General features: G+C 52.2%; 51 protein-coding genes (2 of these 51 cut by a window edge). 5 read left to right on the plus strand and 46 right to left on the minus strand.

Translation table 11 applies throughout. The annotated features are described in order from the left end of the window. The 10 genes from BLW29_RS24005 to BLW29_RS24050 all read right to left on the minus strand — a co-directional run. Nucleotides 1–759 carry the 5' portion of a Gfo/Idh/MocA family protein gene (locus BLW29_RS24005; RefSeq protein ID WP_090984374.1) on the minus strand. Its footprint begins 249 nt before the window's first position, so 759 of the gene's 1,008 nt are visible here — the first part of the coding sequence; it begins with the start codon at nucleotides 757–759; its stop codon lies off the left edge, out of view. Between the two features lie 21 nt (nucleotides 760–780). Then, entirely contained in the window at nucleotides 781–1,632 is an 852-nt protein-coding gene (locus BLW29_RS24010; protein WP_090984376.1) for a helix-turn-helix transcriptional regulator, read from the minus strand. Between the two features lie 185 nt (nucleotides 1,633–1,817). After that, the gene (locus BLW29_RS24015; RefSeq protein WP_218147131.1) at nucleotides 1,818–2,870 is read right to left on the minus strand and encodes a zinc-dependent alcohol dehydrogenase; all 1,053 of its coding nucleotides are present in this window, start codon (nucleotides 2,868–2,870) and stop codon (nucleotides 1,818–1,820) included. 117 nt (nucleotides 2,871–2,987) lie between these two features. Beyond that, entirely contained in the window at nucleotides 2,988–3,704 is a 717-nt protein-coding gene (locus BLW29_RS24020; RefSeq protein ID WP_090984378.1) for a hypothetical protein, read from the minus strand. Nucleotides 3,705–3,721: 17 nt separating this feature from the next. Further along, nucleotides 3,722–5,437 (minus strand): outer membrane protein assembly factor BamB family protein, encoded by a 1,716-nt coding sequence (locus BLW29_RS24025; protein ID WP_177186803.1) that lies wholly within the window; start codon nucleotides 5,435–5,437, stop codon nucleotides 3,722–3,724. Between the two features lie 1,238 nt (nucleotides 5,438–6,675). Beyond that, a complete protein-coding gene (locus BLW29_RS24030) occupies nucleotides 6,676–7,680 on the minus strand; it encodes a DUF4432 family protein (RefSeq protein WP_090984382.1) in 1,005 nt (334 codons plus the stop codon). Between the two features lie 14 nt (nucleotides 7,681–7,694). Next, the gene (locus tag BLW29_RS24035) at nucleotides 7,695–8,021 is read right to left on the minus strand and encodes a cupin domain-containing protein (RefSeq protein WP_090984384.1); all 327 of its coding nucleotides are present in this window, start codon (nucleotides 8,019–8,021) and stop codon (nucleotides 7,695–7,697) included. Beyond that, nucleotides 8,021–9,058 carry a zinc-dependent alcohol dehydrogenase gene (locus BLW29_RS24040; RefSeq protein WP_090984386.1) on the minus strand — a complete coding sequence of 346 codons (1,038 nt, stop codon included), beginning with the start codon at nucleotides 9,056–9,058 and terminating at the stop codon, nucleotides 8,021–8,023. Before BLW29_RS24040 ends, BLW29_RS24035 begins: the two co-directional genes overlap by 1 nt. A 69-nt stretch (nucleotides 9,059–9,127) precedes the next feature. Further along, on the minus strand, nucleotides 9,128–9,913 hold the full coding sequence (locus BLW29_RS24045) for an SDR family NAD(P)-dependent oxidoreductase (RefSeq protein WP_090984389.1): 786 nt from the start codon (nucleotides 9,911–9,913) through the stop codon (nucleotides 9,128–9,130). 12 nt (nucleotides 9,914–9,925) lie between these two features. Then, complete coding sequence (locus BLW29_RS24050; protein ID WP_090984391.1) at nucleotides 9,926–11,044, minus strand: mandelate racemase/muconate lactonizing enzyme family protein; 1,119 nt, start codon at nucleotides 11,042–11,044, stop codon at nucleotides 9,926–9,928. Between the two features lie 314 nt (nucleotides 11,045–11,358). On the opposite strand from BLW29_RS24050, the gene BLW29_RS24055 reads away from it, so the two are divergent. Further along, complete coding sequence (locus tag BLW29_RS24055) at nucleotides 11,359–12,018, plus strand: GntR family transcriptional regulator (protein ID WP_090984393.1); 660 nt, start codon at nucleotides 11,359–11,361, stop codon at nucleotides 12,016–12,018. Between the two features lie 653 nt (nucleotides 12,019–12,671). Here BLW29_RS24055 and BLW29_RS24060 read toward each other — a convergent pair. The 5 genes from BLW29_RS24060 to BLW29_RS24080 form a co-directional block, all read right to left on the minus strand. Beyond that, on the minus strand, nucleotides 12,672–13,487 hold the full coding sequence (locus tag BLW29_RS24060; RefSeq protein ID WP_090984395.1) for a phytanoyl-CoA dioxygenase family protein: 816 nt from the start codon (nucleotides 13,485–13,487) through the stop codon (nucleotides 12,672–12,674). 184 nt (nucleotides 13,488–13,671) lie between these two features. Beyond that, complete coding sequence (locus tag BLW29_RS24065) at nucleotides 13,672–14,430, minus strand: hydroxypyruvate isomerase family protein (protein ID WP_090984397.1); 759 nt, start codon at nucleotides 14,428–14,430, stop codon at nucleotides 13,672–13,674. Between the two features lie 143 nt (nucleotides 14,431–14,573). Beyond that, nucleotides 14,574–15,404: a sugar phosphate isomerase/epimerase family protein gene (locus BLW29_RS24070; protein WP_090984398.1), complete on the minus strand. Its 831-nt coding sequence runs from the start codon at nucleotides 15,402–15,404 to the stop codon at nucleotides 14,574–14,576. A gap of 38 nt (nucleotides 15,405–15,442) precedes the next feature. Continuing rightward, nucleotides 15,443–16,498 carry an oxidoreductase gene (locus tag BLW29_RS24075; RefSeq protein ID WP_090984400.1) on the minus strand — a complete coding sequence of 352 codons (1,056 nt, stop codon included), beginning with the start codon at nucleotides 16,496–16,498 and terminating at the stop codon, nucleotides 15,443–15,445. 32 nt (nucleotides 16,499–16,530) lie between these two features. Beyond that, nucleotides 16,531–17,643, minus strand: coding sequence for a Gfo/Idh/MocA family protein (locus BLW29_RS24080; RefSeq protein ID WP_090984402.1), 1,113 nt, complete (start codon nucleotides 17,641–17,643; stop codon nucleotides 16,531–16,533). Nucleotides 17,644–17,873: 230 nt separating this feature from the next. Between BLW29_RS24080 and BLW29_RS24085 the strand changes: the two genes are divergently transcribed. After that, the gene (locus tag BLW29_RS24085) at nucleotides 17,874–18,719 is read left to right on the plus strand and encodes an alpha/beta hydrolase (protein WP_256208857.1); all 846 of its coding nucleotides are present in this window, start codon (nucleotides 17,874–17,876) and stop codon (nucleotides 18,717–18,719) included. Between the two features lie 1,286 nt (nucleotides 18,720–20,005). On the opposite strand, the gene BLW29_RS24090 is transcribed toward BLW29_RS24085, so the two are convergent. The 4 genes from BLW29_RS24090 to BLW29_RS24105 form a co-directional block, all read right to left on the minus strand. Further along, a complete protein-coding gene (locus tag BLW29_RS24090) occupies nucleotides 20,006–20,800 on the minus strand; it encodes an ABC transporter ATP-binding protein (protein WP_090984406.1) in 795 nt (264 codons plus the stop codon). 1 nt (nucleotide 20,801) lies between these two features. Then, nucleotides 20,802–21,731: an ABC transporter permease gene (locus BLW29_RS24095; protein ID WP_090984408.1), complete on the minus strand. Its 930-nt coding sequence runs from the start codon at nucleotides 21,729–21,731 to the stop codon at nucleotides 20,802–20,804. Between the two features lie 66 nt (nucleotides 21,732–21,797). Beyond that, nucleotides 21,798–22,829 carry an ABC transporter substrate-binding protein gene (locus tag BLW29_RS24100; RefSeq protein ID WP_090984410.1) on the minus strand — a complete coding sequence of 344 codons (1,032 nt, stop codon included), beginning with the start codon at nucleotides 22,827–22,829 and terminating at the stop codon, nucleotides 21,798–21,800. Nucleotides 22,830–22,958: 129 nt separating this feature from the next. Beyond that, nucleotides 22,959–23,831, minus strand: a complete 873-nt coding sequence (locus tag BLW29_RS24105) for an AraC family transcriptional regulator (RefSeq protein ID WP_090984412.1) — start codon at nucleotides 23,829–23,831, stop codon at nucleotides 22,959–22,961. Between the two features lie 157 nt (nucleotides 23,832–23,988). Between BLW29_RS24105 and BLW29_RS24110 the strand changes: the two genes are divergently transcribed. Next, nucleotides 23,989–26,067, plus strand: coding sequence for a beta-galactosidase (locus tag BLW29_RS24110; protein WP_090984414.1), 2,079 nt, complete (start codon nucleotides 23,989–23,991; stop codon nucleotides 26,065–26,067). 83 nt (nucleotides 26,068–26,150) lie between these two features. Here BLW29_RS24110 and BLW29_RS24115 read toward each other — a convergent pair whose 3' ends face one another. The 5 genes from BLW29_RS24115 to BLW29_RS24135 form a co-directional block, all read right to left on the minus strand. After that, complete coding sequence (locus tag BLW29_RS24115) at nucleotides 26,151–26,825, minus strand: TerC family protein (protein ID WP_090984415.1); 675 nt, start codon at nucleotides 26,823–26,825, stop codon at nucleotides 26,151–26,153. Between the two features lie 588 nt (nucleotides 26,826–27,413). Next, nucleotides 27,414–29,303 carry an ABC transporter ATP-binding protein gene (locus BLW29_RS24120; RefSeq protein ID WP_371264784.1) on the minus strand — a complete coding sequence of 630 codons (1,890 nt, stop codon included), beginning with the start codon at nucleotides 29,301–29,303 and terminating at the stop codon, nucleotides 27,414–27,416. Next, nucleotides 29,296–31,044, minus strand: coding sequence for an ABC transporter ATP-binding protein (locus tag BLW29_RS24125; RefSeq protein ID WP_090984416.1), 1,749 nt, complete (start codon nucleotides 31,042–31,044; stop codon nucleotides 29,296–29,298). The genes BLW29_RS24120 and BLW29_RS24125 overlap by 8 nt, the downstream gene beginning before the upstream one ends. Before the next feature lie 202 nt (nucleotides 31,045–31,246). Continuing rightward, nucleotides 31,247–32,122: a VOC family protein gene (locus BLW29_RS24130; protein WP_090984419.1), complete on the minus strand. Its 876-nt coding sequence runs from the start codon at nucleotides 32,120–32,122 to the stop codon at nucleotides 31,247–31,249. 16 nt (nucleotides 32,123–32,138) lie between these two features. Then, a complete protein-coding gene (locus tag BLW29_RS24135) occupies nucleotides 32,139–32,966 on the minus strand; it encodes a sugar phosphate isomerase/epimerase family protein (protein WP_090984421.1) in 828 nt (275 codons plus the stop codon). A gap of 300 nt (nucleotides 32,967–33,266) precedes the next feature. Here BLW29_RS24135 and BLW29_RS24140 point away from each other — a divergent pair, with 300 nt between their 5' ends. Continuing rightward, nucleotides 33,267–34,445 (plus strand): ParB/RepB/Spo0J family partition protein, encoded by a 1,179-nt coding sequence (locus tag BLW29_RS24140; protein WP_090984423.1) that lies wholly within the window; start codon nucleotides 33,267–33,269, stop codon nucleotides 34,443–34,445. Between the two features lie 127 nt (nucleotides 34,446–34,572). Further along, nucleotides 34,573–35,574, plus strand: a complete 1,002-nt coding sequence (locus BLW29_RS24145; protein ID WP_090984425.1) for an NAD-dependent epimerase/dehydratase family protein — start codon at nucleotides 34,573–34,575, stop codon at nucleotides 35,572–35,574. A 46-nt stretch (nucleotides 35,575–35,620) separates the two neighbouring features. Here BLW29_RS24145 and BLW29_RS24150 read toward each other — a convergent pair whose 3' ends face one another. The 22 genes from BLW29_RS24150 to BLW29_RS24260 all read right to left on the minus strand — a co-directional run. Further along, entirely contained in the window at nucleotides 35,621–36,574 is a 954-nt protein-coding gene (locus BLW29_RS24150; RefSeq protein ID WP_090984426.1) for a hypothetical protein, read from the minus strand. A gap of 79 nt (nucleotides 36,575–36,653) precedes the next feature. After that, nucleotides 36,654–37,079, minus strand: coding sequence for an arsenate reductase (thioredoxin) (arsC, locus tag BLW29_RS24155; RefSeq protein ID WP_090984428.1), 426 nt, complete (start codon nucleotides 37,077–37,079; stop codon nucleotides 36,654–36,656). A 15-nt stretch (nucleotides 37,080–37,094) separates the two neighbouring features. Further along, complete coding sequence (locus tag BLW29_RS24160) at nucleotides 37,095–38,390, minus strand: arsenic transporter (RefSeq protein WP_090984430.1); 1,296 nt, start codon at nucleotides 38,388–38,390, stop codon at nucleotides 37,095–37,097. 54 nt (nucleotides 38,391–38,444) lie between these two features. Continuing rightward, nucleotides 38,445–38,789 (minus strand): ArsR/SmtB family transcription factor, encoded by a 345-nt coding sequence (locus tag BLW29_RS24165; protein WP_090984432.1) that lies wholly within the window; start codon nucleotides 38,787–38,789, stop codon nucleotides 38,445–38,447. Between the two features lie 162 nt (nucleotides 38,790–38,951). Then, on the minus strand, nucleotides 38,952–40,043 hold the full coding sequence (locus BLW29_RS24170) for a glycoside hydrolase family 99-like domain-containing protein (protein ID WP_090984434.1): 1,092 nt from the start codon (nucleotides 40,041–40,043) through the stop codon (nucleotides 38,952–38,954). 50 nt (nucleotides 40,044–40,093) lie between these two features. Next, nucleotides 40,094–40,276: a hypothetical protein gene (locus tag BLW29_RS24175; RefSeq protein WP_090984436.1), complete on the minus strand. Its 183-nt coding sequence runs from the start codon at nucleotides 40,274–40,276 to the stop codon at nucleotides 40,094–40,096. A 132-nt stretch (nucleotides 40,277–40,408) separates the two neighbouring features. Continuing rightward, nucleotides 40,409–41,236, minus strand: a complete 828-nt coding sequence (locus BLW29_RS24180; RefSeq protein WP_090984438.1) for a carbohydrate ABC transporter permease — start codon at nucleotides 41,234–41,236, stop codon at nucleotides 40,409–40,411. 1 nt (nucleotide 41,237) lies between these two features. After that, nucleotides 41,238–42,116 carry a carbohydrate ABC transporter permease gene (locus tag BLW29_RS24185; protein WP_090984440.1) on the minus strand — a complete coding sequence of 293 codons (879 nt, stop codon included), beginning with the start codon at nucleotides 42,114–42,116 and terminating at the stop codon, nucleotides 41,238–41,240. Nucleotides 42,117–42,222: 106 nt separating this feature from the next. Continuing rightward, on the minus strand, nucleotides 42,223–43,641 hold the full coding sequence (locus BLW29_RS24190; protein WP_177186804.1) for an ABC transporter substrate-binding protein: 1,419 nt from the start codon (nucleotides 43,639–43,641) through the stop codon (nucleotides 42,223–42,225). Between the two features lie 163 nt (nucleotides 43,642–43,804). Next, nucleotides 43,805–45,373, minus strand: a complete 1,569-nt coding sequence (locus tag BLW29_RS24195) for a response regulator transcription factor (RefSeq protein WP_090984444.1) — start codon at nucleotides 45,371–45,373, stop codon at nucleotides 43,805–43,807. Between the two features lie 4 nt (nucleotides 45,374–45,377). Continuing rightward, on the minus strand, nucleotides 45,378–47,108 hold the full coding sequence (locus BLW29_RS24200; protein ID WP_090984446.1) for a sensor histidine kinase: 1,731 nt from the start codon (nucleotides 47,106–47,108) through the stop codon (nucleotides 45,378–45,380). A 651-nt stretch (nucleotides 47,109–47,759) separates the two neighbouring features. Continuing rightward, nucleotides 47,760–48,356 carry an HAD-IA family hydrolase gene (locus tag BLW29_RS24205; RefSeq protein ID WP_090984448.1) on the minus strand — a complete coding sequence of 199 codons (597 nt, stop codon included), beginning with the start codon at nucleotides 48,354–48,356 and terminating at the stop codon, nucleotides 47,760–47,762. Next, the gene (locus BLW29_RS24210) at nucleotides 48,353–48,820 is read right to left on the minus strand and encodes a RidA family protein (RefSeq protein WP_090984449.1); all 468 of its coding nucleotides are present in this window, start codon (nucleotides 48,818–48,820) and stop codon (nucleotides 48,353–48,355) included. Before BLW29_RS24210 ends, BLW29_RS24205 begins: the two co-directional genes overlap by 4 nt. A 14-nt stretch (nucleotides 48,821–48,834) precedes the next feature. Next, nucleotides 48,835–49,077, minus strand: a complete 243-nt coding sequence (locus BLW29_RS24215; RefSeq protein WP_090984451.1) for a hypothetical protein — start codon at nucleotides 49,075–49,077, stop codon at nucleotides 48,835–48,837. A 38-nt stretch (nucleotides 49,078–49,115) separates the two neighbouring features. Continuing rightward, nucleotides 49,116–49,739: a hypothetical protein gene (locus BLW29_RS24220; protein ID WP_090984453.1), complete on the minus strand. Its 624-nt coding sequence runs from the start codon at nucleotides 49,737–49,739 to the stop codon at nucleotides 49,116–49,118. Beyond that, on the minus strand, nucleotides 49,736–50,467 hold the full coding sequence (locus BLW29_RS24225) for a class I SAM-dependent methyltransferase (RefSeq protein WP_090984455.1): 732 nt from the start codon (nucleotides 50,465–50,467) through the stop codon (nucleotides 49,736–49,738). The genes BLW29_RS24220 and BLW29_RS24225 overlap by 4 nt, the downstream gene beginning before the upstream one ends. 280 nt (nucleotides 50,468–50,747) lie before the next feature. Further along, nucleotides 50,748–51,617: a phytanoyl-CoA dioxygenase family protein gene (locus BLW29_RS24235; protein ID WP_090984459.1), complete on the minus strand. Its 870-nt coding sequence runs from the start codon at nucleotides 51,615–51,617 to the stop codon at nucleotides 50,748–50,750. A gap of 112 nt (nucleotides 51,618–51,729) precedes the next feature. After that, a complete protein-coding gene (locus BLW29_RS24240; protein ID WP_090984461.1) occupies nucleotides 51,730–52,293 on the minus strand; it encodes a hypothetical protein in 564 nt (187 codons plus the stop codon). A 127-nt stretch (nucleotides 52,294–52,420) separates the two neighbouring features. Next, on the minus strand, nucleotides 52,421–54,457 hold the full coding sequence (locus BLW29_RS24245; protein WP_090984463.1) for a type 2 periplasmic-binding domain-containing protein: 2,037 nt from the start codon (nucleotides 54,455–54,457) through the stop codon (nucleotides 52,421–52,423). A gap of 168 nt (nucleotides 54,458–54,625) precedes the next feature. After that, nucleotides 54,626–55,528, minus strand: a complete 903-nt coding sequence (locus tag BLW29_RS24250) for a carbohydrate ABC transporter permease (protein ID WP_090984465.1) — start codon at nucleotides 55,526–55,528, stop codon at nucleotides 54,626–54,628. A gap of 112 nt (nucleotides 55,529–55,640) precedes the next feature. Then, nucleotides 55,641–56,603, minus strand: a complete 963-nt coding sequence (locus BLW29_RS24255; RefSeq protein WP_090984466.1) for an ABC transporter permease — start codon at nucleotides 56,601–56,603, stop codon at nucleotides 55,641–55,643. A gap of 140 nt (nucleotides 56,604–56,743) precedes the next feature. After that, nucleotides 56,744–57,671 carry the 3' portion of a sensor histidine kinase gene (locus BLW29_RS24260; protein WP_090984467.1) on the minus strand. 815 nt of this gene lie beyond the right edge of the window, so the window shows 928 of its 1,743 coding nt (coding positions 816–1,743); the start codon falls outside the window, past its right edge — the gene reads right to left on this strand; its stop codon occupies nucleotides 56,744–56,746.

The raw sequence follows: 57,671 nt of genomic DNA on the forward strand, positions 1-57,671 counted from the left end.
CTTGCTGCAAATGACCGTAAAGCTGCAGTTCCATTCCCCCGGCACGGCACAATTGGAAGCCGTTATGGATGCCATTGCACCGGAGCGGAATCGAATAACGGCTGCACTCGTATCCTCAACCGAATAACCTTCAGCTTCGCGATGGTTCAAATTAGCGGTGAAACCGCTGATTTTATCGGGCGTACCCAAGAAGTACATAGCCAGATCATACGTATGAATCACCTGCTCGAAGACTTGTCCACCAGAGAGATTACGATCACTCCACCAAGACGAGTGCAGCGAGTTGCAATCATAACGGCCATCGAACAGCGTTGGGATGCCGGCTGTACCGTCCTCGATCAATCGTTTCAGTTCTTTAACCGCAGCACCGAAACGGTTGTGATAACCAACCTGCGACACGACGCCTGCCCCCTCGACAGCCGCAGTCATTCGCTCGGCAATTTCGGTATTCAGCGCGATTGGTTTCTCAAGGAATACGGCAATGCCTTTGCTCGCTGCTGCTTCCACTTGACCCTGATGCGCATAAGGCGGGAGGCAGATATATACGGCATCGAGCTGTTCCTTCTCCAGCATGGTGTTGAAATCCGCATACGCGTTAGCCACACCGCCTGTGTGCGCTTCGCCGAATGCTTCCGCTTTCTCAAGCGTTGTTCCGCAAACCGCTGTCACTTCAACACCGGGGATGTTGAGCAAATTTAGTGCGTGCTTCTGTCCCATCATGCCAAGGCCTGCAATACCGACTCGAATTGATTTAACCATATGAATAATTCCTCCAATGAATTAGTTGAATTGGCTGCCTGCCCCTCCCGCTAATCGGCTTGTCCGGTACTTGAGCGGGGAGAGGCCTGTTTTGCTTTTGAAAAAACGCGAGAAGTCGTCAATGTCCTCATAACCACTCAACCGCGCGATTTCCGTGATCGGACGACTCTCTGTTTCCAGGAGCTGCTTTGCTCGGCGAAGTCGAAGCTGCAATTGAAGCCTTGTCGGCGTAATGCCGAACAGCTTCTTGAAGCGCTCCGCGATGTAAGTCGGATGCATATAGTAACGCTTGCCGAGATCCGCAAGATCGATCCGGCGCTCCGGATTGTCGAGCAGCTCCGTCATCATGCTCAAGAATGGATCGGAATGTTCTGATTTCAGCAGCACTTCCGGATGATGAATGGCCGCGTCGATCAGGATGGCGACAAGCTCGAGCGCTTTGGCCTTCTTCATTAGACTGCCTGACAGCGAGCTCATCCCGTCCGCGATTCGGCTGTATTCGTGGAATACCGATTCAAACTGCTCCGGCTTCGGCAATCGAAAAATAACCGGAAAACGGAAAGCTTGCAAAGCATCGATACAGCCCGCAACCTGGAACGTAAAATGCCACCAAAGAAATTCCGTTTCCTCGTTCGTGTCTTTGACATGATCATGCAGCTCGTAAGGCGGGATCAGCACGACGTCCCCTGGGCCTGCCAAATAATCCCGGCCGGCAATATGAAGCCTGCATGAGCCTTCTTTGATGTAAGAAGCGATATAGAAAGGGAGCTTGCGGTTCACTTCCCGCAGCTCGGTTCGTCTGTGTAAATCGTGACTCAGCATATGAAGCGACGCTTTCTCTATAAGCGGAAGCCACGGATGATTGTTCTTCATGGTCAGACTCCTCACTGCCCCACCGGATGAGGCATGGGCTGTTGTCCCTCTATTATACAAACAGCTCGCTTCACCTTGTGAGGGAAAACTGTCTGCTGCGGGGGGATTTCCGTCCACTGGTGATTCGCGCGCACCCGCCTAAACAAAAACTCCGGCAACCTCGCCGGAGTTCTCTCTTTACAACCTTAAAACTTCAATACCACCTGCAGGGACTTCTCCGTATTGGCATCGAGCATTCGGTACGCATCTGCTGCTTGGTCGAACGGAACTTGGTGGGTGACGAGCTCCGCCAGCTTCAAGCGGCCGGATAAGGCCAGCTCCATAATCGTCCGTTCCATCCGCAGCCGATCCCAGCGATTCGTCAGCTGCAGGTTGATGCCGCTGATCTGCGAGCCAATCAGCTGCACACGGTTATGATGGAACTCCTCTCCGAGGTAGAGATCCTTCGCTCCGCCTTGATAGAAGCCTGCAGTCACCACGCGGCCGTTGTAGACGACCGAGCGAATCGCTTCATGCAGCGCACCGGAAGCACCGGAAATCTCGATCGCGATATCGGCTCCTCTGCCGCCTGTCAGCTCCTTAACTCGGCTCGCAACGTCGCTGCAATTCCGCGAATTGATCGTATGCGCGGCTCCGAATTGCTCGGAGAACCCAAGCCGATAATCATCGAGATCAATCGCGATGACTTCAGCACCGTTCAACCTAGCCAGCTGAGCAACAAGCTGTCCTGGCACGCCTTGTCCGAACACGACTACCGTTTCCCCGACGTGAATATCCGCATCCAGAATCGCATTCAGCGCGATCGCACCCATTTGCGAATAAATGCCGGCGAGCGGATCCAATCCTTCCGGCAGCAGATGATCGCTCGCGAAGTCTTCACTCACAACATGCGAACTCTTATGTCCCCATGTACCATAGACGACATCGCCTTCTTTAATGCCGCTAACGGTTGAACCTATTTCCGATACGACGCCGACCTCTTCATATCCCCAGCAGCCCCGCACCGGATACAAGGATGATTCTTCCTCGACTCGTTCCGTGAAGATGCGTTGCTCTTGATTGAACTGTTTCTTCACAAAAGGATTAATGCCTCTATAGGCCGTCAATTGCGTTCCGGCGCTAATGCCGGAGTACAGCGTCGTAAGTCTGACTTCCTTCGCTCCCAGCTGACTATTCTCAACCTCTACACAAGCGACTTCCTTTGGAGCAATGAAGTCCAAACGTCGTGTCGTCATCATCGTCATCCCTCTCCCTTAACCTGAAGCTATCGTAGCATTCACCGCTCTATCGCTCCATCTCCGAACGCCAGCGGTTTTTGTCAATTCTACAGGTGGATGAGAAAGGTTCGCGCACACTTAAAACCTAGCGTAACCGCCTTCGACTTCATCATTAGCAGGATTAATGACCACGACAATGGGGCCAAGCAGCCCGTCTTGATCGGTGTTGAACGTCACGGTAACCAACTTATGGTAGCGGAGCTTCGCACGATCCTTATTCGGAACAAGCCATTGATTATTCATGATGATCGTTGTCACTTCGGCATCCGTGCTTCGTCCGATCACATGCTTGCGCTGCTCCTCTTCGACGGTAGCCCAAGCTATTTCTCGGTATTTCATTTTGCCCGCCTCGGACAGATCCACTTGAGGATTCGAAACAGCAGCATAACCACGCAGATCCTGAATTACCTTCGCTATGCAATCCCTGTTCGGCTTGAGATTCGTGATGTCATACAGAACAACGTTGTTGATTGGATAGCGCGTATGTGGAACGACATCGGCGGTCGCCGTCTGCTCTTCGAAATCCTTAATCCCCTTAACAGCCTCAGCTTCAGAGGGATACACATAGATGCTGATGCTCTGCTTCGTATCCACTACAAAACGGCTCGGCGTAACGCCATTGTAAGTCCTTGAGAAAACAGCCTGCGGACTACCGTCCTTCGTCGGTACGAGAAAAATGCCATAGTGGCCAAACACCTCTTTGACATCTGCCAGCGAAATGGGACTACTCTCTTCATTCTTGCACCCCGTCAGGCAAACAAGCAGCAGAAGGAGCGCAACGATTATTTTGTTCATATCATCATCTCCAATGGCTAACCTGCAACCTCCGTGCTTACTTCAACCGTTCGCGTCCCCCCGTTCCACTTCACCTCTACGCCGAGCAGCTTGCCGATATCGCTGACTGGGATGTATAAGCTGCCCCCCAGAATAACAGGCGCAAACGACAACGGAGTCTGCCTGCTTCCCACAGTTGCAAAAGGAGCCCCTTCTGCCAAAATAATCGAGCGATCGCCGCGCGTGACGGTGGTTTGTTTGGTTTGTGTATTGTAGCTGGTTGTCGCCCCGATTTCGCCCACCAGAAAACGAAGCGGAACAAGCATCCGATTACCGGTCGTCATCATACTGGGCTCGAATTTCTTGAGCTGGCCATCGATAGAGAGGCTGGCAGCTGCTTTGGAGAAAGCTCCGGTACCAAGACCCGTGCCGCTGATCGGCTTACGCAGTTCGGCCGGAAGTGTGAACGCATAGAGCTTCCCTTCTGCCTGCACCAGCAGCTTATCTCCCTCCACTTGGAAAGGACCAAAGCTCCGAGCGGAAGTTTGATAACGGGAAAGGGCTTTGCCTGTCGCAACATTCAGCGCGTACACTTCACCGTCGGTTTGTCCGACATACAGACCGGAATCGATTAGATCGACTCGGCTAGCCGGATTGTCCAGCCCCTGATAGAATACCGGCGTATGATCGACTATTTTGCGTGCGTGCAGACCGATGTTGTCTCCATTCTTATAAATCAGCTTGCCATTGTAAGGCCCCGCGATCCATGTGCCGTCATCTTGGATGATCTCCGGTTTCACGACCGATGGATCGGCATTCAAATTATAGTGGTAGAGCTGATGGTCCTTGGTGGATACATAGACATCGTTACCTTCAATCACAAGCTTCGATGCATATTGATACATCGGGTCTTCCCCTTGCTTGACGGGGACAAAAGATTTGGTTTCGATGACGCTGCCCGTTTGCAAATCCACGACATCCAGGTCTACGAGAAATTTGGTGGTATCGCTCTTCGGCCAATCGTTTACAAAATACAGCTTCTCCCCATCCACCTTCAGCACATTGGAATGGCTGCCCGCCAGCCGCCAAATGGTTTTGCCGGTGGCTTCGTCGATGGCATACGTTGTCGTCACCGTAATCGCGCCGGATTCCATCGCCAGCACGAGCAGCTTGCCGCCGACTTTCACGGGTATGCTGTTCACGTCCGTGTTGCGCCATCTCTCATGACCCGTTGCGAGATTGACCGAGACAAGCCCAAGCGAGGAGGCAAAATAAAGCGTGTTCCCTTCCACCTTAAATTGGCTGAATGTCGACTTCTTGTTCGCCTGATATATTCGCTTGGCCGTGCCTGTTTGGGCAGCTACTTGATAGACCGAGCCGTCCTGACCGCTTACGTATAGGCTGCCGTTTAGTAGTTGAATGGCTCCTGCCTGCAGCTTGGTACCGTAAGACCAGAGCAGCTTGCCCGTTTGTATCGTTCGCGCTTGCAGCACGCCGCCTTTGATGGTGAAAAATATGCTGTTCTCGATCACAATCGGGGCTTGGTAGCTGTTCTCGATCGTAGGTTTGTCCAGTTCTATCGTCCAAATCGGCTTAGCAAAAGGTACCTTATTCGACACAGCCGGCATCGTTTGGCCATCGTAGCTCGTATTCGGATCTGGGTTCGTTTGTGCAGAGGCTGTAGCTGCAGCGGTACCGGACATTAACAGCCCGGCCGCTACCAGCGTAAGCGTCGTATGTTTCCATGACTTCATTGGCGACATGCTCCTCTCGACTCTCGTTTGCGACTCATCTCTATAGACGACGCTCACAGGCAAAAGTTACATGTCATTCCAGCGGCCTTTTCACCAGGGCTGTCGCGAACGCGGCTTAAGCGGCTATTCCGCTTACGGTGTCGCCATTACACCACATTTGCTCTTTTCACGCGCCGTTCTCCCGCTGTAAGCGACTATTCCGCTTATTGCACGCAAACTAGCTCAATTTGGTGGGCTTAAGCGGCTATTTCGCTTACAGTGTCTTAATCGCTCCAATTTTGCTCCTTTCTCGTGCCGTCCTCCCGCTGTAAGCGACTATTCCGCTTATCGCATGCAAACTAGCTCAATTTGGCGGGCTTAAGAGACTATTTCGCTTACAGTGTCGCCATTGCTCCACATTTGCTCCTTTCTCTCGCCGTTCTCCCGCTGTAAGCGACTATTCCGCTTATTGCACGCAAACTAGCTCGCTTTGGCGGGCTTAAGCGGCTATTTCGCTTACAGTATCGCCATTGCTCCACATTTGCTCCCTTCTCGCTTGGGCATGCCGTTAAGAAGTCAAAAATCCGACTCTCAACTAGCAGTCCCACCATCTAACCACGCACTCCGCATCTGAGAGGCGGAAAACCCGACTCTCAGCACTAAATCAGCTCCTAATAAGAGCTGAGAGTAGGAAAATCCGACTCTCAGCATGCAGTCCCACCAACTAACCACCTACTCCGCAACTGAGAGGCGGAAAACCCGACTCTCAGCACCAAATCAGCTCATAAATAGAGCTGAGAGTAGGAAAACCCGACTCTCAGCATGCAGTCCCACCATCTAACCACGCACTCCGCATCTGAGAGGCGGAAAACCCGACTCTCATCACTAAATCAGCTCATAAAAAGAGCTGAGAGTAGGAAAATCCTACTCTCAGCTAGCAGTCCCACCAACTAACCACCTACTCGGCGTCTGAGAGGCGGAAAACCCGACTCTCAGCACGGAATCAGCCCATAAAAAGAGCTGAGAGTAGGGAAATCCTACTCTCAGCTCGCAGTCCCACCAACTAACCACCTACTCCGCAACTGAGAGGCGGAAAACCCGACTCTCAGCACCAAATCAGCTCATAAAAAGAGCTGAGAGTAGGAAAACCCGACTCTCAGCATGCAGTCCCACCATCTAACCACGCACTCCGCATCTGAGAGGCGAAAAACCCGACTCTCAGCCTTCCACCGCCTCAAGCGGGCTCCCTCAACAGTTGCTCACCTTGCCGTACCTGTCACTTCACCGTCAGCATCAATATGATCAACCGCTGACAGCCCTTCATACACCGTAGCGATGACGGTACAAGATACCGTCTCCCCAGGCTGCAAAACCTGATGCGTTCCGCGATCTAATCCGTCCTGCAGCCCGACCGGATAGCCGGAACATGGCTCCAGTACAACGGTTTGCAGCTCTCGCCAGCCGCCATAGGAAGCGAACAGCCAGCAAGTCGGCAGCACACGGTTATCATAGCTTAAGCCAAACCCGATGCCTTCCCGGGTATGCGTCAAAGCGCACCATCCCGCCTGCATATCTGTGGCATATTGGAACTCGCTGACGCCTGACGAGTGCGGCAGCACTCGGCGCATATCATGCACCTCACCAGTGTCATCCTGAGAATACGGCCACTGGTAGCTGTACGAGGTTTTGCCGGTACGCGGCGAGCCGAAGCCCTCCATCTCCATGGTGCGGGCAGGCAAATCAATCCGCGAATGCTCATCGGCTGCCATCGCTGCATGCAGCTTCCACAAATACGGCTGTGGTTTGCGGCCGAGATTGGTTATCGTGTGCGCGAAACGCAGCTTCGATTCACCGGCGCGCAGCGTAACCCGCTTGCTCAGTCGCGTTGCGCTGATGGGCGTCTCCACCCACATGTGAAGCGTGACTTCTTCAGGGTCCACTCGCTCCAGCGCATACTGCCACGGCAGCGTCCAAATCTCCCCGTGATCCGGGAACGGCTCGCCATCGATTGTCTCCGCGATATCGTTCGGATACAGCTCATCCCAGCCGCCGAAGAAATGATCGTCATAGACGGAATGCAGCGCAAGCTTCCGCGGTTTCATGCGAGGATGATGCCAGAGCAGATCCTTACCGCGCGGCTTGAACGTAATCTGCCATATTTTAGCGCCTAGGTCCGGCATGATAATGACACGAAGCAGCTCATTCTCCAGCAGCACCGTTCGAATGTCGTTGTACGTCCAATTGGTATCCACCGTAACTGTCATAGGAACCTTCCTCCCTACTCCGTAATCGTGGCCAGCAAATCCTCGCGCAGTGGCGTAAAATTCTCGATCATAACCGTATCCTCCAGCGCTTTCACCTCATGCATCGCATCGCCCGGCACATGAATTTGCTCACCAGCGCTGACAATGGTCGTTTCACCGTTCATCGTCATGGCGATCTTGCCGCTGATGACGAACGTTAGCTGCTCATGCGGGTGCGAGTGAGCCGGTCCGATCGAGCCGGAGTCGAGCGTAAGCATCATGCTCATAATGGATTGACCGGGACGGAAAATCTTGCGGCTGATGCCCGCAATCGGCGAATGCCATTCTTCAAATCGCGGCATTACGATGCACCTCCCGGAATCAGCAATACTTTGGACACATTGCCCGGCGACCCGAGCAGCGTCTCGAACCACTTCGCGCCTTCGCTAAGCGGCGCTTCTACTACGCCCTCATCAAGTCCGATGCGGCCTTCTTCCAGCCACTGAAGCGCAGTCCGAAAGTTCATAGCCGAATAGGCAAAAGAGCCCGTCATCGTAATCTCGCTGCGGATCGCAATATTAATCGGCAAAGCAGACTCTTCCTCATGCAGCCCCGTAAAAACAACACGGCCGCCGGTCCCACAGGCCAGCACGCACTGCTTGCGCGTCAAGCCTGCGCCAACGGCATCAATGGCGATGTTCACGCCGCTGCCGCCGGTTAGCCGTTTCACTTCCTCAAGCGTATCCACACCTGCCGGACAGATGACATGCTTCGCGCCAAGACGGCGCGCAATCGCTAGGCGATCCTCATTCATGTCCACGGCAATGACATCACTAACACCATATTGCAGCACGGCTTGCAGAGCCAGAAGCCCAATCGGCCCCATGCCGAGAATAAGCACCGTGTCCGTCGGCTTCGCAGCGGCGAGCTCGGCTACGCGCACCGCGCACGCAGTCGGCTCCGCCAGCGCTGCCGTCTGCAGCGTCATCCCATCCGGTACCGCATAGACGAAGGCTGACGGAATCTTCACATATTCCGCGTTGCTGCCTGGCAGCGCCGCGGAAAGCAGCTTCCGCGAGACGCATAGCTGCTGCCTGCCGCTCGCGCATTTGTCGCAATGGCCGCAGGTCACAAGCGGATTCGCCGTGACGCGCTGCCCAAGCGACCAAAGGCCGGCCGCTTCAACCCGGCTTCCCATGGAGGCAATGGTGCCGGAGAACTCATGGCCGAAGATCATCGGAGGCTTGCGGAGTGAGTTTTTGCCTAGGAAACCGCTTAGCTCCGAACCGCAAATCCCGCTGTACGCCACCTGAATAACAACTTCATCTTCCCCTGCAACCGGCGCATCGACTTCCCTTACATTCATTTCCTTCGGACCTTCATAGATAAGTGCCTGCATAGCCTCTAATCTCCTCTCAGGATGAAGAGGCACAAGGAGCCCATACGCCTCCCGCACCTCCCTCGTTTATCAAAAGGTAATCGACAATCCACCATCAACCGCAATGACTGCACCGCACATATAAGAAGCATCCTCCGATGCCAGGAAAGCAATGACGCCGGCTGCTTCCTCCGGCTGGCCTTGACGCCGCTGGGCGATTTTGCCGCGCGCAACGTAAATATCTTGAAACCAGTCCGTCTCATGCTCCTTCACGCCATCCACCACCGACATCGGCGTCTCGATAAAACCGAGCGCGACCGAGTTAACACGAATACCGACGTCGATCAGCTCCAGCGCCGTATTGCGCGTCAATTGGTCCATGGCGCCTTTCGCCGCATTGTAGCTCGATGATTCATCCAGCGCGCGGCTGCCGTTAATCGAGGATACATTGATGATCGAGCCGCGAATTCCCTTGGCCGTCATCATGCGCGCCGCAGCCTGCGTACAGTGAAAGGTACCGTCTACAATGATGTCAAACACCTTGCGCCAGTCCTTCATCTCTGCGCCGAGGAACCGCTTCGGCTCATACGTCGCCGCATTGTTCACGAGAATATCGAGCTGCCCGAAGACGCTCTCCACTTGCGCGAACATCGCCGCAACCTCTGCTTCGTCCGACACGTCGCAAGCAATGAACTGTGCGCGATAGCCTTGCTCTATTAGCGCGGCAGCAGCCTCTGCTCCAACACCCGCACGGCGGCCTGTTATGACGACCGACGCGCCTTCCGAGGCCAAGCGGCATGCCGTTGCATAGCCGACTCCTGTTGCGCCACCTGTAATCAGCGCCACCTTGCTGTCAAACCTGCCCGCTTTTGCCATAGAAGAGGCCTCCTAGTTTACGCGATATCGTTCCACGACTGCTTCATCAACGGTAACGCCAAGTCCCGGACGATCCGGAACGTACACGTAGCCGTCCTTAAACGTAATCGCCTCCGACACCAAGTCGCGCGCAAGCGGCGAAGTGGAAGCGGTATGCTCGATCATAAATCCGTTCGGAATCGACGCAGCAAAATGCGTGCTCGCCGCGACCAGAATCCCCGTCTTAAACGCATGCGGGACAACCAGCTTATGACGCTCGTGCGCCATGTACGCGATGCGTTTCCCTTCGGTCAGCCCGCCGCAGCGGCCCAAATCCGGCTGGACAATATCATGTCCGCCATCCTCAATCAACCGGCGGAACGCGGTCACGCCGCTCTCCTGTTCGCCGCCTGCTATGCGAAGCGTCGTCCGTCTGGACAGCTCCTGATAGCCGATCAGATCCTCCGGATGAAGCGGCTCCTCGAGCCAGAAGACTCCGTATTTCTCATATACTTCCGCCATGCGGAGCGCGCCTTTCAGATCCCATGCCAGACCGCCGTCGATCATAACGTCAATGTCTTCGCCTACGGTTTCACGGATGGCGCGAATTTGCTGCTCATCGAATTTCGGATCGCGGCCGATCGGCCCCCAGCCGAATTTCATCGCCTTATAACCTTCCGATGCGAACTGCCCTGCCAGGCGAACCGCTTCTTCAATCGTGTCCGGCATAAGCGAACTGGCATAGGCTTTGAGCTTGGAACGGTATGTGCCGCCGAGCATCTCGGACACCGGACGGCCAGCCTTCTTGCCGGCAATATCCCACAGCGCCATATCGATGCCGCTCATCGCATGCATCACCGGACCGCCGCGGCCAAAGTAGATCGTGCCCCGGTACATTTTGTCCCACAAACGGTCAATCTCAAGCGGGTTCTCGCCAATCAGAAGCGAGCGGAGACCCGTAGCAATCGAATGGGAAGGCGGTGCATCAATAGCAGCCTTCGCCACCAGTGGAACAGAGTCAACCTCACCGTAACCGGTAATCCCTTCATCCGTATAAATGCGGATCATAAGCGTATCTTGCGTGCCATCACACTTCTCAGCATCCAAATCCGGAATACGCAGATAAATCGATTCCACTTCCGTAATTCTCATAGCCGCTTCCCCCTGCTCGTGTAGTATCTTCATGCCGTAAAATGTTCATCGTATTCATAACTGCCAGTCTTCCAATTGCCGCATCCCGACTGTGATAAATGACCTTAAATAAATACAGCGCTTACATTTAATTAAGCTTATTGTAGTTCTGGGCTAGAATTATTGTCAACAATATTTACCTAGATTGTATATTGTCGATTGTTAACAAAATACAAACAAAGTGCATTTTCTGCATTTACAACGTATACTAAGATTTATCTGATTACCTAGGACCCATTCTATGAGTCTTACTCTTATAAGGGAGCAATTCTGATATGGCTGAATTCACTTTCAAGCAGCAAGCCAATACGTCACTTCGCGAGAAAGTGACGCATGATTTACGAGAAGCGATCCTACACGGACATTTGCAGCCTGGCTCGCGAATTAAAGAGATGGAAATCGCGGAGCAAATGGGTGTCAGCCGCGGCCCTATTCGCGAAGCGATCCGCCAGCTCGAACGCGAAGGTCTGCTGCTCTCCGTTCCCTATAAAGAAACCGTCGTCGCGGATCTGGATGCCGATGAAGTGCAGAACATTCTCATGCCAATTCGTTTCCATATTGAATGGTTCGTTGTGAAGCGGTATCTAGACAAGCTGGATGACACCTTCTTCAGCAAGCAGCAGGGCATTATTGATGAGATGAGAGAAGCTGTGGCGAGCGGCACGAAGAGTCGGCTCGTTGATCTGGATATTCTTTTTCACCAATCCATTCTGGAGATGGCTGCTGAACGCACGGTCATGCTCACGTGGCAAAGCATCGTCAATCAGATCCGCCTGCATTTCTCCAAGAACCTGCCGTTCTACGACTTGGACCATATGGAGAAGGATCATCAGGACTTGCTCAATGCGTTTCGAACCAAGGATCTGGAGCTGATCCAGCAAGCGATTCTTAACCATCTTCACAGCGACGACAATCTGCTTTGCTTTACCAAATAACGATTATGCTCACGAACGAGGCCGCTATGGTCTCGTTTTTTAATTTTCACCTCGTATGCGCTAACAGAACTCGCTCATTCCGCCGAATTCGCTCCCATGTAGACTCCCTCGTTCGCTTCTTTCGCTCATTCCACCGAATTCGCTCCCATGTAGACTCCCTCGTTCGCTTCTTTCGCTCATTCCGCCGAATTCGCTCCCATGTAGACTCCCTCGTTCGCTTCTTTCGCTCATTCCGCCAAATTCGCTACCATGTAGACTCCCTCGTTCGCTTCTTTCGCTCATTCTGCCAAATTCGCTCCCATGCAGACTCCCTCGTTCGCTTCTTTCGCTCATTCCGCCGAATTCGCTCCCATGTAGACTCCCTCGTTCGCTTCTTTCGCTCATTCCGCTTCATCTAGTAAAGAGTAGCTCCCAGAGCTACACTTCCTTCGAAACTCCGCTAAATCGAGCAAAGTGTAGCCCGCAGAGCTACACTTTCCCCGAAACTTGACTGAAATGAGTAAAGTGTGGCTCTCTGAGCAACACATTCGCTAAACTAGCTCTAATGTAGATCCTCCGGTACCCCCATCTTTCGCCGAGAGCTCCGCTCTCTCCCCTCAAAAAAAACACCCCACCAGAGAACGGAAAACCGTTCCCCAGTGGGGCTTAACCTATTAGGGCATTCCGATCCGCATCGGCAGGCGCGGGAGATGCTCGGTCCGCTCAGCATAGTCGCCGCAGACGGAATCGACTTGCTCCAAGTGGACGCGGCGCTCTTCTGTGGCGCTGCTCAGCATCGCTTGACCATAATAGTGGTCGCGGCGGAAATGGCCGTGCATCAGGATGTAACTGCGCAGCTCGTCGATCTCTTCATCCTTGAAACGCTGGCACAAGTTCAAGGTGAACATTCTGCGCTGAGCGCTTCCTCCGAAGGAAGCGTGAAACAGATTGTGGTCGAAAACCAGCACATCGCCTGGAACGACATCGAGTATTTGCGCAGGCAGGTCTGCGCCATGAATGGCAAGCTTGCCAATGGACCGGCAAATTTTGGCCGCATCCTGACCGTACTGGTCATCCAACCGATGCGTGCCTGGCATCACGCGAAGCGCACCGCTTGAACCGTCCAGCTCATCGAGGTACAGCGCCATCTTAATATGCCGACGCGCGCGGTTCTCTCCATCCCGGTGCCAAGGCGTGTCGCCGGTGTAATAGTTCCCGTCACTGCCCATGTAATTGAAATCCTCACCCAGCAGCGATTTCGCGATACCGGCAATTCGCGGGTCATCGATCAACGAGCACAGCCGCTCGCGCTGGTCAGCGAACGGAACGATCATCGTACGCTTAGAGCCGTCATGTTTCTCCTCGAGCATCGGAAAAACCGCTTCGAATTCCTCCGTAATCCAACTGTTCTCCGCCTTCAAGAGTCCGGCAAACTTAATAAAGCCATAGGTGTCAAAGAACGCAAGCTGCTCATCCGTCAACTTCATCATTCATGCTCCTCCCATTGTCTTTCATGCACAACACTCTATCCTAAGCTGCAGAACTGCTGCTGCTTTTGTTGCTACTGCTCTACTCCTGCTACTTTCTTGCTCTTGCTCTTGCTCTTGCTCTTGCCCTTGCCCTTGCCCTTGCCCTTGTTCTTGCCCTTGCTCTTACACCTGCTCCCATTCCATCCTAAACACTCACTTCAGCAAGCAGTTCCTTGAGCCCAACCTCCGGCGCAGCAATCGGGAAATATTCCAGCCCCATATAGCCCTCGTAACCAGCCGCATCAATGGCGTCAAAAATCCTTCCGTAATGCAGCTCTCCCGAGCTCAGCTCATGACGACCCGGATTGCCCGCTGCATGGAAGTGGCCAATCAGCTCCAAATTCGGAAGGATGTTCGCAAGCAGATTGCCCTCCATAATTTGCTGATGATAGATATCGAAGACCAGCTTCACGTTCGTGCTTCCAACCTGACGAATAATATCAAAAGCTTGTTCCGATGACGATAAATAATAGCCTTTATGATCAACAAGCGTGTTTAGCGGTTCCAGTACAATCGTAATGCCTGCTTCCTCCACCAGCGGCGCGCTCGCACGAAGCCCGTCAATGATGGATTGCTGCTGCACCTCGCGCGATACATCGGCTAATTCCTGACCAACCGTCAAAATCAACGTCCGGCAGTTCAGCTGCTTGGCAGCGGCAATGGACTCTCTCAGTCCTTCCAGATAAGCCTCTCGCAATGATTCATCAACCAAGTTCGCCGATTTCACACACATCGACGCAATCGTCATGTTGTAATCGCTTGCAAGTTGTGCAAGACGTTCCACATCTTTATCCCACCACGACCAGAACTCAACGGTGTCATACCCAATGGCGCGGACTTCCTCCAAACTCGCAAAAAAATCCTTCCCGTTATACAGAGCATCCAAACATACGGACAGCTTCATTCCAGCATCTCCTCAAACCAATGAATTTAGGCGCTATCGAGTCGATTATAGGTCTGGGAGCAGGCAGCTGTAAAGAAGATATTGGAAAAGGGCTGCGCACCGGATTTGATCCGAATGCCCAGCCCTATAACGTAACTCAAGTTTTAACCTTCCACCTGAAAAGCTTGCTTCAATGTCGTAATCCCTTTGCTCGCTACTTCAAGTGCAGTAAGGTCTCCGAAGTCCTCGATGAACAATTCCACCGATAGAAAACCACGGTAGCCGGAAGCGTACAACACTTCGGCAATTTCTTTCAGTGGAGCAACGCCTTCACCGGGGAACACCCGCTCGGCATCCGTAATGACTTCTCTTGAGGGAGAAGCCGGGTAGTCATTAGCATGCACGATCCCAATCTGACTGCCTCTCAGCTGCTTCAAGTCCTCGACACTACTGCCGCCAGTGTACATATGGAACGGGTCCAGCAGTACCTGTGCTTGCTCGATACCGGAAGCAAGAACGACTTCCTTCGCTTCGTTCACAGTCGACAGCTTGCTCGCCCTACCCCAGAACTCCAAATAGACGTCAATGCCGATCTCGCGGCCAAGCGCCGTCAGTTCTGCATAATACTGTCCCATATCGCTGAGCGAAACACTCGCCACATCGCCAAAAGGAGGCGCAGCCGCAGCGCGGCAGCCCAGCTCAGCCAGCATGCGCAGCTCGCGCGCCGCTTGGGCAAAACCTTCCGCGCGAACAGCTGCATCCGCATCCGCCCACTTGAAGAAAGCAATCGCGTTAGCGAATACAACGTTATTCTCGCTCAGGCACGCTCTGATTTGCTCAGCAGTACCGCCGCTTGCCAGAAAAGCTTCAATATCCGATACCCACAGCTCGATACCCTCATAACCCGCTTCGGCAGCAATTGTGATCTGCTCCAGCACATTCAGCTTAAAAGGAAATAATGTCGAAGCGTTCAAGGACGCTTGGAATGGAAACATAGCTTCGTTCCTCCTATTTTGCGGACGAGAATGTCAACCTACAGTTTAACCGGCAGCGTTCTGCCTTCCTCGCTGCTTTGAAGCGCAAGCTCGATCAAACGGATCGCATTTCTCGCTTCTTCCGGCTTCACATTCAGTTCGGCTTGTCCGATGATATGTTTGTAAATATTGTCATAATATCCCTTGTAAGACGAGTGAAACGTTTCAACAACACCTTCAAAATGCATGCTCCCGATCGAAGAATTGAGCTTTCCCCATTTTTCTCTCGGTTCAACACCAAATCCGCGATCGTTCGGCATCGCGCCACCAATCAATGCAGCCTCCTGTGGATCGGTTCCGTATTTGACGAAAGAGCCTTCCGTGCCATGCAATACATAACGCGGGCTGGCTTCACGCACAAACTTCGAAGACTTCACTCGCACTTTCTGCTGATTGCCATAGAACAGCGTCACATCAAAGAAATCATGAGCCTCTGCTCCTTCTCGCTGCACACGTACATCGCCGCTAATCGCATCAGGTATGCCGAAGAGCGTAAGCGCCTGGTCGAAGAAATGAACGCCGAGATCGTAGAAAACACCCGTGCCCGGCTGCGCTCCTTCACGCCAGTTCGTGGAATTCATGACGGGATCGAAGCCGTCCCACGAGAAGGTGCAGTCTCTCACTTCGCCGATCATCCCTTGACGAAGCAGTTCTTGAATGGTCAAGTAATCGCCGTCATATCTGCGGTTATGATAGACGCTCAGCACTTTGCCTTGCTCTTTGGCCAGAGCAATAAGCTCATCCGCTTCAGCGGAAGTCGGTGTGAACGGCTTCTCGACAACCACATGCTTGCCGGCGAGCAGCGCTTCTTTGACGAATGCGTAATGATCCGTGCTAGGCGTCGTAACGATAATGAGGTCGATGCTCGGATCCTCATACAAATAACGGACATCGTTGACGACGTTCACACCAGGGTATTTCTCCTTCGAATGGGCGGTTCTGCGCTCCACAACGGCAGCCAGCTCCAACCCTTCAACAGCATCTACAAACGGCGCATGAAAGATACGGCCAGCAAAACCGTATCCGATCAGTCCAACTCGAATCTTATCACTCATGATATGAAGACCCCCATCTTATTTCAAATGTGCTATGCGTCTAGTTGGTTATATTTTAAGCCAAGTGGCAGTGGTGCCGGAACTTCGCATGGTGCTGTAACCGCAATATGTTTGCCACTCTCCGCGCTGTCGAGTATCCCAATTGTAATATCCAGCACGTGACGGGACAGCTCTCCGCTTGCACGATGTGCTCTGCCGGATTGAATCGCATACGCCATGTCGGCTACGCCGATGCCACGGCTGTTCTTCGAGAAACCGTGGGAATACGGGAACTCTTTCACCGTACCGTTTGCTTGCTGCAGCGTAATCGCCCCATCAAACATGTTCGGATCGTTTACGACCAGGTTGCCTTCCGTACCGTAAATCTCCAGGCGCGGCGTGTAGCCGAAGCTCTCTTTGCCGACTTGCAGCGTTGCGGATACCCCGTTATCAAACTCCAGCAAGGCCGAAACATGCATAGGCGCTGTAACCGGCACCGTCTCGCCAAAACGAGGCGATTTCGGATTCGTCACCGTAAACTCGCGGTTCACATTGCCTACGGAGCCGGACACTTTGCGAACCGGTCCAAGCAAATTAACAAACGCCGTCAAGTAGTATGGCGCCATATCAAAAAGCGGATCCCAGCCGGTTTGCAGGTAGTTGTGGAATTGCGGATGCATCGCTTCGTAAGCGTTACCCATAATGATTAAGCCGCTTGCCGCATAAGGCGTACCGATCCAGCCATCTTCGATCAGCTTGCGAGCGGTTTGAAGCCCTGCACCAAGGAATGTATCCGGCGCGATTCCGACACGGAGCCCTTTTTCACGAGCCAGGTCTAGGACACGGTCGGCATCTTCACGCGTTAACGCGAACGGCTTTTCGGCATATACATGCTTACCGGCATGCAGGATTTGCAAGTTTACTTCCGTATGAACAGTCGGGGATGTTAAGTTAATGACGATTTCGACCTCGGGCATGGCCAGCAGTTCTTCAACCGAGCACGCCTTGGGAATGTTGAACTCTTCTGCACGCTTCTGCGCTGACTCTACGAACAGATCCGCGATGGCTACAACTTCAAGAACACCGCTGAAGCTGCCTGTGCAGTTCTCCAGATAAATGCTGCTGATTGCGCCACAGCCAATGATACCTACTTTCGTTTTACGCATACGTCCACCTTTCCTGATCGAACACCATAAGGTTTATTAGAATAAACTTGCTTCCCTCTTGAACTTCTCTCTATAATGCCGTATCTCCTGCTTTCTTTCCAGTCTAAAATTTGGGGGATTCGCGTTCACATTTATTTTCACGGTTCTACTATGGTAAAGTTTGAATTAGCAATGTAGAGAACAATTCGGAAAAATCGCATCTGGCGGAATGAGCGCCTACGGGAGGCAGAATGATGATTGAGCGTAGTTTTCAGCTGCAGTGCGAAGATGGTACCGTTCGTTATGCTTGTGAATGGATGCCCGAGGATCGGCAGCTCGTTCGAGCCGTAATATGCCTCATCCACGGAATGGGTGAGCATATCGGGCGTTATGAGCATGTTGCTGAAATGTTTACGGCAGCCGGGTATGCAGTCTACGGCTTCGATCAGGTAGGACATGGGAAGAACGAGGGCAAACGCGGGCACACGCCTACGTATGATGCACTGCTGGACGGCGTCGATTCGATGCTGATTGCGGCCAAAGAGAGCTTTCCGGATACGCCGGTTTTCCTATACGGGCATAGCATGGGCGGCAACGTTACGCTGAACTACTCGCTCCGGCGGAAACCGGAGGTTAACGGGGTTATCGTCACAGGGCCATGGCTAATGCTGGCCTTCAACCCGCCCCCGGTCCAAGTCATGATCGCGCGGGTGGTGAATCGCCTATTTCCGTCTTATTCGAATAATAGACCTATGAACGGCGACCATTTGACTTCTGATCCGATTATGATCAAACGGTACCAAGAGGATCCGCTTGGCCATGGCTCCATCACCGCTCGCTTCTTCCTCAGCGTGCAAACTGCCGGGGTGTGGGCTTTAAAACATGCTGCCGAGTGGCGCTTGCCGCTGCTGCTCATGCATGGTGGGAGCGACAAAGTAACTTCTATTAAAGCTAGTCGGCAGTTCGCCGACTCTGCCGGTGCGCCATGCACCTTCATCGAGTGGCCCAGTCTCAAGCACGAGCTCCACAACGAGCTCGACCGCGATGACGTATTCGACACGGTGAAGGAATGGCTGGCGAAGCAGCTTGGGGAGTAGCTCGCGCGAGGCGTGAGCGATGGCTGCGCTTGCCGCGAGGTGCAGGGCGCGAGCGATGGTGGCGCTTGGCGCGGCGCGGGCGATGGGGGAGCTTGCCGCAAGGTGCGGGGGCGGACGCCCCTAGCTCGGCGCTGGCGTTTTGAAGCTGAGAGGCCGGTTTTACGACTCTCAGCTTCTTTTTGCGGCGGTTTCGCCGGCGAGAGTCGCGTTTTGCGACTCTCACGCTCCGGCGCGAGCGGGATCTTGGGGTTTGAGATGCTGAGAGTTGGGTTTTACGACTCTCAGCTTCTTTTTGCGGCGGTTTCGCCGGTGAGAGCGGGATCATGGGTGTTTCGATGCTGAGAGTCGGGTTTCGCGACGCTCAGCTTCTTTTTGCGGCGGTTTCGCCGGCGAGAGTCGCGTTTTGCGACTCTCACGCTCCGGCGCGAGCGGGATCTTGAGGTTTGCGATGCTGAGAGGCGGGTTTTACGACTCTCGGCTTCTTTTGGCGGAGATTTCACCGATGATAGTCACTTTTTGCAACTCTTAGCCTCATTCTCGGCGAAGACAATCATCCGAGAGAGGTTACTCAAATGGTTGCGTGTGCTGTAAGAGAAATAGCCGCTTAACTTGCCACTTTGGGGTTGTTTTCCACACTTTTAGCGTATATACCGCTTATGGCGGTAGAGATCATGCGAGAGAGGTTACTCAAGTGCGGTTGCGTGTGCTGTAAGAGAAATAGCCGCTTAACTTGCCACTTTCGGGCCGTTTTCCACACTTTTAGCGGATATACCGCTTATGGCGGTGGAGATCATGCGAGAGAGGTTACTCAAGTGCGGTTGCGTGTGCTGTAAGAGAAATAGCCGCTTAACTTGCCACTTTGGGGTTGTTTTCCACACTTTTAGCGGATATACCGCTTATGGCGGTAGAGATCATCCGAGTGAGGTTACTCAAGTGCGGTTATGTGTACTGTAAGAGAAATAGCCGCTTAACTTGCAATTTGAAGCTGTTTTCCACACTTTCAGCGGATATACCGCTTATGGCGGTGGAGATCATCCGAGAAAGGTTACTCAAGTGCGGTTGCGTGTGCTGTAAGAGAAATAGCCGCTTAACTTGCCACTTTCGGGTTGTTTTCCACACTTATAACGGATATACCGCTTATGGCGGTGGAGATCACGTACGGAATGCCGCTTTTCTTCGGATACAGGCACTTTTTATCGGCTTCCCCGCACGAGTGCCGCGCCTCGCACCACAACAAAAAAAGTCGAGACCAAGCTGCACCGCCCAGCCTGTTCTCGACTTTTTCTCTATCCTAGGACGATCCGATCGTCCGCCAGCTGGCGGCCGCTGATCTGCTCGAATTCGCCGAGCAGCTGCGGGACCGTCAGGTCGCGTTTGCGTGATTCCGGAATGTCCAGAATGATGCGACCCTTGTCCATCATGATCAAGCGATTGCCGAGGCGAATCGCCTGCTCCATGTTGTGCGTGACCATGAGCGTCGTCAGCTTCATCTCGCGGACGATCTCTTCGGTTAGCACCGTGATGAGCTCCGCGCGCGCCGGATCTAGCGCTGCCGTATGTTCATCCAGCAGCAAAATTTGCGGCTTCGTGAACGTCGCCATCAGCAGGCTGAGCGCCTGGCGCTCGCCGCCGGACAGCAGACCGACCTTCGCGCTCATCCGTTCCTCGAGGCGAATGCCCAAGCGCTGTAGCTGCTCGTGGAACAGCTTGCGCTTCGCCTTGCTCGATCCCCAGCTGAGCCCCCGCTTCTTGCCGCGCATATAGGCCATCGACAAGTTCTCCTCGATCGACATCGTCGGAGCGGTACCTGCCATCGGGTCTTGGAAGACGCGCCCGATCCAGCGGCTGCGCTCATGCTCCGGCAGATGGTGAATCGCTTTGCCGTCGATGAGAACCTCGCCGATATCCGGCTTCATGACACCGGATATGATATTCATCAGCGTCGATTTACCCGCGCCGTTGCTGCCAATTACCGTGACGAAATCGCCGGGATTCAGCTTCAGCTGAATGTTCATCAGTGCGATTTTCTCATCCGGCGTTCCGGGATTAAATAACTTAGATACTTGTGCAATTTCCAGCATGTTAAGCTCGACCTCCCTTACTGCCAGCCGCAGCCGCAACGAGCAGCTCCTGGGTTCGTTTACGGGCCAAAGCCTTCTGCTTCATCGAGCGCCGAACGGTCGGGATGACCAGCGCAGCGACTACGATTAGCGCCGTAATCATTTTCAAATCAGAGGCATCGAAGAACTCAACGCGCAGCGCAAGCGCGTAGATAATCCGGTACACGATGGAGCCGAGAACGGCTGCCAATGTGGCTTGAAACACGGTGCGGAAGCCGAAGATCGCCTCCCCGATAATAACCGAAGCAAGTCCCAGTACGATCGTGCCGACCCCCATGGACATATCCGCAAAACCCGACTCCTGAGCGATTAACGCACCGGATAGCGCAACAAGTCCGTTCGATAGACTTACGCCGATGATTTTGGTCGTATCCGTGTTGGCACCGAGGCTGCGAATCATGCGGGCATTATCACCGGTTGCACGAAGCGCAAGGCCCACATCCGTGTGAAGAAACCCATCCAGCAGCAACTTAACGAACAGCACAAGGACAGCAAGAACCGGGATGTACACCCAGCTATTATCTGAAATTGCGGAGAACAACGTGTCTGTATTCACAAGCGAAATATTCGGCTTACCCATAATCCGCAGATTAATGGAGTAGAGCGCGATCATCATGAGAATACCGGCGAGAAGTCCATTGATTTTGCCTTTTGTATGAAGAAGGCCCGTAATCGCACCTGCTGCCAACCCGCAGATAAATGCACAGATGGTTGAAATCCACGGCTCATAGCCATGCGTAATCATGATCGCCGCAACAGCGCCGCCTGTCGTGTAACTGCCGTCAACAGTCAAATCGGGAAAATCGAGTATGCGGAACGTGATGTAGACGCCGATCGCCATTAATGCATACAGCAGACCCAGCTCTACCGCTCCGATCATTGATCCTAGCATCGTAATAGCCTCCTTAATAAAATAAAAAAGGAGCGAGCGACAGGAACCGCCCACTCCGATTTTGCCCTACTTAATGATGTTGTTGTCTTGATCTTTCACTTCGCTCTTCATCTCGTCTGATACCGTGATGCCTTGCGCTTCAGCGGCTTTCAGGTTAAGGATAAGATCCAGCTTCTCCGGCACAGTCACTTTCATGTCAGCCGGTTTCTTGCCGTCCTTCAAGATTTCAACAGCCATTTGACCGACTTGGTAGCCGTGGTCATAGTATTTGAAGCCTACTGTTGCAAAAGCACCCTTCTCAACTGTATCACGATCGCTCGAGAAGAACGGGATTTTGTTATCGTTAGCTACTTTAATGATAGAGTCAACACTGCTTACAACCGTGTTATCCAGTGCGATGTAAAGGGCATCCGCACGACCAACCAGCGATTCAGCCGCTTGGCTTACTTCGGAAGTTGCCGTTACAGGTGCTTTAAGCAGTTTGATGTTGTGCTCGCCAAGAGCTTTCTCAGCCAGGTCAGCCATGATAACCGCATTCGGCTCGCCTTCGTTAATGACCATACCTACTGTCTTAACGTTCGTGAATTTGCTTGCGATAAATTCCATCAGCTGCGTAATCGCTGCAGGGTTCGTATCCGATGCACCGGAAACGTTGCCGCCCGGCTTATCCAGGTTGCTGACGATCTTCGCTGCCAGCGGGTCTGTTACCGCCGCGAACAATACGGGATTTTCTTTCTCTTCTTGCACGACAGCAAGCGCCGACGGTGTTGCGATACCTAGAATGAGATCATAATCCTTGGAAGCAATCTTCTGTGCGATAGATAGATTATTGCTGGCATCCGCTTGCGCGTTATTCATATCAACCTTCAGGTTGTCGCCTTCTGTAATACCGGCATCTTTAAGTGCAGCCAGGAAACCTTCGCGTGTTGCATCAAGCGACGGATGCTCGACATACTGCGAGATCGCGATTGAATACGTTTTGGAGTCCGCATTGTTGCCGGAACCTGACGTGTTGTCATTTTTGGCCCCGCAGCCAGTTACCGCCACAAGTGCAGCCGCTGAGATTAGGAGAGAAGCAATCATCTTTTTCTTCACCATTATTACCCCTTTTCATCAATGTTTGTCTAGTACCCCGTTAACGCATATCTGCTTTGACTCGGAAAAGTGCCAAAGTGCTAATCCTTATTTTAACGGCGAGTACACAATTTCGTCAATTTTTTAAACAAATTAAATGGTTTTCCATTGTTTAGGAGTCGTTCCGTACGTTTTCTTGAACAATCGGATAAAATAACTCGTCTCCATCCCAAGCTGCATGGCTACCTTCTCGACACTGCCGCTCGCACCGCCAAGCTCCTCCAAGAGCTGAACCGCCCGCTTCATTCGGATGCGATTCATATATTGATTCGGTGTCATCCCATAGCTGCTTACGAATAACCTGTGAAAATGCTGCACGGAGTAACCGGACGCTCGGGCCACATTAGCTAGAAGCAAACGTTCATTATAATGGTCATGCATGAGCTGAACACCTGCCTTCAACGCGGCATTACCGTCGCCTCCCGGCGTAACGGATTGCTTCAGCTCCATCCCGTTATGACCCCGAATAGCAGTCAATAGCAAATCATAGGCGCCAAGTGAGGCCTCCCAATAGCCGTCTTCACCACTCACGCTGATCATATGCCACAGCAGCTCGAGCTTCTCCCACAGTTCATTGAAGTTATTCGGTTCGAAAAGATAGTGCTTGTTCTGCTCAGCCACCGCTGTTGCTGCTTCGGATGATCCCATGATCATATCCAGCATCGTTTCTGCCGCTGCACCTCGAAACGCAACAAAACCAAGCTCCCACTGGCCATCGGCGATAGCCGGATAATATTCATGGCTCACATGCTCCTTCAGCAGCAATGCGCTTCCAGGCTTGAGCACGATATGTTCACCTCTATTGATGACGAATTGACCAGTCCCTTGCCGAGTCAGAAACAGCTGATGTGTGGGAAACCCCTCGGGTCTTATCAAATGCTTCTGCTCATGGCTGCCAATGCAATAAATAGACAGCGGCAGAGGTTTATGACGTTGAGGCAATTCTGCCAGTACAAACGGGAGCATGCTGTCCTTCTCCTTTTATGTTCAAATTGTCCGATTTATTATTCATTTCGTTCGATGCGAATTAGTTATTAATATTCTAATATGGAGTCAATACAGACCGCAAACCAATAATCGCAATGCGAGAATTGTACGATAATGTTCAGGAGGGTTTCATACGATGACAATGAAGCTGCAAAAGTTTCCCCCGATCAGTGACAAGCTCCCGGCTTTCATGCATGGCGCCGACTACAATCCGGACCAGTGGCAGCAGTATCCGGAGGTGCTGGCCGAAGATATTCGGTTGATGAAGCTCGCAGGCTGCAATACGATGGCCGTAGGAATCTTCGCATGGGCTGCACTGGAGCCTGAGGAAGGCGTATTCACTTTCGAATGGATGGACCGGCTGCTGGATACGTTCGCTGCCAATGGCATCTTCGCTTGGCTTGCTACACCAAGCGGAGCGCGCCCGGCATGGATGGCACAGCAATATCCGGAAGTGCTTCGCGTAGAAGCCAACCGTGTACGCAACCTGTTCGGCATGCGCCATAACCACTGCTTTACATCGCCTGTTTACCGCGAGAAGACCGCAATTATGAATAGGAAGCTTGCCGAGCGATATGGCAATCACCCCGCTGTTCTGGGCTGGCATATTTCGAATGAATTTAGCGGCGAGTGTCATTGCGATTACTGCCAGCATGCTTTTCGCGAGTGGCTCAAAGCCAAGTATGGCACCCTTGATGTGTTGAACGCTGCGTGGTGGACGACGTTCTGGGCGCATACCTATACGAATTGGGAGCAGATCGAGTCTCCGGCTTTCCATGGAGAATTTCTGGTTCATGCCCATAATCTGGACTGGCGTCGTTTTGTCAGCGATCAAACGGCGGACTTCTGCAGACATGAGGTTGCTTCGGTTCGACCGTTCAATCCACAGCTTCCGATTACGACCAATATGCATATGATCGAAGGGTTGGATTACCGCAAGCTGGCCCGAGAAATCGATGTCATTTCGTGGGATGCCTATCCGACCTGGCATTCAGCCTCCGATGACAGTGGATTGGCGGCATTTTTTGCCTTCTATCACGATTTGTACCGTTCCTTGAAGCGGAAGCCTTTTCTGCTTATGGAAAGCACGCCGAGCTTAACGAACTGGCAGCCGGTCAGCAAGCTGAAGCGTCCGGGTATGCACCGCCTTTCTTCCCTGCAAGCGGTGGCGCATGGCTCGGATTCCGTACAGTACTTCCAGTGGCGCAAAAGCCGCGGCTCCAGCGAGAAGTTTCACGGCGCTGTCGTCGATCATGACGGAACGGAGCATACACGCGTATTCCGGGATGTTGCTTCGCTTGGAAAGACGTTATCGGGCTTGACGGAGGTGCTGGGCAGCGGGACGCCTTCGCAAACAGCGCTGCTCTTCGATTGGGACAATCGGTGGGCGATCAAAGACTCGCAGGGACCCCGGAACATTGGACTGCGTTATGAGGAAACGGTCATTGCGCATCATAAAGCCTTCTGGGATCTCGGTGTTCCCGTTGATGTGGTCGGTTCCGAGGAGGACTGGTCCGGCTACAACCTTATTGTCGCTCCGATGCTGTACCTGTGCACCGAAGAGACAGGCCGCCGCCTGGAGAAGTTTGTGGAGAACGGCGGTACGCTCGTCACAACCTACTGGTCGGGCATAGTCGGCGCAACCGATCTCTGCCATCTCGGCGGATTCCCGGGGCCGCTGCGCAAGACGCTTGGTATCTGGGCGGAGGAAATCGAAGGGTTGTATGACCATGACCGCAATGGGTTGATTTTATCCGAGGGCAATCGACTCGGGCTCAGCGGAACCTACGAGTCGCATGAAATCTGTGAGATCATTCATGCAGAAGGTGCGGAAGTGCTCGGCGTATATGAGAGTGACTTCTATGCGGGGCAGCCGGCGCTGACCGTCAATCGACTTGGCGCAGGTCGGGCTTATCATATGGCGACGCGGCTCAAGGGAGATTTTCTGCGTGATTTCTACGCCCGTATTGTGGAAGAGATCGGCGTCAGTCGCACGCTGGACACGGAGCTGCCGGATGGCGTGACTGCGCAGCTGCGTTCCGATGGGGAGCATGATTATATTTTCGTGATGAACTTCAGCGGTGTAGTGCAAAGAGTTGCGCTGGATGGACATGCTTACGAGGATCTTGAGAGCGGAGCTCCGTTGGATGGGTCTGCACAGCTTGAGCTTGAGGCGAACGGGGTAGTCTTGTTGAAGCGGAAATCGCGGAAGTAATAGAAAAGGCGGGCTGCTTGGGATTCTGAATCCCTTGCGGCTCGCCTTTTGTTCTAATTCAAAAAGATAGATGTTAGGCTCCCTTAGGCTCCCTGTACTTCGGAACCCCGTCCACGCTTCTGCAGCAGATAGCCAATGGCGATGACAAGCAGTCCGCAGATGAACGGGAAGATATCGTCCGCATACTCGGAAATCTTGTGCAGCCCCGATTTCACGGTTTCGCTCTCTTCCAGCATTTCACCGGCCGTATAGCCCAGAATGCCGGCACCTAGGAAGATAAAAATCGGGAATTTATGCAGCAGCGACATGATCAACTGGCTGCCCCATACGATGATTGGGATACTAAGCGCGACCCCAAGCGACATTAGCCAAATATTATTGTTGGCAATGGCGGCAATTGCCAGTACATTGTCCAAGCTCATAATAAAGTCGGCTGTCACGATGATCCGGATCGCTTTCACGAGGGATTGCGCTCCCTGGATGTCCTTGCTGTCACCGTCATCCTTAAGCAGCTGTACCGCTACCCAGAACAACAGCAATGCGCCGGCCACTTGGATGAACGGGATTTTGAGCAAATATACGGCAACTGCAGTCAAAATAATCCGCAGCCCAACGGCAGCCATCGCCCCCCACCAAACCGCTTTCTTCCGGTTATGCACAGGCAAATTACGGCTCGCAAGCGCGATAACAACCGCATTGTCGCCGCTAAGTACGAGATTGACCAGCATGATTTCTGCAAGCAATACTAGGTATTCCATTCCACAAGCTCCTTACGTCAGACTGAGTATCATCTAGTAGTCGATTATCTCACAGAACATTTCAAATTGTCTATTGACGTTCCCGGCCATGTTATGGCCCATTATTGCAATATTTTTGTAAAAATAACACCTAGCTCCCTTACGCGGGCCGCGAGTCTGCTCGCCTGTAGACCTCCTGGTTCGCTTCTTCTGCTCATTTCGCTGAATTTGCTCCCATCTAGACTTCCTGGTTCGCTACATCAGCTCGTTTCGCTGCATTCGCTCCCATCTAGACTTCCTGGTTCGCTTCTTCTGCTCGTTTCGCTGAATTTGCTCCCATGTAGACTTCCTGGTTCGCTTCTTCTGCTCATTTCGCTGAGGTTGCAACGAGAGCACGTTACTTCAAGCGACCAAGAGCAACCACGAACGGGTAGTCCGCTTCAAACAATCCCGGCACCACCTAGGCGAGTTTCACCACTCTATCCACAACCTTATCCACAAACCATCCACATTTACTCAACTTATCGGGGATAACTCCCATAGTTATCCCCGATTATGCCCAGTTCACCCGCTCTGTCCGCTCTATCCGCTCTATCTCCGCTATCTCCGCTATCCCACTCCGCAACTCTTCTTCACACCAGCAGCTGTTGCAGTTGCTGCCCCAGCCGCTCCCGCGGCAAGCTGCTGCGCTTTCCGCCCTTGCGAATGCCGGTACAGCTCCTCGTAATAACCGCCGCGCGCGAGCAGCTCCCTATGGTTGCCTTCCTCAACGATCTCGCCTTGTTTCATGACGAGGATCCGGTCCGCGCCCATAATGGTAGACAATCGATGCGCGATAACCAGCGTCGTCCGTCCTTGGGAGACGACCGTCAGCGCCTCTTGAATGAGCTGTTCGGAATGCGAATCCAAGTTCGCCGTCGCTTCGTCTAGGATCAGAATCTTCGGCTTGAACACGATGATTCTCGCGAATGAAATCAATTGACGCTCGCCGGCAGACAGCCCGCTCCCCCGCTCAGACAAACGTGTATCGTAGCCGTCCTTCATCCGTCCGATGAGCGTATCCACGCCTACTAGTCTGCACGCCTCCATGACTTGCTCCCTCGTAATCGTCTCGTCAAACAAACGGACGTTATCGATGATGCTGCCGGAATAGAGATAAGGCTCCTGCTGCACCAAGCCGATCAACCGATGCAGCGTCTCCTGCGGCAGATCGCGAACATCGGTGCCATCAATCGTGACGCGGCCTTCCTGCACGTCGTAGAATCTGCAGAGCAGACTGATGAGCGAGCTTTTGCCTGCGCCGGTTGTCCCGACGATCCCGATCATTTCGCCCGGCTTCACGTGCAGATCCAGATGATGAATAACCGGCAAGCCATCCTTGTAGCCGAACTTCACGCCGTCAAAATCAATCTTCCCTTTCACAGCCGCAGCATCCAAGCTTCGTACGTTCTCGGCATCCCGCACTTCCGGCACCGTACCGAATATTCCCCAAATCCGGTTCAACGATACCGTTGCGGATTGAAGCGTATTCCACTGCTGCGAGATATTATTGATCGGCTGGAAGAATTGACGAATGTACGTAATAAACGCGAAGAGCACGCCAAATGGAAGACTTTCGCCCAGCACCGCATTCCCGCCAAGCCACGTGACGAAAGCAACGGACAAGTTGCCCATAATTTCAAAAGAGCGGTTAAACAACACGTTCGTCCGAATCTCCCGCAGATTGGAGCGGAAGTAGAGGCGGTTCTTCTCATCGAACTGCTTCTGCTGTTCTCTCTCTTGATGAAACACTTGAATGATGCGCATGCCGGCCAAATTCTCTGCAACAAAAGCAACCATTCTCGACAAATTGGTTCTCGCCATCTGATAGGTCGCGTGCATATAGGAACGGAATGCGATCGCATTCAGTGCAATGATCGGCAGCAAAATAAGGCAGTAGAGCGTCATCCTCACATCAAGCTGAAACATTAACGCGATAATGAACACCAGCGTCAAGCCATCACGCAGCACGCTAAGCAGCACCTGCGAGAAGAACTGGTTGAGCGACTCCGTATCGCTCGACACATGCGTGATGAGACTGCCGCTTGGCACACGGTCGAAATACGACATCGACTGCTTCGAGATATGACGGAACAGCTTCTTCCGAATGGCAGCAACAATGCCTTGTGCGGCCTTCTGAAGCAGATTATTTTGCAAGAAGTTAAATACAAATCCTGCAACAGAAAGAAGAAGATAAAGGCCCGCAATGAGAAAAAGCGTATTCGGGCTGCGATCGCCCTTCATCAAATGATCATCGATCGCAATCTTCACCAGATAGGGCTGCAGCAAATCTGCGGCGATCGCCACGATAATACAGCCAAACACGGCCAGAAAGGTCAATCGATACGGCTTCGCATATGCGATAAGCCCCTTGTAAGCTTCCTTGTTACTCTCTTTGCTGGGAGCAGCCGGACTATCTAGTCTCGCGTCCATCTGCCCGTTGTTGATGATTTTAGCCAACGCCGCTTCCCTCCTCCTGAATGGCATGGAGCATGGCATAGATGCCGCCCTGCGCAAGCAGTGACCCATGCGTTCCCCGCTGCACAATCCGGCCCTCGTCCAGCACGATAATTTCATCGGCATGTTTAAGCGCGCTGATCCGGTGAGCGATAATGATCGTTGTTTTGTTCTGACGTTTCTTACGAATCGTATCAATAATTGCAGTCTCCGTAACGGCATCCACGGCGCTTACGCTGTCATCCAGAATGAGAATCGGCGCATCCATCATCATGCCGCGTGCAAGCGCAGTCCGCTGACGCTGACCGCCGGAGAGGGTAACGCCCCGCTCGCCCAGCTTCGTCTCAAAGCCATCGGGAAACGACATAATGCTCTCGTGAATCTTGGCATGCCGGGCTGCTTTCTCCACCAAGGCAAGGTCTGCGCTGCGTTTGTAGAACGAAATATTATCCCGAATCGTCGAACTGAACAGGAACCCATCCTGCGGCACATAAGCAATTCCGCCGCGCAAATTCTCAAGCTTTAAGCTGCGCAGATCCTGATCGCCGACGGTTACGGCCCCGAGTGGAGGATCGTACACGCGAAGGAGCAGCTTGGTAAGGGTTGTTTTGCCGGAACCTGTCTTCCCTACGATGCCAATCGTCTTGCCCGGTGCAACCTGAAGCGAAATATGCTTAAGCGCCTCTTCCGGCGAATCCGGATACGCGAAGGACAAGTCGTTGATCGACAGCGTCTCGCGTTCCCAATCGACCTCCACCGCAGTTGGCTCTTCTTTAATTTCAGGCTGCTTGTTCAGCAGATCATTCAATCGCTCGACGGACGCGCGAGAACGTTGAATCGTATTGATCACATTCCCGATCGCCTGCAGCGGGTTGACCATCATGCGAACATAGAGCGTAAGGGCAACGAAGTTACCGAGCGTAATCGTGCCGCCAAGTGCCAAATACCCGCCATAAGCCAGCGTAATGATGAGGGATAGCGCCCCGAGAAAAGGGATGAGTGCTTGAAAATAAGACGAGATGCGCACCAGCTTCAGCTGATTATCCATGATCCGGTCAACGGATTTGCCGAATTTCTCGTTCATGATGTCTTCTACCGCGAATTTCTTCGTCACGCGAATGCCGCCGAACTGTTCTTCCGCGGACTCCGTCATCGCACCAAGCGACTCTTGTACGGCAAGAGAGCGCTTACGAATGTTAGGTCCGATTCGCACGACTACCCATGGAATGAGCACCAGCGGCGATATACAAACCAGAATCAGATAAATCGGAATATCGCTCAGAATCATCATGACGATAACGGATATGATGAGCATCACCGCATTCGCCGTCTGATTGACGCCCATCGCAATCGATTCCCGCACAGTCGTTACATCGTTCATGACGTAACTGAGCAGCTTACCGACGCCGTTCTTCGAGTAGTACTGCTCGCCAAGCGTGGTGAAATGTCCGAACAACCGCCTGCGCGTATACCATTCGAATTTGCGGCCCACATACATAATATGAAACTGTCCGATACCGCCAAGTACGCCATAGGCAACGCCAATTAAGAGCAGGATCATGCTGGAATCCCAGACTGCGTCTTTGGTAAGCCCACCTTGCTGAAGTTGGTCCGTGAAATTGCCGAGCACTTTCGGAAAATAAGCCTGAAATACATTCGCCGCAATGGAAAACGAAATGCCGGATGCGTAGATATACCAATTGTTGCGGATATACGTCACCAGCAACCCTCGCTGACTTGCCATGAAACAGCTCCTCCCTCTTACCAGTAATTGCATATCTCCACACAAATCTGTGTACACAACTAAGCGATGTAAGCCTAGATAAATCAAGCAAATCGATGATCGTCGCACATATCCAAATTTTGCATTTATCACACATTTTACTCAGCAAAAAAGCCTCTTCCAGGTCGATGGATAATAGAGGCTTTGCGTCACAACCATTCAATTAACGCGGCGCTTGCGATTCTACAATCAGCCGAATCTCAATGCCGGACGGGTCGCGTACAATGACCGTTCCGCGGTCGGTTTGCAGAGGTACACTTGCAGCCTGCAAACGAGCGAAGAGCGCCATTTGCGCGGTTTCGTTTGGAAGCACGATTTCATAATAATCGAGTCCCGGCGCGTTCTCCGGTGTAAGCTCTGCACCGATGCCTGCCCACACATTGAGTCCGATGTGGTGGTGATAGCCGCCTGCTGAGATGAAGAGCGCAGAATCCGCCATTTGAGCGACAAGCTCGAAGCCGAGCACATCGTGGTAGAAATGTTCCGTAGTCGGCAGTTCAGAGACATGAAGATGAATGTGTCCCACTGTCGTGCCGGCAGGCAGTCCACTCCACGGTGCATCTCCGGCTTCAGCCAGCAAGCCTTCCCAGTCGATCGGATCGAGGCCCATCACATACTGCCCCTTCTCGTCGCGCTCCCACTCTTCGCGAGGTCGGTCTCGGTAGATTTCGATCCCGTTGTTGTCGGGATCTGCAATATATAACGCTTCGCTTACGAAGTGATCAGCCTGCCCGATGTGGATGCCGCTTGCAACGAGGTTGCGCAGCGAAAGGCCGAGTGACTTACGGTCCGGCACCAGCAATGCGTAGTGATACAGACCCGCTCCTGATCGGCGCGGACGCGGCACGGCATTCGGGATTTCTCGCAGATGCAGCAGAGGTGCAGAACTGTCCTGTGCACCTAGCTCCGCTGTACCTTCTCCTTGAGAGAGAACCTGCAGCCCTACAACTTCACGGTAGAACGCAAGCGAACGCTCCAAATCGCTGACTCGCAAATGGACCTTTCCAATTTGGGCTCCGGCATCAATGACAAAGGACATTTCAATCACCTCTTCTCTATAAATATTCCGCTACAATATCTTTAATCCGATCAAGCCCTGCCCACATGTCGCCGGGACCATCATAAATAAGTACGATTGCGCCGTTAAACTCGGCCGCACGCACGGTTTCTAAGCATTTCAGAAATTCTTCTCGATCGGGATATCCGTCACCGTCATACTGCGCTTTGGCATGAACGGATACGCTGCGAGGCAAAGTCATCGTAAACTCTGCATATTTGGTTGGAAACGCGAAATTGCCGAAGTCTGTAATGAAATCAGCCGCGTCGCCGATGCTCTCAAGCAGTTTGACGCTCGATGTACCCGTTGAAGTGAGCGCCTTAAAGTTCTCCGATACAACACGCACACCTTTCTCAGAGGCATAACGACCAAGCTCGATAAGGCCATCCGCTGACTTGCGGATCGCTTCTTCCTGATCCGGCTGCGCTTCTCCGGCAATGATGCGAATCTGCTTCGCGCCTGCCAGCGATGCGATATCAATCCACTCCCGCATGAAACGAATGTCGGCTGCACGCTTCTCTTCGTCTTCGGAGGTGAGGTCGCCATAATCAAGCAGCAGCGTATCGAAGGACAATGCTGCAGCGCTGAATGCTTCCCGCAGCTGTGCTAAATAATCAGGGTCTGTCGATGGAAAGTGAAAGTGGCATACTTCTGCTGCATGGTACCCTCTTCTCGCCAGCTCGGCTGGGAGCTCCAGCAGGGTCAATGCTTGCGGCTGTTCCTGAACATTTTGCTCATGCTGCCCGGTTGCTGCGTTCCACGTCGTAAACCGAAGCGGCCCCAGCAGCCGGTGCAAACTCCATGTGCTAATCGATAGATAAGACAACTTGAATAACCTCCTCTTAGCTTGATTGAACAATAAACAAAGAATGTCTACATCGTATCACATCCCAGTTCATTAACCAATTTAGGGAAATGGTGTAAAGCAGCACTACGGACGCAAAAAACAGGCTAAGATGTTGGTTTCATCATAGCCATGCACATAGACAAACGATTTCCGTTTTATGCCGAGCGATTCGCGGATTTCCCTAGTGGATTTCTCGCGAATCCGCGTGAACTCTTTTTCACAGAATGGTTCCTGGTATATAATACGGGGGACTCTTACTGTGAAGATAGGAGAAATCATATGGATATCATTCAAATTGCGACTCATCTGATCGATGAGGATACCGACCAGCCGCGCTATCAGTTCGATGAAGAAGCGCTTCAGGAGCTAATGAAGAGCATTGAGGAGATTGGCCTGCTCTCCCCGATTAAAGTGCGTACGACCCCAGGCGGGCGTTACAAAATTATTTATGGCAACAGACGCTACAAAGCCAGCAAGATGCTCGGCAAAGAAACCATCCCGTGCATCGTGTCGACCGTGACAGATGAAATGGAAATTTATTTGGAGCAGATCGCGGAGAATTTGACGCGGGAGGGCTTCTCGCCCATCGAGGAAGCCGAAGCGTTCCATAAGCTGATGAACGAGTCCAAATTCAACAGCTCGATCAAGTATCTCGCCGGCAAGCTCGGCAAGCCCGAGAGTTATATCAAGAACAAATGCGAGCTGCTGAAGTTCGGCAACTCCGTCCGGAAGCTGATAGTCAGCGGCACGGAAATTCGGGAGGGCAAGCTTACCGAAGACCAGCTGCTGCCGATTAAGGATCTTCCGATTGAGCATCGTGATCCGCTCGCGCTCATTATCGCCCGCGACGCGCTGCCTGTCAGCGATGTGAAGAAGATCGCCAAGCTGTTCAAGGACAAGGAAATTTCGTCCGGCACGAAGGACAAGCTGCTCTACAAGAACGGACATGAGCTGCTGCAGACGTGGTCCACTGTGCAGCAGAACAAGGCGGAGCGCGAACGCGCAGCCGAGCTTGCGGCGGAGAAGGCCGAGCTCGCCGCCGAGGCGAAAGCCGAGCGAGCGCGGCGCGCGGCGGAGGCTGCGGCCGAAGCGGAAGCGCTGGCTGCGGCGGCGTTAGCGCTTGCCGCAAGCGGGGCGATGCCGACGGCCGCTGTACTCGGCGGCGGCGATTTGTTCGCAGCTGCGGCTGGCGAAGCTGCTTCGGCAGCGGGCGGTGCAGCCACAGCTGCCACTGCAACGAGCGGCAAAGCAATAGCGGCTGCTGCGGCTCGCGAAGAAGCGCGGCTTCTTCTGTCCGCGCTGCCATTGCCAAGCCACTTGGCGGATGAGACCGCCTCCGGCGAGGAGCTGCACGCTTTGATCGCGGACATCGACGGAGTAATGGCCGCTCTGGCTCAGCGCGCAGCAGCCTGGCAGTCGCTGCGCGAGCTTGCGGTCGCCGCCGTTCGGGGACGGTAGCGCTGTCATTTTTGCAATCTCTGGCCAGATTAGGATTGCCATTCGAGCTGCCTCCTGTGGTACTATTAGCAGGAGGTTTTGCTTTTGCTTCACAGGATTAAAGACGAGAGAGTGAGGATGTTTCCACATGAGAGTTGTTATCCTAGGCGGTACCGGCAATATCAGTACAAGCATTGTTCGTCTTCTGGTCGCACAAGGCCACGAAGTAACTTGTTATAACCGCGGCCAAAGCAGTGTCGACCTGCCTGCCGGCGTCCGCATCATCAACGGAGATCGCCAAGATCGCGAGAAATTCGAGCAAACGATGCAGCAGGAGAAGTTCGATGCCGCTATCGATATGATCAGCTTTAATCGTGAGGATGCGGAGAGCAGCATTCGCGCCTTCCGCGGCGTGCAGCAATTTGTTCAATGCTCGACGGTATGTACGTATGGCGTGGAGTATGAGTGGATGCCTGTTACCGAGGATCACCAGCTGCGTCCGATCAGCGGCTACGGCCAAGGTAAAGTGGATGCCGATACGGCGCTGATGGAAGCTTACTACCGCGATGGTTTCCCGGTTACGATTCTGAAGCCTTCGACGACCTATGGTCCGCAAAGCGGCGTTCTTCGCCAAGTGGCATGGGACTTCTCTTGGATTGATCGTATCCTCAAAGGCAAACCGATTCTCATTTGCGGCGATGGCAAAGCGCCTCACTCCTTCCTGCATGTCGACGATGCTGCCAAAGCATTCGCAGGCGTACTCGGCAAGAAGCACTGTCTAGGCCAAACGTATAACGTGGTACCGCGCGGCTTTACGACTTGGGAGCAGCAGCATAAACTGGCTATGAAGGTGCTTGGCAGAGAGGTTGAGCTGGTAGGCGTACCGCTGCAAACGCTCAAATCCTTCGATGCCGGCCGTTTCGGCATTTGCGAAGAGATTTTCATGCACAACGACTACTACAGCTGCGAGAAGCTGATGCGCGATGTGCCTGAGTTTATCCCGACCGTTTCCCTGGAAGAAGGGATGCGCCAAGTGTTCGAAGTGATGAAGCAAGAGAATCGCATTCCGAACTCCGATAACGAGACTTGGGAAGACGAAATCATTGCAGCGTACCGCGGCGCTTTTGCACCGCTTGCTGCTAAAGCATAAATTGAAAGAACCTGAGGCACTGTGTGCTCAGGGTCTTTTTGCGTTGTTATGGAAGCAGCAATCGGTCGAGTCCGATGGCGCTGATCAGCATGCGTTCTTTCTTGCTGCCCATTAGCTGCTGCGTCCAATCGACGAAACCGCCGTCGCCAATGTAATGCACTTTATCGTTTATCGTTGTTTTGATCGTGAATTGAAGCCCTTTGTAGTAGGCGTTGTCCGATGGCTCACTGTTGACGGTGACCACCAGCTCCGGCGCTTGCTCTCGGATATGTTGAATGAGGCGGCTGTTCAGCCCTTCCGAATCCGTATAGCCCGGACGAGCGTTCAGGATGATTTCGATCTCCGCTCCTCCGAATGGTGCTCGGAACATCTCGCGGTACACGGCGATATGCTCCCAGACCGCCTGTTTCTCGAAGGAGTAGGAGCCGTTATCCTTCCCAGACGTTACCATTGCATAGAGGCCAAAATGCGGCAGAAATCCCGGTACATTCGGGAATTTCTGTGCCCGTACATGGCGATGGGTCGTGCAGTAGCGCAGCATCTCCGGTGCGTTGCTCAGGTCTCCGGACTTGAGGCCGTCCGCGATATGGAGCGCGAGCAGGTTCGTGACATCCGCGACGACCTCAGTGCCTCGGAGGGCGGAGATGATTTTGTTCTGATCGGCCGGCGCAACGATGGAACAGGATCCTAGCGGCGCAACGGGCGACAGCTGCACCGGAGCATAAGCTTGCTGCTGCGCAATACGCAGCAGATCGAGCTCCAGCTGCTTCAGTGCAAGCGGATCGACGACCGCGGGCTTCACGAAGCGGTTCTCCTTGTAGCTGCGCAGCAGCTCGCTTGGCTGCCGCTTCGCCGTGCGCTGTCTGAACACTTCAAGCAGCAGCGTGCTCAGGTCCGAGCCGGACATCCGCTCGGACAACACTTCCACGAGCTCCTCATGCCCCAGTTCGCGGAGAATTCGCTTGAGCTCGCCTCGATCGGATTTATTTTGCGTAGACATGGCCCTGCCCCCCAATCACAAATGTTAAAAAAGAGTATACGCCACCGTGGGGACGAATGGAACTCCGATTTCATAAGGGCTACATGCCATCTCTCACAAATTTCTCCATTCGCTCTCTTATCGAACCGCGTACTTCTCTGAATTTCTCCATGACTTCCTCATCCGTACCTGTCGCTTTCGCCGGATCATCGAAACCCCAATGACATCTTTCGGCTTTATCATTGTGCACAACCGGGCAGTTATCGTTTGCGTGACCGCAAAGGGTAATGATGTAATCCGCAGCTGCTAAGATCTCGGGATCAATGACATCCGACGTATGATGCGATATGTCGATTCCCGCTTCCTTCATGATTTGTACGGCACGCGGATTCAAGCCATGTGCTTCAAGACCTGCGCTTTTCACCTCGTATTTATCGCCGCCAAGCGCCTCTAGATAGCCGTGTGCGATTTGGCTTCTGCATGAGTTCCCTGTACACAAAAAGTAAACGAGCGGTTTATTATTCATCGTTAATAGTCTCCCTTATCCTGTTATTGTTCGAAGCCAGAGGTACAATCCTGTCAGCGTGATGAAGAGCGTCGGAACCGTAAGCACGATACCTGTTTTGAAATAATTGCCCCATGTGATCTTAATGCCCTTGCGGGATAGCACGTGCAGCCACAACAAGGTCGCGAGTGATCCGATCGGCGTAATCTTCGGACCCAGATCACTGCCGATGACGTTGGCATACACCAGAGACTCACGGATTACGCCTTGCGTGGCGGTTCCATCTATGGCAAGCGCGTTAATCATCACGGTCGGCATGTTGTTCATCATCGAAGACAATATCGCCGCAAGGAAACCCATGCCGATTGTGGAGCTATATAGTCCTTTTGCTGCAATCGCTTGAATGATACTGCCTAGTTCATCGGTTAATCCAACGTTACGAAGTCCGTAGACGACTACATACATTCCAATGGAGAAAATCACGACCGTCCACGGGGCACCTTTAACAAGCTGCCAGGTAGGGACGACTGGACTGCGGCGTGCGGCGAGCATAAACAAAACAGCAACGACTCCCGCAATGACGGAAACCGGAACGTGAATGATCGGACTTACGAAGTATGCAATCAGTAACCCTGCTAAGATAACCCATGAAAGCTTAAACAGCTTTTTGTCTTTGATCGCATCGGCTGGTTTTCTGAGCTGCGTTACATCGTAGCTGCCGGGCATGCTCTTGCGGAAGAATAGAATCAATACCACCAAGCTCGCCAGCAGCGCGAACAGATTCGGAATGATCATCCGAGTGGCGTACTCTACGAAGCCGATGCCAAAATAATCAGCAGATACAATATTAACAAGGTTACTCACCACAAACGGAAGCGAGGTCGTATCTGCGATAAATCCACTCGCTACGATGAACGGCAAGATCATCTTCTGATCAAATTTGAGCGCTCGCACCATGGCAAGAACAATCGGTGTCAGAATGAGCGCGGCACCGTCATTGGCAAAGAATGCCGCGACGGCGGCACCAAGGAGAACAACATAGACAAACATAAGCTTGCCATTGCCTTTAGCGAGCCGAGCCATATGAAGCGCTGCCCACTCAAAGAAGCCGAGCTCGTCGAGAATAAGTGAGATCAAGATGATTGCGACAAAAGCAAGCGTGGCATTCCACACGATTCCCGTGACGGTAACGACGTCACCCCAATCGACCACTCCACAAATCAGCGCAAGAATCGCGCCGCCGCTTGCTGACCAACCTATATTCAGTCCCCGAGGCTGCCAGATGACAAAGGTAAGTGTGATAAGAAAGATAAGGATTGCAATAACGAGCATGATTTCCTCCGAAGATCATTAAATCAATTATTTTTGATTAATTGTTCATAAAAATTAACAGCAGGTTGAATTCTGATCTCTAGGTCTGAAAATGCAGCATAACTGCTCGGAAAGAAGTGCTCCGATTTCAGTCGGATTAAGCTCGTAATAGCTCCATGTGCCTTTTGTTTCTTTTGTAATCAAGTTAACATCCAATAAGATCTTAAGGTGATAGGAAAGCTTGGATTGCGGCATATCCACGATCTCGGTCAAATCACACACGCATGTATTGCCGCGCTGACAGAGTTCGAATAAGATTTGCAGCCGTTTCTGATCGGCCAGCGCTTTGAATTTCTGCTCGTAGTCACTAAATGAAATAGTCGGTAAAATGAACGGATTTACGGGTAACTCTTTCTTCATTGGAATCACCTTTTTGTTGGAATATAATATGGGATGGATTTGTATATCAACTTTTCTTGATTAATAAGTCTGAACATAAGATAGCATTCTTTTACTTGATGGTCAAATGATGAAGGTTAAATGATAAAACCTCTGATGGAAACCATCAGAGGTTTATATGCATTATGTGCCGAACACATTGCGAATTGCTTCTAAGTATTTCATGCCATGAATCGTATCCGGTTCCAGGTAGCCGCCTTCGGTCCACTCGTTCCATGCATAGATGGTGAACATGCGCGTGGCGAGGTTGGACTGGTCGAGATAGTCTTTCACCTCTTGCAGATTCGCCTCGAAGGCATCCGGGGTATTGCCGGTTAGGATCGGCGTATATGGATATTCCCCGCGTACGAGTGGAATATCTTGTCTGCAGCGCGGCGAGGGATCCCAGCCCATCGTCGAATTGGGGTAGTATGGAACCTCGAAAGCATCGCGGAACTTCGGCCACTTGGCGACTGCTTCTGCCGCACAATCTGCGTAGGGAGAATCCGGGAACGAGGCCGGCTCCACATGGTGAATCCAAACGTAGGAAGTCACACTATCAATGCTTAGCGTCCGAATCAGCTCATTCGTATCGGGTCCGATGATCTCGCGATTGAGCTCGTTCAGCCCCCACTCCACCAGATTGAGATGGAGCTCGCCGCAGCCGGCTTCTCGCGTCTTCTCCCGAAAGGACTGCAGGGCGTCTCTAGTTTGCGCGATGCCGCCTAGCCCTTTGATCAAGGTATGGCACTCGTAGATGGAGAAATAGAGTTTACCTTCGATCTTCAGAAAATTAGGCTCATTAAAATATCGGATGATTAAATAGTCGGTCATCGCATCGAACCGCTCGCGCGACACCTCATTGTGATTCGCCCACATGATGCCGAAACGCAGCCGGTCGCGATTAGGCGCCTGCAGGAATCCATCCTCCAGCGCACGGTGCAGGAACGGCCCTTCGCCGCCGCCCATATCCCAGTACCAGTCATAGATGAACGAAGTGATGCCATGATCCGCGGCCGCATCAATCTGCTTCTCCGACACGGCAGGGTCGGACTCGTCAAGCTCGCCCCAGAGCGGCACCTTCGGCTGCTCATGCCCCTCGAATACCGGCTTTGCCACCCGAAGCGACGGCCACTCCGTCCAGCCTTCGCCTTTGGCCGCCTCATTCTTCGGATCCGGATGCCACTGCGGAAAATAGTACACCGCTACTTCGTACGGTTGGTTATGCTCTGCCATCACTAATTATCGCCTCCTGCGAATATACTAGCTGCTCTCGCGACACGCCTCTATCTAAGTAAATTCTCAGCTGCTCTGCTACTGTAGCCATCCTGGTTCGCTTCTTGCTCCGAATTGAGCTCACTCTTGCTAATGTAGCTACCCTGGTTCGCTTCTTGCTCCCAAACTGGCCCATTCTCGCCCATGTAGCTAACCTGGTTCGCTTCTTGCTCTGCTTGCCAATGAGCGGTCATTTGTACCTCTCCCTAGAGCCACTCTTTCACCGAATATGCTGCTTTCCCGCCGATGTGTTATCCCTAGAGCTACTCTTTCACGCGATTAGCGCATACGCAGCTAGCACAGCTGCATCCACCGCAGAGCTGCCCCTATCCCTTCACCGCGCCTGCGGTTAAGCCGCGGAGCATGTACTTCTGCGTGAACGCGAACAGTACGACGAGCGGCAGCATGGCCAGCACGCTGACGGCGAACACGGGGCCGTAGTTGACGGATTGTTTGTTGAACATGAATTGGACGATTTGCGGCATGAGGGTCATTTTTTCCGGTTGGTTGAGGAAGATGAGCGGGGTCAGAAAATCATTCCAGACCCCGTACACATTCGTCACGATAAACGTCCCCGTCGCGGGCAGCAGCAGCGGGAAAATAATCCGCCAATACAGCCGCAGCGGCCCGCAGCCGTCTAAGCTGGCCGACTCCTCAAGCTCCCGCGGAATCGACTTCGTGAACGCCGCATACAGAAACGACGCGAAGGGAATGAATCCCGCCGTATAGATCAGCACGAGCAACGTCCGCGTATTCATCAGATGGATATCCACCGCCATCGTGAAGAGCGGAATGAGCGACCCCACCGCCGGAATCACCATGCCGGAGAGGAAGAAGATATAGGCGAAGCGAAACAGCTTCTCCTGCCTGCGCGACAGCACATACCCCGCCATTGAAGCCACCAGAATGGTGAGCCCAAGCGCGCCCGCTGTAATCAGCAGCGTATTGGACAACCCGCGGAAGAACGCCATATCGGTGAAGGCCGATTTGTAATAGTCCAGATAGAAGCTGTGCGGCAGCTCGTAAGGTTTGAAGAAATAACGCGGCTCCTTGAAGCTCATCTGCACCAGGAAGAACACCGGGAACAAGAAGCATAATGCTGCTATGAACAGCAGCACCTCAAGCACAATCGAAGGTCTCCGATTCAGTCCCATGTTATAGCTCGACCTCCCTGCGCCGCGTGATACTGAGCTGAACGATGGTTACGATGATAATGAAGACCGCCAGCACGATACCCGCAGCCGTCGCGTAGCCATAGCTCTGGTTCTTGAAGGCCGAATTATAAACAGCGAGAAACAGCGTGTACGAAGACGAACCCGGACCGCCATTCGTAAGCAGGAAAGGCAGATCGAACAGACGAAGCGCACCTACAATGGTCAAAAACAGCACGATCGTCACGGACGGCATCAGCATCGGGAAGGTCACCATGCGAAACAGGGCAAAACCCTTCGCACCCTCGATATCCGCAGCCTCATAAATATCGGTCGGAATCGCCTGCAGTCCGGCGAGATAAATCAAAGCGCAATACCCAATCGCCTGCCACTGCGTCAGCAAAATAATCGTCGGGAACGACGTGTACACCGTGCCGAGCCAATCCTGCACATTCGCCTCTCCGATGATCGGCTCCAGAATGCCGTTGATAAAGCCGTCATACTTTAGCAGCTCCCCCCATACGACCGAGGTCACAACGAGACTGATGATGACCGGCAAATAGAAAGAGGTACGCAGAAAGCCGCGCGTCCGGAATTTTCGATTGAGCAGCAAGGCCAGCAGGAGAGCCAGCGGATTTTGTACAACGAGGCCAAACAGCACCATTTTGAGCGTATTCTTCATGCCATCAAGCATTTGCACGTCCTGAAACAAATACTTGTAATTGTCGATACCGATATAACGCGGCGCTTTAATCCCATTCCACTCGGTGAAAGAGTAGTAAATACTCTGTAGAAACGGATAGTAGAAAAACATGCCGAAGATGGCAAGCGCCGGCACGAGAAACAAACAGGCGATCCAGTATTGCTTGCGATTCAAGCTCATAAAACTTCACCTACTCAAGTTGGACTTTGTAAAACACGTCCAGCCTTACGGCTGAACGTGTTTATCATACTGTGGATGATACTGCGTGTTTAGGAGCGCCTATTGCTTATTCTGCCGGTGGTGTTACCGTCGCTTTGTCTTTCTCGAAGCTGCTTTGCGCCGCTTTCAGATCATCCGGGTTGAATTTGATACCGGATACAACCTTCGTGAGCAGATCAAGCATGTTCGTTGTCGCGCTGGTCGGGATGTAGCTTGTAATGTTCGATGTGACAACCGTGCTGTTCGCAACCGCTTCTTGAACCGCATCCATTGCCGGATCGTCGTATTTCACAGTTACATCGGTGAAGGAAGTAAGGGCGCCGTCACCTTTCATGAACGGGCTGATGATATCCTGCGTCGTCATGAGGTTAATCAAGTCTTTGGATTCCTGCATCAGTTCAGTCTTCGCATTAATACCGAGCGCTTCGTTGCTTCCGAGGCCCATAGCTACTTTGCCTTCGTCATTCGCAAGCGGGAAGTAGCCGATATCGAATGGTTCAAAACCGCCTTTGGTGATGTTATCGACATTCGCGCCAGGCATCCAAGGACCTTGAACAATCATGGCCGCTTCGCCGGAAGCGAACATTTGACCGGATTGCGGCCAGTCGATGCTGATCGCGTTTTTGTTGAAATAACCTTTGGATTTCATCGTTTCGAAGTTGGTGTACACCTTCTGAATGAGCGGATCTTCGTTCAGCTTCACTTCGCCATCGTAAATTTTCTTGCCAAGCGCAGGGTCGGCCAGCTGGTAGGAGCTCATCCAGTTCGTGAAGAAGAGCTGCGCCGTCCACTGATCCTTGAAGCCGAGCGTAATCGGCGTTTTGCCGGCGCCTTTGATTTTCTCGGCGGCGTCGAACAGCTCTTGCGTTGTTTTTGGAGGATTGATGCTAAGGTCGGAGAAAATCTTCTTGTTATACCAAACGCCGCCGCCAATCGATAGACCCATTGGTACGCCGAATGTTTTGCCATCTGCGTGGGTTTGGAAATCCTTCTGGCCGCCGTCGTTCAGACGCGGAACCCATGGCTCTGCGGAGAGGTCAAGCAAGTTGCCGGATTTTGCAAAATCCACCCCTTGGTAGAACACGACATCCGGTGCGGAGCCCGATGCGAATTGTGCTTTCAGCTTGTCGAAGTAAGTCGCGCCTAGCACGACATCCCATTGAATCTTCGCTTTTGGATATAGCTTCGCGTATCCCTCTTCAACGGATTTCTTGAAAGCGACCATATGCGGGCGATCGTCAAGGAACCAAGCGCCAACGCGAATCGTGAACTCCTTGTCATTCGTTGCCGGTGCAGCCGCTTCATTGGTAGCCGCTTCGTTCGTACTAGTATCATTCGTGGCAGCCGTATTCGTAGTGGTATCGGTAGTTGTGCTACTGTTGTTCTTCGCAGTATTGCCCTCGTTGTTGTTTGAATTTCCGCAAGCTGACATGACCGTTGTCAGAAGCAGCACACCCGCCAGCGCTGATAGTCCTTTGAGCTTCATTGCTACAACACCCTCTTTTCGTCTGTTATGATGATTGGTTTGCATGTACGATCCAAAGATCGAACATGCAGCATTCATCTCTTATCTCACAAGTTAAGTGTAGCGCTTACATGACGCCCAGAGGATAGCTGCATTTTACCGTTTCTATGCTGGATTTGCTTTCTTATTCTTCCACGAGACCTTGTCCGCCCCTGACATGCGCGCGATAAGCACTCGGTGAGAGACCGACCTTCTTCTTGAACATGAAGCTAAAATGAGCCGTATCCTTAAAACCTACCGCATAGGCAACCTCATAGGTTTTGAGATCCTCGCGCAGCAGCTTCGTCTTGGCCGCCTCGATCCGGTAATCCCACAGCATATCGGTAAAATTATGGCCGGTCTCCTTCTTGATCAGCCTGCTCAAGTATGAATAATTGACATTCAGCTTATTGGCCACGGCCTGCAGCGTCAGGTCCTCCGCGAACCGTTCGCGAATAATCTGCTTCACGTCCGAGATCACCTTTAGCGGCGAATCCTGCAGCTCCTGCTGCATGAAGACTTGATAGGCAATGAGCTGACGCTCCAGCTCTTTCATAATGTCAGTCAGCAGCACGGCTTTAATCAGCTTCTCGCGGATGTCGACGGACATGCCGTGCGAAGGACGAATGCCGAGATCAGCCAGCGCTGCTTCTGCTTTCTCTATTAAATGCAGCGCATAATGCTGCATATCCTTCTTGCTTGCGCCGACTGAGAGCATGCTGCGGTAAGAATCCTTCAAGAGTGTGCGGATCCCCTCGGGATCGTTGCTGCGCAGTGCATCCGCAATCCGACTAAGCGATGCATCGGTTTCCTTCTCCTTCTCCGTCAGGAACGATTCCATCGCGTCGTAAGCAATAACGGAGTTTTTGCCGAGCAGCATGCGGTACTCCATGCATTTCTTCACTTGGCGCAGCGCCTCGGGGAGACGGCAAAAAGTGACGAAGGTCTGGCTGATGCCAACCGACAATGACATAGCGCGAGATCCGCTGGCCGATGCGATCTCCTTGGCGAAGGCCATTAACGGCTCGCGGCCGGCGCTTAGGCCGGATTGCTGGCTTAGCGGCACGAACAAATAAATTCCGCTCGCAGATGAAGCGGTCCAACCCTGCAAGCCGATGCCTCCGGCGGCTGTCTCGATTTGCCCGCGCAGATGTGCCGCCGCAAACGGGAAATGTTCGTTATCCGAGTCGCGCGGCGTATCAAGCTCGGCATACAGCAGAATGAATTCGCCATCCTGCAAGCCGCTTAATTGCAGCCACTGCTGCTTATATGCCGCTGATTGCTGCTCGTCTGCCAGCAGCTCGAAGAACTGATCATGCTCACGCCAGCCCGCCAGCATTGGCTCATGCTCACGCAGCGATTCGACCGTGCGGATCAGCTCCTCCGGCAGGAAGGGTTTCGTCATGAAATCCGATACGCCCAGCTTCACCGCTTGCCTCGCATAGTTGAACTCATGATAGGCGGTGAGAAAAATAATCGGCATATCGGCATACCGCCTGCGTACATGCTCCGCAAACGTGATACCATCCATAACCGGCATCCGAATATCCGTAATAATGACATCCGGAAGAGTGGTGCACGTGCTCAGCATGCCGAGCGCTTCTTCCCCATTAGCCGCCGTCCAAGCCACCTCGCAGCCAATCGAGGCCCAGCCTTCCATCCCCGCCAGAAATTCGCGAATCTCACGTTCATCATCCACTATCATAATTCGCATGTGCTTAGCCCTCCTCGTTATCCTGCAAAATCTGTATGGGCATTAGCACCCTCGCCATTGTTGTTCCTTCAAGGTGAAGCAAGGTAATTCCGTAGGTGTTTCCGTAATGAAGCCGCAGTCTGGCATTCACATTATCTAAGCCGGTCCCAAGTCCCTTCGGATGCTTCAGCAAGGAATCGCTGCTGCCCGCGGCTGTCTCCAGCAATACTCCGCTGCCAAGCGAGCTGTTCTCAATCTCGATAACCAGCTCATATTGCTCTTCCTTCACGGTGATGGAGATCGAGCCTCCCTCGGGCAGCCGGTCGATGCCGTGAACGACGGCATTCTCTACCAATGGCTGGAGAAGAAGTTTAGGGACGGCGATTTTGCGATACATATCAGGCAGGTCGATCGTGTAGGATAGGCGTTCCCCATAGCGGTAACGGTGGATTTCGAGATATTTGCGCACAAACTCCATCTCGGTACCGAGCTCGACGAACTGATTGCCGGGCGTAATCGAGAATCGGAAAATACCGGATAAATGCTGCACCATCTGCGGAATATGCTTTGCCTTCTCCGGGGAGTAGGACATGATGCTGATGTATTCCATCGTGTTGTAGAGGAAATGAGGATTGATGTACATGCGAATGGCCTTCAGCTCGGCTTCGCGAACCAGCAGCTCGTTCTTATAGTTGGTCTCAATTAGATGGCTAGTCCGCTGCACCAGGCTGTTAAAGCCGTTACAGAGCATCGCGATTTCGTCCGTCGTGGTGATGCCGCTGATGAGCTGATATTCCTCCCGCTCCGCTGCGCGCATTAACCGCGTTAAACGTTGGATGGGGATCGTAATTCTACGCAGGATGACGTAGGTCACAATCGTAATTGCGAACCATGCGGCAACGGTTACGCCTATGGAGAACAGCGCCTGCTTCTGCACAAGCCCGCCGGTTCCGGGGTTCGCGAGCAGGACATATTGAAATTCGGAGTAACGCGATTTCTGTTGAATGACCAGCTCGCTCTGCAGCTTGCGGCTGTCGAGCAGATGTCCGATTTGATTTTGCTCGGAGGCTGTCATGATCTGATTATCTGCATTCGTAATATAAAAGGTTCCGGGGTCGTAATCCACGAACAACGAACGCACCTTGGCGGCATCAAGCGTAATGATCAGACGGCCGATCTCGGAATCGGCGGAGGGGCGCTGGCCTTCATCGAAGATTTTGACCACGCAGGCCATACGTTTATCGTCGTTAAAGAATGCCCATTCCGGCATACGGTCGAATTCAAACGGCATCTCCCAGAATGCTTGTGCATAGAGCAGCCGCTTCTTGGCATCGGTGCTGTACAGCACCTTATTACTGATGCCAAGCACATACAAGTCGCCGACAAAATCGCCGATCTTAAGCTTCGCTGTAGCCAGCTCCGACTGCAGCAGCTCCGAGACGGATGCGTTTAAGCTCGCGTTGACTTGGCCTTTCTTGACATTGCGGAACATGGCTTGGAGGAGTACATTTTCGCTGATGGGCAGCAGTTGGCTCTTAACGGCATAAAGCACTTCGTCGAACTTCTCGGCGGAGCCGGACAGTCCTTGCTGCGCTTCTTCGGTGGCTTTCTTCTCGATGAGATGACTGGAGCGAATGTAGAAGGTGGAACTGACGATAATTAGCGGAATTAAGGTAAGCAGCGAATAGATGATGAGCATCTTGTAAAACAACCTGGAGCGAATGGGATCTAGCAGATGCGAGGTCAGCCATTTCATAGAGGAGTCTCCTATTCGGTTAGTAAGCTGCTACTGGGGTTTGCCTCTATTATGCTATAAACGATAGGATATTCAAGAGGTAAGGTGTCTATCCGGTATAGAATGTTGCTTTACAGGCAGCATCTCTGGATAATCTGGGAGAATCTATAAGGAAATGCTGAGGAGGAAGCCGATTTAAATTGATTGGCGAGTTGTACTAACTACACGACAAACCGAAGCTTTTAAGGGGAAACAGTAGTTAACGTGTATAACATGCATTTGAAATACGAATCACCAACTATATTCATTAGAAAGAAACGTATGAATTGTACGATGTACACGTCATACGTCATTTTAGACTAGAAATTAGCGAATGTGTTGTACTCCTTACACGTCATCTGCGAGCCGCGCGACAGGTGATCCCTCGCACATTGCGAAGCGGTTAATTGAGGGGGAGTTTGGAAGCTGAGAGTACGAGTTTCGTACTCTCAGCTTGATTTTCAATTGAATTAGGTACTGAGAGTTCAAATTGGTGATTCTCAGCAGATGAAGTGGTTGATTTGGAGGTGGTTTGGAGGTTGAGAGTGCGGTTTATGTACGCTCAGTTTCACTTTCGATTGAATCAGCTGCTGAGAGTCCGGAATGGTGACTCTCAGCTTCACAATTAACTCATTAGATGACAGCACGTAATCTCGCTTCCACCTGCTCCACCCATGCACCATCTCGATCCGCCAAGAGTGTTTCCCACTCCAGCTCTCGTGCTGCCCTCAAGTTCCGCTCCGCATCGTCAACGAACAAGATATTGGCCGCCGCTTGCTGCATGCGAGACCTCACCATCCGATAAATAGAGAGATCCGGCTTGCAGCATCCCGCTTCACTCGATATGGTCACGCTCGCTATATGGCTGCGAATGGGTTCAAGCAGCGGGGCAATCCACTCATGCCGATGGTTACTCAGTAGATGAATATCTGCGAATTCACTCCACGCCGGAATACGATGGAAGGCAGGAAGCTGCTTCAGATGTTTGGCCATGCCTGCTCGTGCGAGATGTACATCGAGCCCCGCATCCTGCTGACCCAGCCACTCCCAGAATGCGCCTTCCTCGATCCGCCCAGTCCATAAGTCTTCACGAATGTCTCGTTTGAATGCGGTTCGCAGTGTGTCGAAGGAAACCGTTGCACGATCCGCCGCCACCTCTTCCCAGAATTCCGGCGTGAAATTCGTCAGCAGCACGCCTCCGACATCAAGCACTAATTGAGGTCTGCTCATGAAGTGGCCTCAACTTCAAAAATCGAATCCACAACTATAGGCAGGTTATTCCTCAGCGATACTGCCCCCAGCACCGACCTTGCGTGGTTCCCTTTACTCTCGCCGAACACTTCAAGCAGCAGATCAGAGTAGCCATTGAGCACTTTGTGATGCTCTTCGAAATCGGGTCCCGCATTTACGAAGCCTTGGATTTTCACGACCCGCTTCACGCGATCGAGCGAGCCCAACGTATCTTTCAACACGGCCAACACTTCAAGACCCGCCAGTCTGGCGAAGCGATAACCTTCCTCCGTCGTATAATCAATGCCCAGCTTCCCCTTCGGGTTGCCGGTCGGCCCTTTGCCCGATACAAACAGGAGCCCGTTCACGATCACACAATTTGCATATTTGGCGGCTGGCTCGCTCGCGCTTGGCAGCTCAATATTTAAGGCCCTTAACCGCTCTTCCGTGGATTGTTCGGACATACTGACGCCTCCTCTTATTTTCTTGTGGGAAATCCGAATGCCAGCAGTACAAAGCCGATGAATAAGAAGAACCAGACGAAGAAATTGCCGAAAAACAAGCCGACGCCACCAAGATTATTCGCATACAAATCCATATTTGCGCTGTTAGAGGTCGCCACTGCGTATGCAATCATCTTCACGCAGCGTTCAATGGTATAGATAGCGGCACCTGTGATCATAAAGATCGCGCCGAGCTTCATGTAAGTTTTATTTTCCATTATGCACCTTCCTTAAACAGGGTTGATAGTGTTCGTGCTTAGATGTGATCCAGAATAAGCTTAGCAAGCTCATCCCAGTTCTTCTTATCTGTGTTTAATTCCATCGTAGGCACTTTAGAGCGTTGCGCATGAATGCGGCACTTTTCCTGCGTTTCCAACAGCTCTTGGCAAGCTTGTCTGACTTCAACTTCGGACTTATTAATCCATTCCGACGGAACTCGGCTCTTGATCCGTTCTTCCGTCACCTCCGGCGAAATCGTAAGCAGCACGCATGTCGCGCCAAGTGCTGCCAAATCCTCTTCAAGTCTAGTAATCTCACTGGCATCCGCCTCTGCAAAAGCAACCCGATGATTCAAGTGGAACCGCTCCAGCACATAAAATAACCCTCTCGACCTCCGAGCATGAGGCCCCAGATAAACCGCCCAATCGTTTAACTGTTTTACCATGTCGACTCTGCTTCGTAACAGCTTCAGATGATCCTCTCGAGACAGCTTCTCGTACGATCCTTGGACGTAGTTCAGCACCTGCGAATAATGCTCGCCGAGGACGATGACGCTATTTTCTGCCGTTTCATCCTGCGCCTGAAGCTTCTTGATCGCTCGCAGCAGTGAGGTTTTGCCAGCGTTAGAGTAACCCTCTAGAATAATACCTCTTATGTTCAAAGTTGGTTGTCCTCCGAATGTGAGATTCGTTGCTGCGCGGCAAAAGTAAGCCAATTGCCCCTAAACTCAATTGCTCGGCCATTCTTCTTCTCGGCGATGCACTGGGGGATAACCCTCACGATGCGAATATCCCAATCCCGGTAAAGTTCTTTCAAGAGATGGATCGTTTCATCCGTCTTTAGAGGCAGCTCGATTACACCGGGGCGTTGCTCATCCAGCTCCATATCGTATTCCACGACTTCCGTGTTAATCAGGATACAGTTGATTCCCTGCTCTCTGGTTCCGCGGATCATCCGCTTCACAACAGCTTGAAAGGCAGCGAGATTCGAAACATGCTCCAGGCAAGAACAAGCGACAATGTAGTCGTAAGCATGCTGCGCGATCTCATAATGCTCGACATCCGCCACCACAGGCTGGATAACACTTTGTACTTCATATTGATTGGCATACTGCTCCAGCTTCTGAGTGGCAATGGGGAGCAAATCGACGCATACGACCGAACCCCCTGCTGGCTTAACGACCTGCGCAATCGGAATGCTGTTCCGCCCCACGCCGCAGCCCAGATCAAGTACATGAATTGGCTCACCTTGGGTGAAATCCTGCAGTAAATTCATGACTGTTTTAACCGGCTTGGCCAGCCAAGTTCCGGGTGTAAACAGCTCCGTCTCCCGATAAAACACTTCGTGGTATTCCGTTTCCTGCTTCCTAGCCTCACCGAAATGGTTCACGTAGCACCTGCTTTCTCCTGTTACCTATTTCGCAAACCGGCAGCATTTTCCTTTTTTACACTAAAAACTAACCAGTACCTCTCTTCCACCAACTTGCGCCAAATCGTGCTCATGTGCGGTAACCAGTACCTCTCTTCCGCCAACTTTCACCGAATCGTGCTCATGTGCGGTACCAATACCTCTCTTCCACCAACTTGTTACTAAACCCCATAGCTCAATCCAAAAAGGCAAGCCGCATATGGCCTGCCTTTTAAGAAGTAAAGCGAATTTCCAGTCCTGTCTAGCCTTCATGCTCCGGCCGCTCGGCCAGCCAGTCTTCCAGCGTCGCCACGCGCCCCGGGAACTTGCTGCTTCTGGCTAGGAACCCTGCGCCGTGCTGCGGCATCGGATCTTGATCCGTCGGCTGATAGCGCAGGTCCACGCTCCAGCGGACATGATCGGAATTGTTCGGCGTCGACATATGAAGCAGCCGATCGTTGAACAAGATGGCCGTGCCTGCTTTCACCGGCAGCGCGACCGTTTTGCGAGAACCGAGCTGATTCTCGTGCAGCGCGGTGTAGCCTGTGCCGCTGTACGTTTCCGAGTGCCATTCCAGCAGCTTCGCGTTTTGGGTGCGCGGCTTAATATGGAGACAACCGTTCTCGAGTGTAGCATCTACGAACGAAATCCAGACGGTAATGACGGGATTCGCATTGGAATCCGGCCAGTAGGATTTGTCTTGATGCCATGGCACCGCACCGGCCGCCACGCGAGGCACTTTAGGTCGCACATTATAGACCGGGCTTGCGAAGATTTCATCGCCGATCAGCGACTCTACGGCATCGATGATCTTGGGATTGCTCAAGAGATGGTAGTAGCCCTCGAGCCGATCTCTCCACCCGCGTCCGAATTTGAGAAAATCCTTATCCGTTAATCCGGCAAACAGCTTCGCGAGTCGATATTGAAACGGTTCGTCCTCCAATTTGTCCGTAATCAGCCCATTCGCAACCAAATCATCGGCAATAATGGATACCTTATCAGACATCGCCCGCCGCGGCGCTGCCATATCCTCTGCATTCAATAAGTCCTCCAAAATCAGATAACCGTCCCGATTGTACTGCTCCAGCTGCAAGTTGGATAAACTTCCGCGTGTTGCACGATGAATGGCCATTCCGATACCCCCGTAACCTGTAGTGCTTACATGTTAAATGTATCATTACAGCCTGCGGATGTATTTATTTTCGTTTCCGCCAACTTGTCATAACTTCCACTAAATCTTCAATCTACTCCACAGTTATAGTCGTATATACCTCGCCGTTGTAATGACTGTCCACGACTTCCTCTGTAAGCGAGAAACTACATACCGCCGAGATAAGATAGGTGCCGGGCGGAAGTCGCAGCTCCTTCTCTGCATAGAAACCGCGCCAGAAGTCGGCATCGGGATCATCCGTACTATAGCCGCCGCTTTTGATGAATGGATACTCGGTCGTCTGACCTTTCACAAGCTTGGTTGCTACTAATTCGCTCGTGTTGACGCCTTCCATATTGAACTTCTTCCCATCCGTAATTGAAAATCCAATATAGATATGGCCGCCCCAAATCGTGATGGAATCACCTTCACCGATATAGGTCAAGCTGGCCGAATAGACGATGGGCTCATCCTTGCCGAAGGTTGTTTTGGCAATATTCAGCTTCATCTCGAACAGATCATCCTTGTACTGCAGCCGCGGCGCGGACATTTTCTTCTGTAGGGCTGGGTCAATGGCAGTCTCCTCGGCTTTCTTACTCCCAGAGCTGCCACAAGCTGCAAACACCAACATCAGCATGATCACGATCATCGCTTTCATAGCACATCCTCCTACTGGTCCGTCTTCTTACCCACCAGACGATGTATCCCCATAAAAGGTTACTGGACTCCGTACCAAAAAAGAGCAAAAGACCGGCGCTCTCCCGCCGGTCTTCCCCCTATCACAGCTACTTAATATTGCCCAAGTAATCTTTGTTCTGCTCATTGAAGTACTTTGTCATGGCCTCCAGTGATTTCTCATCCGCGCCTTGTTGAACCGCCAGCGCTTGGAATTCCTTCCACATCGACTCGAATTGTGCATCGTCCTTAGCAGCCAATGTCTTCGTCAACGTCTTCTCGAAGGCGTCTCGGTTCTTCCAGAAGGCATCCGCTTCGGCTACGCTGCCGAAGAAGTTCCAAATTTCGTGACCTTTGTTCAGCATCGTCGCGAAATTCGATTGCGCCTCTCCCGGCAGGTTGCCCGGATCGAAGAATCCGAGTGCGTCCGCCGCACTAAGCGTTCTTGTGTAGGTATTGTAAGGAGCAAGCGGACCTGCGCCCCACATGTAGCTTGGATAATACGGCCATGCGAAGCCATAGCCATCCGTTGTGCCAATGCGAGTGTTGAACAGGTTATACGAAAGTTGTGCACCGTTAGCTTGGTTCGTGTACACCATCGCATCTTCCAGATCTTTGTTCACGAATACGCGTTTGCCGTCTTTCTCTTCGAACAGCCCCGCGCTCTTCGGTCCCCACTCGTACATTTTCTCGCCTGTTTCCGAAATCATATAATCCAGGAAACGAAGGACTTGCGGCAAGTCTTCCTCGGACACTTTGTCCTTGAAGATCATAATTGAGTAGTTGATGCCGTTCTGGCCGTAAGGCATGATCGTTCTGGAGAAATCGATAGGTGCGTCGATAAATAGTTTTCTATACCGATATGGCTTGTTAGCTGCTTTCAGCACAGCTGCATCCGGCGTATCGTACATATAAGGTACCGCATATTGACCGTTATTCAGCTTCTCTAGGTGAGTAGCGTTGTTCTCGAGGAGCGAGTTAGGATCCATTACTTTATCTCGAACGAGCTTGTTGAATTCCGCAATACCCGATTTAAACCAATCTTGCTGGAAGGAGTATTTAATGCTCTTCGAGGCTTTATCGTAGTAAGTAAAGTAGTTGTTGTTGGCAGGTATTCGGTAGACGTTATTGAATAATTGCGTCATCAAGCTCCAGTTGTCGCCGCCGCCGAAGCCGTAGGTGACTTGCACCGGCTTGCCGTTTTCCTTTAATCCTTTATCTTTGATTACCTTCTGTACATCGTACAGGAATTTAATCATGTCATCCGTGGATTTAATGGGAACGTCAAAAATCTCTTCTTTCGTAAACTTGCCGTTCTTCAAATATAGGGCGTCGATCTCGTCTTGGGTCTTGGCGTTCGGGTACATCATTTTTAGTATATCGTCGCGAACCCAGATCCAGTTGTAGCCTAGTGAACTGTTCAGCGGGCTCGGCGGAACGAAATCAGGATTCAGCTGTTTAATCGAGCCGTCCGGATTACCGACCATCGTCGGGAAACCCCAGATTTTGTCGCCGTCCAGATGTTTGGATGTGATTTGTTCTTTAATCAATGGGAAGACGTCAAACGGCATTCTCTTCGCCACGTGCGGAGCATATTGGGCGATTGCATCCGTTAATTCGTACACTTTGCCTGCCTTGATTAAGTCTTGGAACGGCGCCATGTCGCCGTCTACGAAAGCGATATCCGGCCAGTCGTTGGAAGCGTTCAGCAGACCCATCTTCACCTTGACGTCTTGACCGCCGTTGTCGAAGGAGCCGTCCTTATCGATGGTTACGCCGGTAACGCGTTTAATTTCCGGCGTCACGACGTCTTTGTCCGACGAAGGGCGCTTAGCATCGCCGCTGCCGTGCGTATACCAAGCCTTCAAATTCAGTTGTTTTCCCGTCCAGTCCGGCAGCTCCGAGCTGTCGGATACTTTATCGAGCATATCGTAGTAGGCAGCCGGCTCCGCAGCGGGTTCCGTCGTATTGGTTTCCGTCGACGTCTCTGTATTCGTAGCGGTATTCGTGTTCGTCGCTGTTTCATTAGTGGCGGTACTGCCGGTGTTCTCGTTATTGTTTTTGTTATTGGAGCATCCAACGATCAAGGTAACGATCATCATCGCCGAAATAAGCACGGAAAGCGTTTTTCTCGTTCTGTTTCTCATCTTCTAGCCTCCTGATTTTATCGGTATCGGTTTGGCATCCTGCGTGAAATATGAGATTAACGTGTTCTCTTTGCCCTCCTCCCCTTCGTTGTACCCCTCTTGCGAAATCGGATTTCATTGCTTATGGCTTGTCGACGAGCCTGCCTCACCTCCCGAAATAGAGTCCGCCTATTCTTTGACTGCGCCAAGTGTAATGCCCTTGACGAAGAAGCGCTGCAGGAACGGATAAATAATAAGAATCGGAATGGATGTCACGATGATGTTGGCTGACCGTATCGCTTGCGGTGTAATATGGGGCTGTCCGGAAGAAACAACGGTGATGTTCTTCATCAATGCCTCTTCCATCAGCTTGGCGACCCTCTCGCCTTCCTTCAAGATCTGCATGAGAATGTATTGCATCGTAAACAGCTTGTGGTTCGTCACGTAATACAGCGTAGTCGTCCAATCATTCCAGTGATAGACGGCCGTCCACAGCGTCATGACGGCGATAATCGGCATCGACAGCGGCATGTAAATGCGAGTCATGATCGTAAAGTCGTTCGCTCCGTCAATCCGAGCTGACTCGCCTAAGCTGTCGGGTATCGTGAATAAGTAAGAGCGGATGATGACCATGTTGTAGAGGCTAAACGATACCGGCAGGATATACACCCAGAACGTGTTCGACACATGCAGCTCCGAATAAATCAGGTAAGTCGGAATTAACCCCCCGTTGAAATACATCGGAATGATGAGGAAGATGAGCAGCGCGCCTCTTCCGGTGACATCCTTTAACGTAAATGCGTAAGCGCAAGCGTACTGGACAAGGACCGCAAGTGTCGTGCCTGCCGCGACTCTGCACAAGGAAATCCAAAGCGCATGAATTACTTCTTGGTTCTGGAACAGCAGCATGAAATTGTTGAAGGTAAACACCCGCGGATAGATGGTGATGCCCCCGAATTGAGAATCAAGCGGATCGTTGAAGGCATAAGCAAGCACATTCAAGAAGGGGAAGACCATGATGAACACCAGCACCGACAGGAACACGATATTGGCGACTTTGAACACTTTATAGGACGTGGATTCGTGGTTCATACGGACTCCCCTCAAGGTGAAACGGCTCTCGCCGTTCTCTTGGCGGCCCAGCGCGTTTCATTCCGGTGAAATATAAGCATGGTATAAGGTGAAACTTATGTTTTCTTATATTTTAGAAGATCGAAATTCGGGATACTTTCTTCGCGATTTGGTTCGCGGCGATAATAAACGTAAAGGCGACAATCCCTTCCACAAACCCGATGGCAGCCGCGGTCGAGTAATTCCCTTGTTGAATGCCGGAAGAGAACACGACAGTCGAGATAACCGGGTAATCGATGAATGCGTTTTGCATCCCGTAGACGAGCTCGAAATTACTGCCGAACAACGAACCGAGCGTGAAAATCAACATGATGATGGCCGTCGTTTTCATGCCGGGAAGCGTAATGTATCGATGCTGCTGAAACCGATTGGCTCCGTCGATCTTAGCCGCCTCGTACAAGTTCGGATCAATGGAGGTAATGGCGGCCAGGAACACGATCGTTCCCCACCCAACCTCTTTCCACACGCTGAGCAAGAGCAGGAGCGGAACGAATAGTACCTGATGAGACAAGAACATCGACCGTTCGGTATCCGCGCTGCTAAGCATAACTTTCAAATCATTCATCGGGCCATCGACATCAAGCAGCGAATAAGTTAATCCGACAACCGCGATCCAAGACAGAAAGTGCGGCATATAGCTTAACGTCTGCACGCCTCGTTTAAACAGCCCGTCCTTAAGTTCATTCAACAACAATGCAAGCAGGATCGGAGCCGGGAAGCTGACGACAATCATCATGACGCTTAGCAGAAAGGTATTAAGAATCGCCTTCTGCAGCATCGGCACATGAAAGATGGCATTAATGTGCTTAAACCCCACCCAAGGACTATGCCACAATCCGGCGAAAATATTATGATCCTGGAAAGCAACCAGAATGCCGGGCATCGGCAAATAACAGAAGATCAATGTCAAGACGACGGAGGGAAGCATTAACAAATAGGCAAAATAGCTCTTCTTGAACTTGCGCTTCCAATTGGGTTTCCTGGATAGATTAACGTGTGGAGCTACGTCTCCTTCATGCGTTGTAACCGCCCTCACTTTGACTCCCCCTCCTATGCACAGCTGTTCGACTTGGGTATAGCATATAGTTTGAAAGCGCTTAATTAAAGCCAAAATGCGGAAATCTGATATCACAATCAGGAAAAGTAATAAAAAACCTGCGCTTCCTCGGCGCAGGTTTAACGGGCTATATCCAGTGAAGATTGCTCGCCGATGTGAATAGCGGCAGGAATTCGAATCCTAACAGTCGTTCCATTGCCCGGCTCGCTCCGAATTTCAAGCTTGTGCAGCTTCGGGTAAAAGATCTCCAGTCGTTTCCGGACGTTCTTCATGCCATAACCTCCGTACAGTCCGCAAGCTTCCCCTTCGAGCAGCTGCTCGATCTGCGCAGCATCCATTCCTGCTCCATTATCGGATATGGCGAATAGGACATCGTCACCATCTTGCTTAGCCGATATACGAACGATGCCACCTGTTTCTCGCCCAATTAACCCGTGCAAGACGGCGTTCTCCACGACCGGCTGCAGCAGATGTTTGAGAACAGGTCGGTAACCAATTCCTTCATCATATTGAATCTCATAATGGAATTCGGTACCAAATGCAAACTTCTGAAGTCGCAAATATTGCTCGATCATTTCCAATTCCTGCACAATCGTCACGATGCTGCTGCCCTTATTCAACGCGATCCGGTAATACTTGACCATCGAGTTAATGACGTCCTTCACCTGCTTGTCCCCGCTGATGGAGCGTATCGTGGACAGCGTGTTGTAGAGAAAATGCGGATTAAAGCGCTCCTGAAGCAGCTGCGTCTCCAGCACCTTTCGCTCAAGCTCGTAGTCCGTGATGCGCTTATAATACTCTTTGACCCGCTGGATCAGCTCATAGTAAGAGTTGCCCATTCGTTCAAATTCGTCGTGAGTGGAAGGGTTCATCATCGAATCTTCCTCGCTGATCAGGCTTTCCACGTTTTTGTTCATTTTGCGAAGCAGCGCCTCAAGCCTCTTGGTCAAATAATACGAGACAACCTCGACAGTAAAAACAAGAATGCCGACGATAATTAGAAAAATAACGCCGACGGAAACCCAATACCATTTCAACTCTTGGAAG

The sequence above is a fragment of the Paenibacillus sp. CF384 genome, assembly GCF_900106745.1.
Classification (GTDB): Bacteria; Bacillota; Bacilli; order Paenibacillales; family Paenibacillaceae; genus Paenibacillus_Z.

Coding starts and splice junctions, on each gene's coding strand:
- BLW29_RS24070 (WP_090984398.1), bottom strand. CDS start 15,404: ATGTTTCCATTCCAAGCGTCCTTGAACGCTTCGACATTATTTCCTTTT.
- BLW29_RS24090 (WP_090984406.1), bottom strand. CDS start 20,800: ATGCTGGAAATTGCACAAGTATCTAAGTTATTTAATCCCGGAACGCCG.
- BLW29_RS24085 (WP_256208857.1), top strand. CDS start 17,874: ATGATGATTGAGCGTAGTTTTCAGCTGCAGTGCGAAGATGGTACCGTT.
- BLW29_RS24110 (WP_090984414.1), top strand. CDS start 23,989: ATGACAATGAAGCTGCAAAAGTTTCCCCCGATCAGTGACAAGCTCCCG.
- BLW29_RS24080 (WP_090984402.1), bottom strand. CDS start 17,643: ATGCGTAAAACGAAAGTAGGTATCATTGGCTGTGGCGCAATCAGCAGC.
- BLW29_RS24175 (WP_090984436.1), bottom strand. CDS start 40,276: ATGACCGCTCATTGGCAAGCAGAGCAAGAAGCGAACCAGGTTAGCTAC.
- BLW29_RS24115 (WP_090984415.1), bottom strand. CDS start 26,825: ATGGAATACCTAGTATTGCTTGCAGAAATCATGCTGGTCAATCTCGTA.
- BLW29_RS24125 (WP_090984416.1), bottom strand. CDS start 31,044: ATGGCAAGTCAGCGAGGGTTGCTGGTGACGTATATCCGCAACAATTGG.
- BLW29_RS24170 (WP_090984434.1), bottom strand. CDS start 40,043: ATGGCAGAGCATAACCAACCGTACGAAGTAGCGGTGTACTATTTTCCG.
- BLW29_RS24240 (WP_090984461.1), bottom strand. CDS start 52,293: ATGAAAGCGATGATCGTGATCATGCTGATGTTGGTGTTTGCAGCTTGT.
- BLW29_RS24150 (WP_090984426.1), bottom strand. CDS start 36,574: ATGTCTACGCAAAATAAATCCGATCGAGGCGAGCTCAAGCGAATTCTC.
- BLW29_RS24165 (WP_090984432.1), bottom strand. CDS start 38,789: ATGAAGAAAGAGTTACCCGTAAATCCGTTCATTTTACCGACTATTTCA.
- BLW29_RS24250 (WP_090984465.1), bottom strand. CDS start 55,528: ATGAACCACGAATCCACGTCCTATAAAGTGTTCAAAGTCGCCAATATC.
- BLW29_RS24140 (WP_090984423.1), top strand. CDS start 33,267: ATGGATATCATTCAAATTGCGACTCATCTGATCGATGAGGATACCGAC.
- BLW29_RS24185 (WP_090984440.1), bottom strand. CDS start 42,116: ATGAGCTTGAATCGCAAGCAATACTGGATCGCCTGTTTGTTTCTCGTG.
- BLW29_RS24015 (WP_218147131.1), bottom strand. CDS start 2,870: ATGATGACGACACGACGTTTGGACTTCATTGCTCCAAAGGAAGTCGCT.
- BLW29_RS24215 (WP_090984451.1), bottom strand. CDS start 49,077: ATGGAAAATAAAACTTACATGAAGCTCGGCGCGATCTTTATGATCACA.
- BLW29_RS24040 (WP_090984386.1), bottom strand. CDS start 9,058: ATGCAGGCACTTATCTATGAAGGTCCGAAGGAAATGAATGTAAGGGAA.
- BLW29_RS24050 (WP_090984391.1), bottom strand. CDS start 11,044: ATGAGAATTACGGAAGTGGAATCGATTTATCTGCGTATTCCGGATTTG.
- arsC (WP_090984428.1), bottom strand. CDS start 37,079: ATGAATAATAAACCGCTCGTTTACTTTTTGTGTACAGGGAACTCATGC.
- BLW29_RS24035 (WP_090984384.1), bottom strand. CDS start 8,021: ATGCCGCGATTTGAAGAATGGCATTCGCCGATTGCGGGCATCAGCCGC.
- BLW29_RS24130 (WP_090984419.1), bottom strand. CDS start 32,122: ATGTCCTTTGTCATTGATGCCGGAGCCCAAATTGGAAAGGTCCATTTG.
- BLW29_RS24010 (WP_090984376.1), bottom strand. CDS start 1,632: ATGAAGAACAATCATCCGTGGCTTCCGCTTATAGAGAAAGCGTCGCTT.
- BLW29_RS24055 (WP_090984393.1), top strand. CDS start 11,359: ATGGCTGAATTCACTTTCAAGCAGCAAGCCAATACGTCACTTCGCGAG.
- BLW29_RS24245 (WP_090984463.1), bottom strand. CDS start 54,457: ATGAGAAACAGAACGAGAAAAACGCTTTCCGTGCTTATTTCGGCGATG.
- BLW29_RS24160 (WP_090984430.1), bottom strand. CDS start 38,390: ATGCTCGTTATTGCAATCCTTATCTTTCTTATCACACTTACCTTTGTC.
- BLW29_RS24065 (WP_090984397.1), bottom strand. CDS start 14,430: ATGAAGCTGTCCGTATGTTTGGATGCTCTGTATAACGGGAAGGATTTT.
- BLW29_RS24190 (WP_177186804.1), bottom strand. CDS start 43,641: ATGAAGCTCAAAGGACTATCAGCGCTGGCGGGTGTGCTGCTTCTGACA.
- BLW29_RS24020 (WP_090984378.1), bottom strand. CDS start 3,704: ATGAACAAAATAATCGTTGCGCTCCTTCTGCTGCTTGTTTGCCTGACG.
- BLW29_RS24060 (WP_090984395.1), bottom strand. CDS start 13,487: ATGATGAAGTTGACGGATGAGCAGCTTGCGTTCTTTGACACCTATGGC.
- BLW29_RS24235 (WP_090984459.1), bottom strand. CDS start 51,617: ATGGCCATTCATCGTGCAACACGCGGAAGTTTATCCAACTTGCAGCTG.
- BLW29_RS24075 (WP_090984400.1), bottom strand. CDS start 16,498: ATGAGTGATAAGATTCGAGTTGGACTGATCGGATACGGTTTTGCTGGC.
- BLW29_RS24180 (WP_090984438.1), bottom strand. CDS start 41,236: ATGGGACTGAATCGGAGACCTTCGATTGTGCTTGAGGTGCTGCTGTTC.
- BLW29_RS24200 (WP_090984446.1), bottom strand. CDS start 47,108: ATGAAATGGCTGACCTCGCATCTGCTAGATCCCATTCGCTCCAGGTTG.
- BLW29_RS24205 (WP_090984448.1), bottom strand. CDS start 48,356: ATGAGCAGACCTCAATTAGTGCTTGATGTCGGAGGCGTGCTGCTGACG.
- BLW29_RS24105 (WP_090984412.1), bottom strand. CDS start 23,831: ATGCTCCCGTTTGTACTGGCAGAATTGCCTCAACGTCATAAACCTCTG.
- BLW29_RS24045 (WP_090984389.1), bottom strand. CDS start 9,913: ATGGCAAAAGCGGGCAGGTTTGACAGCAAGGTGGCGCTGATTACAGGT.
- BLW29_RS24145 (WP_090984425.1), top strand. CDS start 34,573: ATGAGAGTTGTTATCCTAGGCGGTACCGGCAATATCAGTACAAGCATT.
- BLW29_RS24195 (WP_090984444.1), bottom strand. CDS start 45,373: ATGCGAATTATGATAGTGGATGATGAACGTGAGATTCGCGAATTTCTG.
- BLW29_RS24025 (WP_177186803.1), bottom strand. CDS start 5,437: ATGAAGTCATGGAAACATACGACGCTTACGCTGGTAGCGGCCGGGCTG.
- BLW29_RS24095 (WP_090984408.1), bottom strand. CDS start 21,731: ATGCTAGGATCAATGATCGGAGCGGTAGAGCTGGGTCTGCTGTATGCA.
- BLW29_RS24030 (WP_090984382.1), bottom strand. CDS start 7,680: ATGACAGTTACGGTGGATACCAATTGGACGTACAACGACATTCGAACG.
- BLW29_RS24210 (WP_090984449.1), bottom strand. CDS start 48,820: ATGTCCGAACAATCCACGGAAGAGCGGTTAAGGGCCTTAAATATTGAG.
- BLW29_RS24100 (WP_090984410.1), bottom strand. CDS start 22,829: ATGGTGAAGAAAAAGATGATTGCTTCTCTCCTAATCTCAGCGGCTGCA.